The sequence below is a fragment of the Paenibacillus sp. FSL R5-0475 genome (genome assembly GCF_038004585.1).
GTDB lineage: Bacteria > Bacillota > Bacilli > Paenibacillales > Paenibacillaceae > Paenibacillus_AQ.
The window spans coordinates 6,688,025-6,745,695 of the sequence record NZ_JBBORK010000001.1 but is presented as its reverse complement, the minus strand read 5'-3'; the positions used below and the strand labels follow the sequence as shown (position 1 = coordinate 6,745,695).

The following is a 57,671-nucleotide window of genomic DNA, read 5'->3' as shown; positions in this document are numbered from 1 at the left end:
TGATATCCGACCATTCAGATATGCTGTGTCCACAGCCAACGGAGCGGAAGGTCCACGCGCGGGTCTGTACATCGCCGTAAGGCTGCATATCCGTCAGACCATACATATTAATATTGTCCTGATCCAGGTACGTATCCTTGGCATGGAAATGATGGATCGCGCCAGCTTTACCAAGAATCTTGATCGCGCCTACAGGATCGATGCCTTGCCACCAAAGATGGCTCGGGTCTAGATTCGCGCCGATCGCATCACAGGTTGCTTCTCTAAGCTTCAGAATCGTGTAAGGAGTATGGCAGAGGAATCCGCCATGAAGCTCGATACCGATCTTAACGCCATGCTCCTCAGCCAGCTTACCAATTTCCTTCCAGTAAGGGATCAGTTTATGCTCCCACTGCCAGGTTTTAATGTCGCTGTACACGGTAGGCCAAGGTGTAACTGGCCAGTTCGGTGCTTTTGCATCGTCGCTGTCTCCCGCGGTTCCCGAGAAAGTGTTCACTACCTTAACGCCCATTAGCGAAGCTAGCTTGATCGACTTACGCAGAATTTCGTCGCCTTCACGAGCTTCTTCTTTATCCGGCGAAATCGGGTTATTATGGCAACTGAATGCACTGATCATAATGCCACGTTTCGTGAACTTCTCCAGATATTCCTTACGTGCTGATTCGCTAGCAAGCAGCTCATCTGTTGGACAGTGAGCATTTCCGGGATTGCCTCCTGAACCGATCTCTACCGCATTCAAACCAGCAGCAGCGATTTTATCAAGCATCTCTTCGAGAGTCAAACTTCCAAATACAGGATCAAATACGCCTAATTTCATTTATAATACCACCTTTTCTTTGATTGGCTCCAAAGCTTCAGAATGTCCGTAAACTGGATAATCACGCTTCGTTGGTGCACACCAGTTCACACCATTGATGATCACTCTTTGGATTTCTTTGTTGTAATAGGTTGGATAAGATTCATGACCGGGTTGGAAATAAAAGATCTTCCCGTTCCCACGACGATAGGTCGATCCGCTTGGGAACACATTGCCGCCTTCAAACCAGCCGACAAAAATTAGACTCTCTGGTGCTGGCACATCAAAATGTGCTCCGTACATTTCCTCTTGCTCCAAATCGATATATTCACCAATGCCCTCAGCAATCGGGTGACTTGGGTCCATAACCCAAAGACGCTCCTTCTCCCCTGCTTCACGCCACTTTAGATCACAGCTGGTGCCCATTAACTTCATGAATATTTTGGACATATGACCCGAATGAAGCACCACTAGCCCCATGCCTTGAAGCACTCTTTGGTGAACACGATTTACAATCTCATCACTAACTTCTTGATGGGCAACATGTCCCCACCAAATCAGTACATCTGTGTTATCCAGCACTTCTTGTGTCAGTCCATGCTCCGGTTCATCCAGCGTAGCTGTCTGAGCGTCCAGTCCAGCTTCCTGAAGGAAGCTTGCCAATTGTCCGTGAATCCCTTGCGGATAGACCTTGAGAATTCTCTCTTCCTGCCGTTCATGGCGGAATTCATTCCATACCGTTACTCTGGTCACTTTGGACACACTCCTAGTTCATAGTTATCTATGTCGTTAAACTTGACTGTTTATTCAAGAAGAAACGCCGTTGTCATCCTTAGAAGATGCAAACGTTTCTCGTAGAAAAGTAAGGATTAAGTATAACGTGGAACTTATACTTTCTTACTTTTCAAAAAATACAGGCATGCCAGTCTCAGAGGATTTATAAATAGCCTCCAAGATGCGGGTAACAACGAGCGCCTGCTCTGGCTTCACTACAGGCTCGGTGTCATTGACGATGCTTTCGATCCACTGAGTAGCCTCGGTCAATGCAGGATCATCTCCCGCGCCATCATAAAAGTCAACGCCGCCGGCTTCCAAGCTGATATGCTTCTCGAATGTTTTGCCGTATTCTTCTCCGTTAATGCGCAGACCGTTCTCCATATCCGCTCCACCTTCAGTACCGCAAAGCACCGTCTTAGCTTCACCAACATCAAGGGTATTCAGCGCCCAGCTTGCTTCGAGAACGATGCTAGCTCCATTCTCCATAGTAATGAATCCAATTGCGGAATCCTCAACTGTAAATTTCTCTGGATCCCACGGGCCCCAAGCGTTCGCAGCGTTTTTACGACCGGACAGCTTATGATAAGCGTTACCGACAACATATTTTGGTTTGTAGTTATCCATCATCCAAAGAGTCAAATCAAGGGCATGAGTACCGATATCAATCAATGGACCTCCGCCTTGCGCTTCCTCGTCCAGAAACACGCCCCACGTTGGAACGGCACGACGACGGATCGCCTTAGCTTTAGCATAATAAATCTCTCCAAGACCATCATTCTCGCATACCGTATGCAGATAAGCTGAATCTGGTCTGAAACGGTTTTGGTAACCGATGGTCAGCTTCTTCCCAGTTCGTTTTGAAGCATCGATCATTGCTTGCGCTTCTGCTGTGGTCTTAGCCATCGGCTTTTCACACATTACATGCTTGCCTGCCTCCATTGCCGCAATGGAAATCTCTGCATGGGAAATGTTTGGTGTACATACATGAATTACATCTATACTTGCATCTTTAAGAAGCTCTTTATAATCTGTGTAAACCACGGAGCCCTCATCCCCAAACTCCGCTTTTGCCTTCTCAGCACGCTCTGGAACGATATCGCAAAAAGCAACCATTCGAGCACCTTCCACTTTTGATAACGCTGGCATATGTTTGCCGTTTGCAATGCCTCCGCAGCCGATAATTCCTACTGTTAATGTCATTTTTGTTCTAACCTCCACTTGTTCCTGTTTTGATATCTCTATCATACAAAGCCCGGGGGCGTCTTTCTTCCTGCATTCTTGCTGTATTATTCCCGAATATTGTCTTATGGTATTTTAGTGGGGATATCCCCGTGGCATCTTTGAAAAAATGATGGAATGTCTTCACGCTGCCAAATCCGGCGGCTTCCGCCACCGCAGACATCGGCAAATCTTCATTGATTAAGATCCATTTAGCTTTGTTAAGCCGATATTCGTTTAAGAAAGCTATAAAGGTCATACCAGTATTCTTCTTGAATAGCTTGGTAAAATAATACGGACTAAAGCCCATATAGCTAGCTACCTCATTCAGCGTAATGGCTTCCTGGTAATGCTGCTCTACATAAATAAAAATCCGCTCTAATCTTTCCAGCGTTTCTCTAGACTGGTTCAGCGTATCTTCCGAGAACTTAGGTTGTTTATTGAGTGCACTCTTCGGCACTTCCCGTAAAATAACGGTCAATAGTTCAAACAATCTAGCTTTGATTAAGTAAGCGTACCCATCTCTTCGCTGCACGTCTTCCTCATAAATACTCTCAATCAGCCCTTTGATCTTCACGGCGGTTGCTTCGGGCCATTTTGAACTAGAATGCTCCATAAGCGTAAAAACCTCACGAAGCGAATAATCACTTCCGCTCAAAGCTGCGACTTCCTGAAACAGGTTAAGATCGAATTGAATTACTACCCGTTCGCTTTCAGGTGAAGCGAGAAAATAATGAACATCCCCACCGTTGATAAATTGAACCTCACCCTGCTCCATGTGAATAGGGGTATCATTTATTCCCAGATTTAGACTTCCTTTAGTTACATATATAATTTCAATTTCTTTATGCCAATGCGGATAGCACAGCGTATCTCCTCCACATAGTAAACTTCTAAAAGGAAAATGCTTATCCACATCTGGAATTTCGAGATAAATATTCATAAGCGCAGCTCCTTATCCGGTTAAACACTAAACCAACGATAAACATGTCAATCCGATTTCACGTAAGCGTTTACTGTCTAAATGTTAGTCCTCTAATATTCTTTTGTCAATTCTGGGTCTCTGTATTCTTAATATCCTGCTCCAACTACATTTCTCCCTCTTATACACCACTTTAACAGAGATTTTCTGGTAATTTAATCGGTGTCATTCTATTAAAAAATAATTACCTTTCATGGTTCCTATCATTCACATATTTTTTAAGTGGAGTTGACAAGCATACCTGCCAGGATTTATATTCAGGGTAAGCGTTTACGTAATACTTTTTAAGTAATTTGATTTTCGAAGCGTAAACGTTTAATCTAAGGCTAACCGTAATCTAAGGAGTCGTATGAATGAACCCAACAATTAAAGATGTTGCACAAAAAGCGAACGTTTCCATTGCAACAGTCTCTCGCGTGCTAAACAATTTAAGTGGGTACTCCGACAAGACGAAACAAAAGGTAAATGAGGCTATCAAAGATCTCGGCTATCAACCTAACGCGATTGCTCGTGGCCTAATCAATAAGCGTACGCAGACGATTGGTGTAATGTTTCCAAGTGTTTCTGGAGCGTTCTCCTCCGATCTGCTTAAAGGCATTGAGGAATTGGCCAATGACCGCAATTACAGTGTAATGGTCTGTAATACCGACCAGGATGGTAAACGAACGTTAAAGTACTTACAACTCTTAAGGGAGAAGCAGGTCGATGGCATTATTTACTCTAGTGAGGTCTTGAAGAAAGAGTATTACGATGTGCTAGAAACCATGAAGATCCCAGTTGTGTTGGTTTCTTCTCAAACGGAATTTGCCAGTGTACCTTATGTGAAAGTAGACGATTACCAGGCTGCTTATGATGCTACCCTCTACTTAATTTCCAAAGGTCATAGCAAAATAGCCATGATCAGCGGAAATCCAAGCGATGCTATCGCTGGTGCACCCAGAGCCGAAGGATATCGTAAAGCGCTTGAAGCGAGTGGGATTCCTTTCGACAGCCGCTATCTCACCTTTGGAGACTTTCTGTATGAAAGCGGGAGCATTGCAATGGAAGCTCTCTTGGAGCAAGCCCCTGATGTCACTGCCGTCTTTGCCGCTAGTGATGAAATGGCGATTGGTGCTCTTTCCACGGTCATCAAATATGGTTTAAGTGTTCCCGACGATATATCCATTATGGGTTATGACGATCTTGGAATGGCGAAAATGATTATTCCTCCGTTAACTACAGTGCGTCAACCACTGTACGATATTGGTAAGATCGCCGTGGAGAAGCTTATTCAGATGATTGAAACAGGCGAGACTGTGGATAGTAAAATTGTCGATCACTTAATCGTGGAAAGACAAACGGTAAGATCACTTACCTGAGTCTTTTTACCCCTTTTACGTAAACGTTTACTCTCTATTGGTGATGCATATCTGTCGTCTATAAGTAGCAGAATATCAATTAGTTTTCATTTACGTACATGTTTAATCTCTTACATGTTCATAATACCAACAAATTATTAGGAGGATTTAATCATGAAAAAAACAATCAAACCCGTAGTGGTTAGCGTACTGGCTATGTCCGTACTTAGTGCCTGTGGTAGCAATGCGGCTGACAACAGCGCAAATAGTGGTGGAAATGCCTCCTCCGGCGAAAAGGTAAAAGTCGAGTTTTTCCAAAATAAAACCGAAGCCAAAGCCACCTTCGACAAGCTGGTTGCGAAATTCAATGAAGCCAATCCAAATATTGTTGTCACACAGGTTAACCCGCCAGATGCTGAAACGGTATTGAAAACTCGTGCAGCGAAGAAAGATATTCCTGACGTGGTAGGGATCGGAGCAACTGACACCTACAAGACGTTATCTGGCAGCGGTCTTTTTGAAGATTTCACAGGCGATCCACTCGCTGAGAATATCCAGCCAGCATATCTTCAAATGCTGAAAGACCTGACGGGTTCGGACGAACTGAATGGTCTCCCATTCTCTTCAAACGCAAGTGGTGTTATTTACAATAAAGCGATGTTCGCTGAAGCCGGTGTTACTGTTCCAACTACTTGGGATGAGTTCATGGCTGTCGCTCAAAAGTTCAAAGACAGCGGTAAAAATGCTTTTTACCTGACACTGAAGGATTCATGGACAACACTTACGCCGTTCAACTCCCTCTCCACGATCATTAAAGGGAATGATTTCTTCAAGGAGCGTGCGGCAGGCACTGTAACCTTCGCAGACAGCTTTAACGAGGTCGCTGAAAAGCTGCTTAAGCTGACGGAATACGGACAAAAAGATATTTTTGGTAAAGGTTACAATGACGGAAACACAGCATTCGCTAAAGGTGAATCAGCAATGTACCTGCAAGGCGTATGGGCGATCCCAGAAATCGTGAAAGCCAATCCATCCATTGAACTTGGCGTATTCCCATTCCCAGCAACAAATGATGCTGCCGATAACAAAGTCATTTCTGGCGTAGATACGTTGCTGACGATTTCCAAGAACACTAAACATAAAGAAGAAGCAAAGAAATTCGTAGACTTCCTGCTTCAACCTGAGAATGTTAGCCTATACATCAATGAGCAAAAAGCATTCCCAGCTGTAAAAGGTGTAACACAAGATGATCCAACGATGGATGGCTTCAAAGAAGCGTTTACCGCTGGCAACTTGGCTGACTTTGCTGACCACTACATCCCAAGTGCGATGAAAGTGGATACCATCAACCAATCCTTCTTGCAAAAGAAAGACATTAAAGCTTACCTAGAACAGCTTGATAAGGAATGGGATAAAGTAGCTAACCGGAAATAAACTGATCAGACAAACATGAACCGCGAAAGAGAACGGGGCTTCCCCTCTTCTCTTTCGCTTTTACAATGAGGAGGATTACATGATGGCCAAACGCCGAGTCGCCTTTTATCTGATGACTATACCGGCATTACTTCTTTTCTTTGCCTTCCATACCTTTCCTGCAATCCAGGGTATATATTATTCGTTCACGAACTGGGACGGCTTTAGTGACAGCTTTGATTACGTAGGATTTAAGAACTTCATTAACATTTTTCAAGATGAAAATGTGTTGAATTCATATGTGTTCACTTTTAAATATGCCATTCTAACCACTATTCTTATCAATATCATCAGCTTGTTGATTGCGCTTGGACTTAACGCCAAAATTAAAGCTAAAAACTTTTTCCGTGGCGTATATTTCTTGCCGAATATCCTCAGCGTATTGATTGTTGGTTTTATTTTTAACTACTTGTTCGCTAATGTATTCCCTATTTGGGGTGCGAAAATCGGCAGCGAATTCCTATCACAGAACATTCTCGGTAACTCCGACTGGGCTTGGATCGGTATCGTCATTGTAGCCGTTTGGCAGGGGATTGCTTATAACACGATTCTCTATCTGGCGGGTCTTCAAACCATTCCTCATGATCTTTACGAAGCTTCCAATCTGGACGGCGCTAGCCGCTGGAGAGAATTCTGGAGCATTACGTTTCCAATGCTTGCTTCCTTCTTCACCATCAATATGGTGCTCGCGATGAAGGGCGGTCTAATGGTATTCGACCAAATCGTTGCCTTGACAGGCGGGGGTCCAGGTCGTTCAACGCAATCCATTGCCCACTTAATCTACACAGGCGGCTTCCAAGGCGGAGAATTTGCGTATCAATCGGCGAACGCCGTGATTTATTTTATCGTGATTGTCGTTATCTCCGCCCTTCAGCTTAAATTTCTGCAGAAACGGGAGATGGACTTATGATCAAAAAATCAACCAACTGGCCTGTAACGATTCTTATCGCCCTAGGCTCAATACTGATCCTGTTTCCGCTGTACATGACCATTGCCATCGCACTCAAGAATCCCGAGGAAATGGCTCAATCAATCTTCTCGCTGCCAACTGGCCTGCATTTTGAGAACTTCTCCAATGCGATTAAAGCAACGAATTTCTTCAATGCATTAGGAAATAGTACCGTGATTACCATTACAACAGTCGTGTTCATATTGCTTACCAACTCCATGGTAGCCTATGCTATTGCACGTAATATGAAGCGAAGATTTTTCAAAGTGCTGTACTTCTATTTTATCAGCGCAATGTTTATCCCTTTCCAGATTATCATGCTGCCTGTGGTCAAAGTGACTACGGATCTGCACATGAACAACATTGTAGGGATTATTATTCTATACGTCGTATATGGTCTGGCCTTTAACGTGTTTGTTTACACCGGTTATATCCGTTCCATTCCGTATGAACTGGAAGAAGCGGCTACAGTAGACGGTGCATCAACCTTCGGAACGTTCTGGAAGATTATTTTTCCGCTTCTTGCTCCTGTTAGTGCAACGATCGGTATCCTGTCTTGTCTATCCACTTGGAATGACTTTATGTTACCGCTGGTTCTGCTCGGCGATCAGGATTCCTACACACTTCCGCTGGTACAATATGTATTCCAGGGACAGTTCAGTACAGATTTCAACTTAGCTTTCGCTTCATATTTGCTCGCATTAACCCCGATGCTCATCGTCTATTTGTTCGCACAAAAATGGATTATCAGCGGACTTACATCAGGATCCATTAAATAAAATAGTAAGATCTATATAGAGATAGGAGATTACAACCTTGGATAAAAAATGGTGGAAAGAAAGCGTAGTGTATCAAATTTACCCCCGCAGCTTTAAAGACAGTAACGGGGATGGTATTGGTGATCTGCAAGGGATTATTTCGAAACTTGATTATTTAAATCATCTTGGTGTCGACGTGGTGTGGCTGTGCCCAGTGTACCAGTCGCCTAATGACGATAACGGTTATGATATCAGTAATTATCAAAGTATTATGGATGATTTCGGAACGCTCTCCGATTGGGAGGAACTGCTTGCTGGTCTTCACAGCCGTGGCATGAAGCTGATTATGGACCTTGTGGTCAACCATTCCTCAGATGAGCATGCTTGGTTCGTAGAGTCCCGCAAATCGCAGGACAATCCTTATCGTGATTATTATATCTGGCGTCCGGGTAAAGACGGACAGCCGCCGAACGACTGGGGCTCCTTCTTCAGTGGATCAGCTTGGGAATACGATGAGAAATCAGAGGAATATTACCTCCATCTATTCTCCCGTAAACAACCCGATCTAAATTGGGACAATCCAAAGCTCCGCAAGGAAATCTACGATATGATGACCTGGTGGCTGGATAAAGGAATTGACGGATTCCGCATGGACGTAATCAACCTGATCTCCAAAGTACCGGAATTACCTAGCGTTTCTGGGGAAAGTAACGGAGAACAGCCTACGTACCACTTCGGTGGAGACTATTTCGTTAACGGTCCACGCGTACATGAGTATATGCAGGAAATGAACCGTGAGGTGCTATCCAAGTACGATATCATGACAGTGGGTGAAGCCGTTAATGTCACTCCAGAAGAAGCTTCACTGTATGTTTCCGAGGATCGTAACGAGCTGAACATGGTATTCCATTTCGAGCTCATGGACGTCGATTCCGGTCCTGGAGGTAAATGGAATGTACAACCTTGGAAGCTGGCGGACATTAAGTCCATTATTTCCAAGTGGCAAGTCGCACTCGACGGTAAGGGTTGGAACAGCTTGTATATGAACAACCATGATCAGCCGCGTATGCTATCCCGCTTTGGTGATGATAAGCTGTTCCCGAAAGAGTCTGGCAAAATGCTAGCAACACTGCTTCATACGCTCCAAGGTACACCTTACATCTATCAAGGTGAAGAAATCGGCATGACAAATGTACAATTTGCTTCCATCGATGACTACAAGGATATTGAAATTGTAAATATGTATAAGGAATACTTGGCTGCCGGACACTCGGAAGAAAAAATCATGAATTCCATTTACATCAAAGGTCGGGACAATGGCCGTACGCCGATGCAATGGAACTCGGAACCGCAGGCAGGCTTCACTACCGGCAATCCGTGGTTGGCTGTGAACCCTAACTACAAAGATATCAACGTAGAGAAGGCACTGGCTGATCCCGATTCTATTTTCCACTACTATAAGAAGCTAATTGAACTGCGTAAGCAGCATGAGATTATCGTATACGGAAACTATACAATCTTGGCCGAGGAGAATGAGCAGGTATACGCTTATCTACGTACTCTTGGAGAAGAACAGCTACTGGTTGTATTGAATTTCTTCGGAGAGCCTACGACTTTCGAACTTCCTTCTACTGTGAAATTCCAAGCGAAGGAATTGCTTATTGCCAACTACGAAGTAAATCCAGAAGAAGAACTAAACACAATTCAGCTTCGTCCTTATGAAGCTCGTGTATATAAGCTTAAATAATAAAATCCATCCGATCTGTCAGCAAAGGTCAATGGTAGAACTATAAAAAGGAGCCCTTCGGCTCCTTTTTGTTTTCCTATATGCTTGTAAAAACTTTAAATTTCACTTTATGTAGCTTAACCTTCAGTGTTTATAATTCCATAATGAATAAGGTCATCATATTTATTTTCTTTATAGATATGTTGCATGAATATGCCTTCCTCCACCATTCCACATTTCTGCATCACCCGCCCAGAGCCGGGATTTGAAGCAAAGTGTCTTGCAAATACTTTATGATAATGCTTTTCTGAAAAAGCAAACGCAATGATCGCTTTTGTTGCTTCAGTCGCGTATCCTTTCCCCCAATATTCCTCACCGATCCAATATCCAACTTCACCATTTCTGTGTGCTTGCTTATTTGTCAGTCCTATAGCTCCATAAAGCTCGTTTGTACTTTTATCAGTAATCGCAAACTCATAATACATATTATTGATAAAATTCTCTTCATGAGCTTCAATCCATGATATTGCACATTCGATAGTGTATGGATAAGGTAGAGTCAACGTACTTTTGTAGATATTATAATTATTACAGAGTTCAGAGACACGTTTGGCATCAGATAATTCAAAGGGTCTCAAACTCAATCTTTCGGTCGTCATTCTTCTTTTCTCTTGATTAAACATTGTTTTACCTCCGCTCCAGAATCTTCTGCACCATCGGCATCGCCAAACTCATAATTCTCAGCTAAAAGCTATATACTATCATCTTACATTGTTCCTCCTACCGACACTGGATTTACCTGTACCTGATCTGCATGCAATTTTTCAATAATGGCCAACAGGAAGGTTTCGGCTAGACTATTCTTTTTAATAGCACTGGCGGCCTCTTCCAAAGTAAACCATTCTGCATGATCTACCTCAGCACTCACCTGATTTAAGTCCTCCGTATCTGCAACACCTATAAAATTCAGCATCAGCGTATTAGAAGGTGCGAAATACAAGCTGCGCATATATTCATAAGCTACAATATCAATTCCTACCTCTTCTTTTACCTCACGAATAAGTGTGGTTTCCGCATCTTCACCTTTATTCACGTACCCTGCAAGCAATATATAATCTGGTCGGTTATACTGCTGGATCAATAGAATCTTATTCATATCCCGATTTAATACTGCTGTACTGATCGCCGTGCTAAAAATAGGGAATCTGAACATTTCGCATGCATTACAATAAGGTACCTTCCCTTCCCCATCGCTTTCTTTCATTACTAACGCTGTTCCACATTCAAGACAATATTTCAAGCTGATCTCTTCCTTCTATAATAAAGTAGTCAATACCTATTCCAGTTGCGGTGGAACACGATGCTGCGTAGCTTGTTCAAACCCATAGGCTATGGATAGGAGCGTAGGCTCACTATAGGCTTTTCCGGAAAAAACTACACCAAAGGGCCCCCGAGTAGGATCACCATCAGCATCAATAATGCCCTGTTCTACATACCCTGCCGGAACGGTAATTAACGGATACCCCAAGCGTGCCGCAATATACATACCATCTACATCACCTGGCAGTAATAATGCATCCAAACTATATTGTTCCAACACATAATCTATTCCTTGCTCGAGCGCTAGCTTTCTGTATTCTTGTTTCTTTTGCTGATACTCTTCTTCGGTTAAAGTTACTTCCTCTGACCTAGTTAATGTGTCTTGCCCATATTGTAATGCGATTTCAGCATGGATCTCATTATACGCTATCAGTTCTTGCAAAGAGTGAATCGGAACGGAATCATCTACCCCAGATAAATACGCATTGAGCCCCTTTTTAAATTCATAACAGATCACATCATTATTCCAGTTTTGTTGTTCAACGTAAAGCGTAACCGGATCTATAATCGTAGCTCCTTCATTCTTCAAAGTCTGGATAGCTGCTTCCATAATTGAAAGTCGCTCTGCATCTAAATGGTTATAATAATGCCGTGGGATGCCTATTCTTGCTTGCCGTATAAAGCTTTTATCTAGAAATGGAGTATAGTCCGTAAAAGCATGCTTCTCGCTCGATAATGTTGCTTCATCCTTGTCATCTACTCCCGTTAATGCCCCCAAAATAATCGCCGCATCCGTAACCGTTTTAGCAATAGGTCCAGGAGTGTCTTGGCTAACTGAAATAGGAATCACTCCAGTACGACTGACTAATCCGACCGTTGGTTTGATCCCGACGAGAGCATGCTGACAGGCTGGCCCAACAATTGACCCCGCGGTTTCCGTTCCGATCGACGCTGCTGCCAAATTCGCCGCAATAGCTGCCGCAGGTCCAGAACTAGATCCGCTGACAAATACGCTCCCCGGTCCGTAAGGATTCAGCACTAGCCCTCCCCGGGAGCTATACCCAGCTGGCATTGAACTAGACATAAAGTTAGACCACTCCGACATATTCGCCTTTCCAAGCAAAACAGCTCCTGCCGACCGAAGTTTCGCAGCTACGAAGGAATCTTTTGCAGCGAATGATCCTGCTAAAGCTATTGACCCAGCACTCGTATGCATTTTATCCGCGGTATCTATATTATCCTTCAACAATATAGGAATACCGTGTAGACTTCCCCGACTTCCTTGTTCCCTACGTTCAATATCCAGTGCTCTAGCGATGTCTTTAGCCTCTGGATTGATTTCTAAGATTGCGTTTATGTCTATATCGTACTTATGAATCCGTTCCAAATAGGCTGCTACCAAATCTTCTGAGCTGACTACGCCTGCTTCCATAGCCGCTTGCAGCTTTGCAATATCCGCTTCTATTATCCATTCCTGAATTTTGATCTTCATCAGAACAGCTCCTTCAAGTATAATCGCCTTCGGCGTCCTTATAAGGACGGTAAGCGTTTAGCGAGAAATATAAGGATAAAATATAGCGTGAAACGTATACTTTCTTATATTTCAAAATAATGTAATTCTCCCTAGCATAAACCTACCATAAATGATTAGCTCAAGGACATGACGAATTTGACTATAATTATTTAAACCTGTGATTTGACTCCCTCGGCTACAGATGATAGGGTATTTTCGAAGTTAAATTTTTCCGGGAGGGAATGCCCATGACGGAAGTAAAGCTTAGTATCGGATACGACGAATTCGAAGAAGGCCAAAGAATTGGCACTGAAATTGAGAAACTTAGTAGCAGCCCTGAAAGTTCTTCGCTGACAAGTCTAATTATCGGTGATTGGGGGCAAGCCTACGAAAATAGTTCAGAAGAAGTTGTAGAGTCACTGGTTACGCATAGTGCTAGTTTCCCTGCTTTGCGCAAGCTTTTCATAGGCGAGATGGGCTATGAGGAATGCGAGATTTCTTGGATTACCCAAAGTGATCTATCGCCGTTGCTCCCTGCTTTTCCAGAGCTACAGTCACTCACGATTCAAGGTGGGAATGAGCTGAGCCTCTCAGAACTCAAACACGACAAGCTAGAAGAACTGATTATTATAAGTGGAGGCTTAGGTAAAGCCGTTCTTGAACAGATTGCAACTAGCCAATTGCCGAATTTGCGCAAGCTGGAGCTATATCTCGGCGTAGATAACTACGGATTTGACGGCAGCCTAGCAGATCTTCTCCCTCTTATAGAAGTAGGAAAGTTCCCTAAGCTTACTTATCTAGGTTTAAAAAATAGCCAGATCCAAGATGAGATCGCAGGTGCATTAGCTAATGCTCCTATTCTGGATCAGCTAGATACGCTCGATCTATCACTCGGTACCCTAAGCGATGAGGGGGCGGAATTGCTTCTAGCCAGCGACAGAATCAAAAAATTAAAAGCATTAAACCTAAGCCATCATTATATGTCTGACGAGATGATTAACCGCTGGAAGCAAAGTGGATTGCCTGTTGATGTTAGCGACAAGCAGGAAAGCGATGATGAGGAAGACTGGCGTTATCCTTCCATCACAGAGTGAGCCTCTCATGAGGCCGATGATCGTTATCGGTATTCCCGGTGATAAACGGACTAGCGGCATCCAGCAAGCGCGTTCCGATCTTGGAATGCCCCCTGCCATTATTTTATCGTACGCTGAGTTTCTGCAAGGAAGATCGTTAGGTGATCTTATGGAAGAGCAGAAGAAACAGATATCCCGTCAGTCCTCCGTTTATAACGGAGTAGATCTCAGTGCAGCTCCCCCGCTACTGAGACTGGAATCGCCTGGCAGCAGCTTCGAGATAGAACGAGCCATTATCGCTCTGGGTGCACCGGATTCGGATGATATGGACGATTCCCTTCATCCCTTCGCCGATAGACCTGATCCGCGACCACTCCGCGTGAAGGTAGCCCGTCAATTGAAGGAAATGCAAGGTGTCCTGCATCATCCATCACAATGGTTCCGTGGCTACTGCCGAATGCTGGCTAGACTACAGCGAGAGGCTAACACCGCGTGTCCAGGTTCGCTGTGGTTAAATGACCCTACTGACATTGCGGCCATGACCGATAAACGCCAGACACAACAGATTCTGAGCGAGGCAGGGATTCCAATCCCTCGCCCAGTAGGCGAAGATCAGCAGCCTACGGATTATGACTCTCTCCGGGAGATGATGTTATCCCGGCGCATGCACCGGGTATTCATTAAGCTGGCCTTTGGTTCTGCCGCTTCTGGAGTGATCGCCTATCAAATCCATCCTGTGACGGGGGCCGAAATTGCCTTAACAACAGTGGGGGTCGAGGATTACATCACTCGACCACCCATTTACTATAATTCCGGTAAACTGCGACGGTACACGGATACCGCCACAATTTCGGGAATTATAAACTGGATCTACCAGCACGGTGCTTATGCTGAGCAATGGATCCCTAAAGCGGGGCTTAAGGGAAAAGCATTCGATATTCGCCAGCTAGTCGTTCTCCGCGAGGCCTGCCACGCGGTTGCTCGGGTCAGCCCTACACCAATTACGAATCTGCATTTACGCAACCAGCGGATGTCTCTTTCGGAAGCCGGTCTGTCTGAATCCGTACAGGAGCAGGTGCGGAATACCGCTGTGCAAGCACTGGCTGCTTTTCCCCGTTCCGGGGTAGCCGGAATCGATGTACTCGTCTCCGGGGGTTCACAGCAATGTTTTGTCGCGGATGTCAATCCATTTGGCGACTTGCTGTACGATGTGAAATACCGCGGCTGCAGCACCTACGAATGGGAAATGAAGGTATTGTCGGCTAGAGACTATATCACACCTCCCTCCACACCGCTTATAAAGGAAGGATTATCTTAATGGATATGAACACCATCGTCGGCACTCATGACATTCTTATGATCACACTCGATACTCTTCGTTATGATGCTGCTGTTATGGAAGAATCAAACTGCCCGAACTTGTGCGGAACCGGATCATGGGAGAAAAGACATACCCCAGGCAGCTTTACCTATGCGGCTCATCACGCCTTCTTCGGCGGTTTTTTGCCTACTCCAGCCACAACGGATAAGACGGAACATATCCGAATGTTCCATTCCCGAAACACCGGAATGAAGACGCATCCCCATACCTGGCTGTTCGATACACCTGATATCGTTTCCGGGCTTGCTGCCGAGGGCTACCGTACGGTTTGTATTGGGGGCGTTATTTTTTTCACCAAAAAAAATCCACTCGCGCGTGTGTTACCAAGCTATTTCCAGCAAAGCTACTGGCGGATGACGTTTGGGGTCACCAATCCGCGTTCCACAGAGCATCAGGTGAATCATGCCTTGAAGCTGTTGAAGGATACTCCGGGCGAACAAAGATTGTTCATGTTCCTCAATGTCTCAGCCATCCACGGGCCGAACCATTATTTTATACCCGGTGCTAAAAAGGACTCCGTAGACAGCCAGCGCGCCGCACTCCGCTATGTGGATGGTGAACTGGGCCGGTTGTTCGATGCCTTCCGGGAACGCGGTAATCCTACCTTCTGTCTGGCGTTTTCTGATCATGGAACCGCTTTTGGCGAAGATGGCTATCAAGGGCATCGCTTGGCTCACGAGACCGTATGGAACGTCCCTTATCGGGAATTTATTTTATAAAAGGAAAGGATGGAGAACTGTTATGACGTTATCGTCCTTCTCTTTAGAAGAGCTTCACCAATGGAAAGACAATATTACTGCTAACCCTTACCGATCTTATCTGTATTCCTATCCACACAAAACAGCTTACAGGGATCTACAGCCTCCGATACCACTAGAATCCTTATGGCGAGATGAGCCTGCAGAATCTTTTTTTCTATATATGCATATCCCGTTTTGCGGTGCTCGCTGTGGATTCTGCAACCTGTTCACCTTGCCTGATAAACGCGCGAATGTTCACGCTACATACGTAGACGCGCTAGAACGTCAAGCCAAGCAGTGGGCCGCGTTCACCAAACATAAGCCGTATGCCCGTTTCGCGATTGGTGGTGGAACACCTACATTATTGGCGGCAGATCAATTGCGCCGTTTGTTCCACATTGCCGTTGATACGATGGGCCTAGATACGAGCTCAGCCTCCATCTCGGTGGAAACTTCACCGGAGACGATCACCGAAGAGAAGCTGAATATTCTAAAAGAATATACGGTGGATCGGGTCAGTATGGGCATTCAAAGCTTTGTCGCGGCTGAATCGGCGGCCATCTATCGCCCACAAAATCCGGATGAGGTGTATCGCGCACTGGAGCTGCTGGGAAAATATGATTTTCCCATTCTAAATTTGGATTTGATCTATGGTCTTCCGGGGCAGACCGTCGATTCTTGGCTGTATTCGCTAAATCAGACGCTTAGCTATGATCCTGAGGAAATCTTTATTTATCCGCTCTATACCCGTGAGCATACCATCGTAAAGCCTGATGATATCCAGCGTCAGGAAGATATTCGCCTAGACTGCTACAAGGCCGCTGGGCAGCTGCTTAAAGCCAGAGGTTATCGCCAATATTCCATGCGCCGTTTCGCCAAGGAAACCGCAGGAACGGATAAACGCATTCTTGACTACAGCTGCCAGGAAGAAGGAATGGTCGGGCTAGGCTGCGGGGCTAGGTCTTATACCCGCAATGTGCATTACGCTTCCCGTTATGGGGTGAGCCGTAAAGCAACCGAGAGCATTATTGCCGATTACGTCAGTGCAGATCGTTACGATACGGCAGATTACGGAATTGTGCTAAGTCTAGAAGAACAGAAGCGCCGCTTTATTCTAAAGGCGATTTTACATAGTGAAGGTCTGAGGCTTGAAGATTATAGTCTGCGCTTCGGAAATTCACTCTGGAGTGATTATCCTGAACTGTCTAACCTGCTTCATACCGGCTTAGGGAAAGAAGAAGATGGAGTATTACGCCTCACTACTGAAGGCATGGGCTACTCCGATTCCATCGGTGATTGGTTTATTTCAGGAGAGATACGAGAGCAGATGGAAAGGTTCGTATTGCCATGAATGCGGTCCTCTACTACCGTGGGTCTCTCACCTCCTGCAACTATGACTGCCCCTACTGTCCTTTCGGCAAAACAAGAGACAGCGCAGCCACTCTCGCGAAGGATCGACAAGGATTGGAAACCTTTGTCGAGTGGGCCTCTCTGCAAGGTACAGCGGGCCATCGGTTGTCTATCTTTTTCAATCCTTATGGCGAAGGTCTGATTCATCGCTGGTACAAAGAAGCGATGGTCTTGCTCTCCAATATGGAGCATGTGGAGAAGGTAGCGATTCAGACGAACCTTTCAGCAAATCTTGACTTCATTCATAAGCTGAATCGAAACAAGGCTGCCTTTTGGGCTACTTACCACCCCGGACAGGTGAGCGAGGATAAGTTTCTAACGCAATGCATGACTTTGTATGAGAATAATGTGCCTTTCAGTGTAGGGAGCGTTGGGATCCGCAGCGCCTTTCCTGCTATAGCCTCGCTTCGCGCAGCATTACCGGAGAGTGTATATCTATGGGTCAATGCTTATAAAGATAAACCGGATTACTATACTGCCGAGGATCTTTCCATTCTTAGCAAAATTGATCCGCATTTTGCTGTGAATGCTATGGATTACGAGAGCCTTGGTCAAACCTGCAACGCTGGAAATGAAGTCTTTTATGTACAAGGCGCTGGACTGGTGAAACGCTGCTATAAGGACAGAGGTGTCATAGGCAATCTCTACCGCGATGGCTTGGAAGGCCTATCCGCTGTAAGAGCCTGCCGAATGAAGGTATGCGACTGTTATATCGGTTATATTCATATGCCAGAGCTGAAGCTGCACAACATCTATGGATCAGGTCTGCTCGAACGGATCCCTTATGGCGCTATGAATCATTGAGGCGAGAATTTGCAGTAAGGTTAACTGCATGTTAAATTTCAAGAAATAGAGCCCTGTCAGTATTTCTAGACAGGGTTTCTTGTCTTCGTGTGGAATATCAAAAGTAGCCCTCGTCTACAGGGCGACAGCAAACACTAAGTTGGAGGGATGAATAGCTGATGAAAAACATTATTAATTTTGCGCATCGCGGCGCATCGGCAGTGTGTCCGGAAAATACTATGGCAGCGTTCCGCAAAGGTCTTGAGTTAGGTGCAACCGGGATTGAAACCGATGTACAAATGACCAAGGATGGCGGGCTTGTTCTTATTCATGATGAAACCCTAAACCGTACGACAAGCGGAAGCGGCTATGTGAAGGATAAAACCCTTGCAGAAATTCTGGAAGTGGACGCGGGCTCTTGGTTCAGTCCCGAGTTCAAAGGCGAGAAACTCCCCTTGCTAGAAGATTTGTTAGATCTGCTGCAAGGTCGAGATACAGTACTGAACATCGAGTTTAAAAATGGTACTTTCTTTTACCCGGGTATGGAGGAAAAGGTTATCGCGGCTGTACGGGAGTTCAAGATGAGCGATCGCGTGATTTTTTCGAGCTTCAACCATTATTCACTAGCTCACAGTAAAACGATCGCACCTGAGATCAAGACAGGAATTCTATACGGGGAAGGTCTGTATCGTCCTTGGGATTATGCAGCTTCGCTTGGCGCAAACGCACTACATGCTTATCATCAAGCGGTACTTCCTGATTTCGTCGAAGAAGCAGCTAAGCATGGCATCGCTTATCATCCTTGGACCGTTAATGATCCAGAGCGGATGAAGGCTTTAATCGAAGCTGGAGTGTCAGGTATTATTACAGATCATCCAGATGTGCTCGCTGGGCTTCTAGCTAAATAATAAGGGAGTGTGACTGTGTGAAAAAAGTCTGGTTGCTCGGATTCGGCTTTTTCAGCATCAGCATTACGTGGAGTCTGTATAACGCATTTGTACCCTTTTTTCTAGAAAAATACGTACATAGTGTGGCACTTATCAGCTTCTTGATGACGATTGATAATTACTTTGCCTTATTCCTGCAGCCTTGGATTGGCAACCGTAGTGACCGCACTACCTCGCGTTTTGGACGCAGAATGCCTTATCTTATGATCGGTATGCCTTTCGCTGCCGTGCTAACCATGCTGATTCCGTTTCATACCGGACTATTTACACTTCTGTTGTTTATGATGCTAATGAATCTGGCCATGAGCTTATACCGTTCACCAACCGTCGCCCTTATGCCGGACATTACGCCAGAAGAGCAGCGTACAAAGGCCAACGGGCTGATTAATTTCATGGGTGGGTTCGGTTCTATACTCGCTTTCGGCGTAGGTTCGATCCTGTATAAATCAAATCCAGCGCTTCCGTTTATCGTTGCTGGACTGATTACCTTGTTATGTCTGTTTATCGTATCACGCTTCATAAAAGAAAATCGGGATGGCGTAAACGTGCAAATGGAGCTTCCTTCAGAAGCAGCTACTGCCACCAAGCCAACTCGTATTTCCTTTCGAAGTCAGCTTGACCGTACCACAGTATTTTTGCTAGCGGCGATTTTCTTCTGGTTCGTAGCATATCAAGGCGTTGAGACACTGTTTACCTTATATGGCAAACATCATCTCGGCCTAAGCGAACAGGCGGCCTCCTTCTCGCTCACTTTCTTCTCTTTGGCCTTTGTGCTGTTCGCCATTCCGAGCGGTTGGCTGGGCGGAAGATTCGGGAAGAAAAAAATGATCATCATCGGCGTATGCGGACTAATGACCATTTTTGCTCTCGTCGGTTTTGCAAAGGACTTATTGCTCCTTCGAGGGTTACTGTTGCTAGGTGGAGTCTTCTGGGCTTGTATTAATATCAATTCCTATCCTTATGTTGTGGCAACAGGGACAGAAGAGAGCATTGGTACACGAACTGGGATGTATTATCTCGTCTCTTCCCTTGCGGCCATCAGTTCGCCTCCACTATTGGGACTTATGATTGATATCTTTGATTACTCGATCCTGTTCTACGTGGCGGCGATTAGTATGGCAGTTGCTCTTGTCTGCTTGTTCCTCATGAAAGGCCGCAAGGATGTGACTAACAGCATTCATTCACCTGGCGCATAATTTCATTTCAAGTAGAATAGTTAGTCCAATAAAAATAGCGGCAGTCTAGGACCTATTGTAGAGGTCCATGGCTGCCGCTTGTATTTTATACCAACTCATTCTAATTCTTATAGACGGAGTAACGCCCCGTACCAAGCTGTTTGGCAGCGTACATCGCTGTATCTGCTTCATTTAGCAGTCTAAAATGATCTACCTTACCATGACTTATGCTGATCCCTATACTCATGGATACGAACAAGTTATGTTCGCCAAGCTGGTAACTCTTAGTCGTCTTCTCCAGAATCCGCACAGCAAGCTGCTCCGCTTCCTTCTGAGTGCTACCTTTGGCGACAATCACAAATTCATCCCCGCCGACGCGGAAAATATGACGTTTTCTTTTGCTGGAGAATTGAATTAGATTTTTACCCACTTCTTGCAGCAGTAAGTCCCCCACATGATGCCCCAAGCTGTCATTGATCGATTTGAAACGATTCAGATCCAGAAACAAAACAGCAAGCTGCTCATTTACTTTGCATCGATCCCAAAAATGATCCATTCCATTCTTATTCAATAACCCCGTTAAAGCATCCTTATACGCCAGTTCTTTCAATTGCTCTCTTTCAGCCAATACTAGATTCATGCGTGTAAGTAAAAACATGCATAGGGCTATCGTAAGACTATAGACCATCAGCGGTATAATAACCCCATCATCGTCCACTTCATTTCCCAGTAAGGTTTCTACACCTAGCTGGTGCATGACCCATAGGGAGGCGACGATAATGATCACGGAAAGACCGGTATGAATCGCTCTTTTTTGAGGCGTTTTAGATGAAATATCCCGGTAAAGTCTTAGCACTAAATAACCGGCCGCTGCTGCGATGAGAATGGAGAATAACGTTTGTAAGTAAATCTGGACCTCTGCCACCTTAAATTCGCACATCCTTCTGACTACAAAAATGATTAACTATCTGAGCAATTACTATATTAAAATGCTCTGAACATTATCTGAACACTAATTATATCTTCAAATGCCGTGCACAATTGTATAGTTCGCAATTCCATGTCGAATCGGATTTAATAATCCGAGTGATAGATGTATTACTCAGCAAAACAGTTACATTCAGTTCTGGAAAAAGTCTTCTAAGACTACTCCGTAAAATCGCACCATGGCTAACGACCAATATACGACTGCCCGGATGTTTCTCCGCGATATCTTCGATAGCCTGACTGCCTCTGATCTCACTAGCCTCCGGACTTTCCAGTCCCAAATCTAACTTCTTCCACTCACTTCCCCATCGTTCAACGCGATCTTGTTCCGTAGTACCTTCAATCTGCCCTGCGTTCATCTCACGGATCCCTGGTACTAAACCGGCGATCTCCATGCCAAGCCTTGTTGCAATTACCTCTGCTGTTTGTCGCGCTCTAAGCAGATCACTCGAATATAAATAGTCCCATTGTTCAGTGCTGAGCCGTTCAGCAAGAAGAACCGCCTGCTGCACACCCTCAGCATCCAATGGATTATCCGTATGCCCTTGCGCTCTGCCTTCTTTATTCCACGCGGTACTTCCATGGCGAATTAAACCTATTGTAGTCATAAAGATCTCCCTTTAGTTGTTGAGTTCTAGTACTATTCTTGTAATGGTATCTACATTCTATCAGAATCTTTCCATGGATATTTGAAAAATGAGGTTATCCATGTTTTAGAACTTGAGGTATAATAAACCTTACCGCTTTTTACATCAGCTACAGGATAAGGAGATTTTGGTTAATATGAAAAAGTTATTGTTTCCGTTCTTTCTCGCATTTCTACTATGTTTGGTTCCGGTTTATACAGTTTGTTCCTCCACTGCTGGTGCTGCTCCGGTTCCGAAAAACACCGTGTATGTGACCAAGAATAATCACTCGTACATCCCGCTGCGTCTCTTAAATAATTTCACTGGTATACATGCTGAAATGAATGCTAGTGACAAACGTATAACCATTACGAACGCAGACACTAAGATTACACTTACTGTAGGACAAGCAGCTGCGCTAGTCAACGACAAGCCAGTCACACTAACCGATTCCGCTTTTAGTGATAACGGTACGGTATATATCCCTTTGTCCTTTATCAGCAAAACGCTGGGCTTTCAATTAGAGTGGAATCAGGAAGCCTCTTCTGTAACCCTTACTAATAACGGGATTTCATCAACGGTACCTGTACTGACTGGTGCACTTATCAAAGCAGATTCTTCCCCCGTTGTCAGTGCTAGTAAAACTTTCAAGGTGGGCGGCAGATCCTTCAAAGCCCAAACGGTTACGGTATCCCTACTGCATCCTAAAGTGAAGCTCGACGTTGTACTAGCAGGAAATACGGTGGGAAAAGTGGAAGACCTGAGCAGTCTAGCCAAGCGCAATAATGCCGTAGTGGCTATTAATGGTACGTTCTTTGATGCCTATACTAAAGGGGCCTACAAAGCTCCTTACGGTTACATGGTCAGTGGTGGAAAAATGCTCAAAAACAGCTCTGGAGATCGCCGCACGATTTTCACCTATGACAGCAATCACCTGGCCTCACTTATTCCCGGACTAGAGTTTACGAACCATTTCGCTTCCGGATCTATGGAAGGGGCTCTCCAAGCCGGACCACGTCTGCTTGTGAATGGTAAGGTATCTCTTAATGTTGCGGCAGAAGGCTTCAAAGATGCCAAAATCTTAACAGGCGGCGGAGCCCGCAGCGCACTCGGCCTCACTCGCGACCACAAGCTAATTCTGCTAACTACTGGTGGAGCTACTATCCCACAGCTCGCAGAAATGATGAAGCAGGCTGGAGCGTATCAAGCCATGAATCTGGATGGCGGCGCATCGAGCGGATTATACTACAATGGCAAATATCTCACGACCCCTGGGCGCCAGATTAGCAACGCAATTGTGGTTAAATATCAATAGAATGATCTAGCCAGCGGCACGAACGAGCGTTGTGCTAGGTTCGGCTTCTACTTCTAAGAATACTTTTTTTGATGCATCTATTGCAGTTTGTGCAATAGATGCATTCTTTTTTATAGGAAAATAGGATTCTGTTGTACTTTGTACATTAGAATTCGACCTATTTGTAATAATAAGACGTTTTGGTAACCAATTGGTTGCAGGATGTGCAATAGAATCAAATCCCAATGTCTTTTTGATAGAATCTATTGTACAAAGTGCAACTATTCCTCGTGAAACTCTCTCCAGATTTTTTTAAATGTATTTCGTGCAATTAAATTCCTACTTTTCCTTTCACAGCGCATAATCTCTACTTTATAGCTGCACTAAGCTAATCTCCTCCTCATATTATTTTTCGGCAGCAAGACATCCTTTTTGCATAATTTTCCTAGTCCGTGTTACTGTATAACCGTGTGAACCATTGCATTCTTATATTTGATCAAAGGAGCACAACTATGGAGACTATTCTAATCATAGAGGACGATGCTAAGCTCGCAAGCCTTCTAAGCACGTATCTATCTAAATATGAATTTCGTACGGTGATAGTAGAGGATTTCAACAGGGTATTGGAGATTTTTAATGACACCCATCCTGACCTTGTTCTGCTGGACGTTAACCTGCCTAAATACGACGGGTTTTATTGGTGTCGCCAGATTCGCACTACCTCACTCTGCCCTATTCTTTTCATATCCGCTCGGGATAGTGGAATGGATCAGGTGATGGCGCTAGAAAATGGCGGGGATGATTACATCACCAAGCCTTTTCATTATGAAGTCGTACTTGCCAAAATCCGCAGCCATTTACGCAGAGCTTACGGCTCTTACTCACAAATTCAAGAGGAACGGACGCTCCAAGCCGGAGAACTAATTCTTTATCCTGAGCGGTATGTGATTCAATATGGCGGACATACTAGCGAGCTGACACAGAAAGAAGCGGTTCTACTGGAAGCCTTATTGCTAAAAGAAGGACGAGTTGTTAACCGGGAGCGTCTGCTAGATCTCATGTGGAAGGATCAGCATTTTATAGACGACAATACTTTAAATGTGTACATAACCCGTGTCCGCAAAAAGCTCAAGGATCTCGGTCTTGGCGATATTGTGGAAACCGTAAGAGGCGCTGGCTATCGGCTTATTGTCACTAAGGATATGCCATGAAGCTATTTTGGAGAGACCAGCTTCCATTTATCCTATTCTACCTGCTTCAAGTACTGCTTGTTCCACCACTATATTGGCTGACAGGTGAGGATAGACCCCTCTCGATCATGCTCTATGGCATAACCCTGAGCACTGCAGTTCTTCTCTTGTATCTTGGCTACCGATACGCTCAGCACCGGAGATTATACGCAGCCTTAAGTAATCCCAAGAATATGCTAGAGGAACATCTTGTTTCCTTAGGAGACACCCCGCTACCAGAAGCGATCCATGAGTTATTACAGCTTATTGACCGCCAGTATCAGGAGCAGGTAAATGGGCATGTCCGCCAAATGGATCAGCATATCGTATTCATGAACCGCTGGGTTCATCAGATGAAGACCCCACTTTCAGTCATTCAGCTTTCGCTAGAGGATCTTGAGGATGAGGCTGCTATAAGTATTCAGGAGGAATTGGAACGTCTGCGCAGAGGGCTGGAAATGGTGATTTATACTTCAAGGCTGGATCAATTTGAGGATGATTTCCAAGTGGAGCCGCTAGTTCTCAGTAAAGTGGTTAGTGAATCTGTAGCTGAGAACCGCAGGCTTTTCATCCGAAGAGGCATAAAAGTAAATATACAAATCAATCCTAACTTCACCGTATATAGTGATGCCAAATGGTTAATGTTTATGCTAACCCAAATCTTAACCAATGCTGTGAATTACACCTCCGGCAACGATAAAACCGTAACTCTTTCATCAAAGCACATCGGAACGGATTTCTTACTTAATATTACAGATCAAGGTATCGGCATTTCTCCTGAAGACCTCAAACGAGTGTTTAATCCATACTTCACCGGTGAACGTGGACGCCAATACCATGAGTCAACAGGAATGGGACTGTATCTAGTGCGAGAAATTTGCATCCGGCTAGGACATACTGTGGAGCTTCAATCTAAGCTTGGAGAAGGCACTACAGTCCAAATTACATTTCACAACAGTGACCATTTACAGAAATAAGATCGGAGGGTACTTCTAGTCATACTTAACTTATGGCTACGGAGTCCCTCTTCTTTATGTATGGCCTACTCGCTTCACGTACGAACATAACCTTAAACGGGTTGTAAGATAACGTTAAGGTAAATCCATAGCAGCACATAGCCCGATCTTGTAAATTATATACATAACACGTCCCCGCTTAAGGACGGATGAAATTAGATTGTAATGGAAGGAATGATAGGAATGGATGTTTTAGAAGTCAAGGGTCTTAATAAGGTATATCCGGGCAAAGTAAAGACACAGGCCCTCACCGATATTCATCTTAGTATTGAAAGTGGCGAATTTGTTGGCATCATGGGCCCCTCAGGGAGCGGCAAAACCACTCTGCTTAACATGGTGTCTACCATCGATCAACCCTCCTCAGGTGAGGTAAATATCAATGGCAGCAATCCTTATCTTTTGAACAAAAAAGACCTTGCTCACTTTCGTCGCAGAGAACTCGGTTTTGTATTTCAAGACTTTAACCTCCTGGAGACTTTAACGGTAGCCGAAAATATCGTGCTTCCTCTAACGCTGGATAATCGCAAGCTCTCCGAAATGGAAGCCTTGCTGCAAAAGGTCGCTGCACGCTTGAACATTACGGAAATTTTGAATAAACGCACCTATGAAATATCCGGCGGACAACGGCAGCGGACAGCGATTGCCCGTGCCATTATTACTTCGCCTTCGATCATTCTAGCAGATGAACCCACAGGGGCACTTGATTCTAATTCCTCACGAATTGTGATGGAGTCGCTAGAGGATATTAACTGCAAAGAAGGCACTACGCTAATGCTCGTGACACATGATCCGCTGGCAGCGAGCTACTGCAATCGGATTATTTTTATAAAAGATGGGAAGCTAGCAGCCGAAATTCACCGGGGAGATAACCGCCAAGCCTTCTTCCAAAAAATTATCGACACACTTTCATTCTGGGGAGGGAATAGTCATGAACTTTCCTCAATTCGCGTTTAACAATGTGAAGCGTAATTCTCGGGCGTATTTTGCCTTTTTCTTAAGTAGTGCTTTTATGGTCATGATCTTCTTTTCATATTCCGTCTTTATTTATCATCCTGGGGTTGCCAGTATCGAGCTAGGTACAAATTCAGCCGCTGGTATGAAAATCGCTTCTTATATTGTGTTTGTCTTTGCTTTCTTTTTCGTTCTTTACTCGATTAGTGCATTTCTGAAACTTCGTAATCTGGAGTTCGGCATACTAATGATGTTAGGTGCACGTTCCGGTCAGATCAACAAACTGATTCTTATAGAAAATATGCTGATCGGACTACTATCCATAGTAACAGGTATGTCTTTCGGCATGCTTTTATCCAAGTTATTTTTGCTGCTCAGCACGACCATGATGGGAATGGATCATTTACCCTTCTATTGGCCAGTTAAACCGCTGTTGATCACATCTATTTCGTTTATCTCACTGTTTCTGGTCATCTCTATCTTCACATTGTTATTTATCCGCAAACATCAAGTCCTTGATCTGTTAAAAGGGAGTGTTAAACCTAAAAAGGAGCCCCGTGTGTCTTGGCTGCTCTCACTCCTTGGGCTTCTGTTATTGACGGCAGGGGCACTCGCCATTCGAAAGCAATTGTCTCCAATTACGTTATTAGTTGCTGCTGTCACGGGGATCGCAGGTACCTATTTCTTCTACTCTCAGCTGTCCGTACTCGGAATACGTCTGCTTAAACTAAGCCGCAAGCGACTTTGGCGCGGAACCAACCTGTTATGGATTTCCGAGATGAGTTACAAGATCAAAGATAATGCAAGAATGCTGTTTCTTGTAACGGTTGTAACCTCGCTTGCTTGCATGGCGTCAGGATTTATTTTATCGATTAATCAAGCAAACGTAGAACTCTATAAAAATAGTCCATTCGCTATGGAGTATTCGATTTATAAACCAGGGAAAACTCCCCCTGACTTAGAACCCATTCATAATAAATTACAAAACGCTAAAATGGAGTATACAGAGAATAAAATCGAGCTAATCTCTGCCTCCATTCAGAGTCTGGGTAAAGAAGCTACCCAAAGCATTGATTTAATATCCTGGTCCCAGTTCAATCAGTTAACTTCAAAAATGGATATGTCCGAAGTTGCTCCCTTATCTGACAAAGAAGCTGTCTTACTGCTAAACCCTCAGGTGGATTCACAGAACTATACTATTAATCAAAAGATTCTGCTGAAGGTTCAAAACGATGCGGAGCTTATGCTGAAAGAGGTACGAATTCCGAAGAGCCATCCCATGGGGCAATATTCAAGCTCACTCTTAATTGTAGATGACAGCTTGTACAAGAATATCTCTTCTTCAGCAGCGAAGTACACGAGATCATATGTGAAATATCTATATAAAATCCCTGCTTGGGACGGTCCACTACCTGTGGATACCTCACCTGAAACCATCATCACCAATGAACTGATCCAGTGGAGTAGAGATTCCAACAATACCAACAATCAATATATCTCCATATTAAATGCTCGAGCAGATGATTATCTAACTACCAAACAAGGCACGGCTATGCTTAGCTTTATAGGGATCTTTATCGCGCTTATCTTCTCACTTTCTTCAGCCAGCTTCCTCTTCTTCAAGCTTCATACTGAGCTGAATGCAGATAAGCAAATGTATAATGCCTTGTCTAAAATCGGTTTAAGCGTCAAAGAAATGTCTGCTTCTGCCACCAGACAAATCTCTGTGCTGTTCTATATTCCGATCATTGTCGCTACCATCCAGACGCTTGTCGTCATCCGACCGGTATTGAAGCAAATTAGTATCACGAATGTAACGGTACCTGTCCTAATTACATCTGGTGCATTCCTTGCTGTGCAAACTATATATTTCATCATAGCGCGATCACGCTACATACAAAGTCTCAAGAAGATGATGGTATAAAGAATATGGTGAAAAGAATCGTAACACTCGATGTGCTCCGTGGCTTTGCTCTAATGGGTATCATCTTCATAAACATTCGTCAGATGGTATTCGGTACGATGGAATTTAACTCGCTCGATTTGCAGATTATTCGTTTTCTTGATGTAGCAGTGGATCACCGATTTTTTGTGATATTCTCATTTTTATTCGGTGTTGGCTTTCAGTTATTCTTATCCCGGGCTGAAGCTAAAGGGGAGTCTAAGCCCCGTTTATTATTTCTGCGTAGGCTGTTCATTTTATTTCTAATCGGTCTGGTGCACCATTATTTCCAACCCGGTGAAACCTTGCTCATCTATGCAGTCATTGGACTGATTCTCCTTCCTTTTTATAAGTTAAAGTCAAGTTTTGTATTGATTGCAGGCATTGTGGTCACCCTTGCAGGTCTCTACTTAGGCCCGATAGTGGTAACGTTTGGTATGTTTCTGCTTGGGCATTGGAGTGGTCTGATTGGATTATTTCAGAATCCGTCACGGTATAAGCTAGGATTACGGATCACCCAAGTGGTTTCTCTGCTGCTAATCATTCCGATGTATTTTGCGCAACAGAGTATCATGGATAAAACAGGCGCTCTGGATGTAGCTTTCGCAGTAGGCGGACTTCCAGTCAGTATTTTTTATGTGACAACGCTAACCCTACTCATGCGCCATGGAGTTGTACAGAAACTACTTGCGCCCCTAGCTTCTCTAGGCAGAATGGCTTTAACCAATTATTTATTGCAAACCGTTATTATACTAACACTATCCAATCTGCTAGATTGGCCTGGTACAGTGCATGTATCGACACAGATGATTGCAGCGGCGGCCATACTGCTTCTACAAATCATATCTAGTACCCTTATTTTCAAACGGTTCCGGATGGGACCGGTAGAATATTTATGGCGACTCGGAACTTATGGCAAAAAACGTATGGTTAAACAGCAATAAGATCCTATCGAAAGGATTCTGGCTGATCTATGAGCATTTTGCTATAGTTGAACTACTAATTTCTGCAGCAAGGAGGCTCCAGATTTATGTCCAAGGCTGATCATATGTTATCCATTCTTTGGATGCTCAAGCAGCGGGGAAGAACCGCCGGAGAACTAGCAGAAGCGTTAGAGATCAGTGTTCGGTCTGTGTACAGATACATCGATGCGTTATGCATCAGTGGTGTACCCGTTATTGCGGATAGCGGGCCTGGTGGCGGTTACAGCTTACCAGAGCATTTTATTGAGGCTCCATTATTCTTTGACTCCGAAGAGCAGCGTGCCCTTCTACAAGCTTCTTCTTTTGCCAGGGGGACCGGATATCCTTATGTTGAAGCTCTGGACCGAGCCCTATCCAAGCTAAAAAGATATAGCAATACCCAGCAATTAGAACAAATGGAGCGCCATGAGAATGGCATTGAGACGATCCATTCTCCTTCCCCGTCACTTAGCCACCTGATTCAGGAATTGGAATTGGGGACAGCGAATGGATACACCCTACAAATGGAATATCGTAAGGGTAATGGAGAAACCAAATCATCCCGTGCCATTGATCCTTACGGACTTGTACTCTGGAAGGGCCAATGGTACTCCGTAGCTTACTGCCACGAGCGACATGAAATTCGTAGTTTCAGGGTGGATAGAATCATTGAACTGCACCGTACAGAAACTGTGTTCGCTCGTCCTGCTGACTTCTCTGCACGTGATTTTTTGTTAAAGAGCTTACTACCTGCACGTAATACTGAAGAGAAACTAGTTACAGTAGTCATCGCATCCGACGAGGGAGTCTTGAATGATCTATGCAGTCATTGGTTGTTCGGACATACGCTGGTACAGCGCATGGAAGGACAAGCCCGCTTTCAAGTGGACGAAACTTCTTTACTGACTTATGCACCCTATTTCTTGTTGCCTTATGGAACCACATTACGCATCATGGAGCCTTCCTCACTAAGAGAAAGACTAGCCTCCATAGCCTCCAATTTAGCAGCTCATTATAAGACATAAATTACTTTAGGATCACTGACCGTAGTTGTCAGTGATCCTTTTGTATAGTGTAAATGAGTCTGAGGGAATAAATGAACCTATAAATCAAGGAGGAATAACGAATGAAGGAACTACACTATGAATTTTATATTGGCGGAACACCTGAGCAGGTATGGGAAACCTTAATCTCTCCGGAAGCTACGAAGCAGATTTATTACGGCAGCGTTATTCGTTCAACCTTCAAAGAAGGAGAATTACTGGAATACATCGGACCGGGTGCAGATGGAGATGAAACGCTGCATGTCTATGGGACTCTGCTGGAGTTCACCCCACAAAAAGCACTGCGTTTCACACATAAGGTCGGCCCCTCCTATCATAAAGGACATGAAAGATATGAGTCGCGTATTTCTTGGCTGCTTGAACCAGTGGGCGGAACTACTAAACTCACGCTTATCCATGATGAATGGCATCCTGAAGATCCTTCGTATGCAGGCAGCATCAGCGCTTGGTGGCAGGTTCTAAGTAATACCAAGACTTTAGTAGAGACTGGACGCACGCTTGATTTTGGAAGCTGGACGTAACTTCACGGCTAATAAAAACTTGGATTAGACTATCCCAATTAAAGACAAGCCTATAAGTAGACTCAACCTTAGCCCCTCGGCTGGAGAGCGCAAGCCTTCTTTCCGTTAGGGGCTTTTTTGCGCCTAAATTAATTTTGCCTTAAGGAAACATTTTTGTTGCAGGGACAAAGTTGTTCACATATACTAATATTGTGTCAGACCACAAGAAAAATTCCAATGCACAAAATAATAACCATAAAAATACAAATATTAATAAATGAAAGAAGGGGATCTAATGTCTGGAGCTAGTATTCCTTTATCAGAAGCGGCTAAAGGAAGCACACTGCGTATCAGCGGCATTGAAGTTCAGGGTGTGCTTAGAAGAAGATTACTGGATCTCGGGTTTGTAGTCGGTAATGCCGTTGAGGTGTTACGGCGTAGTCCCTTAGGAGATCCTATAGCTTTTCGGGTAAGCAACACGACCATTGCATTACGTAGAGAAGAAAGCTCTTTAATATTTGGAGAAGTCATCGGAGGTGTAGAAGCATGAGTCATTTCACAGTCGCTTTTGCAGGCAATCCTAACACTGGCAAAAGCACGCTTTTCAATCTGCTGACCGGCATGCGCCAACATACAGGAAACTGGGCAGGTAAAACCGTCATTACTGCTGAAGGCGAGTTTAAGCATAAGGACCATACGTACCTCGCAGTAGATCTTCCTGGTACGTATTCGCTGTACTCGAATTCTGCTGATGAAGAAGCGGCTAGAGATTATATTATTTTTGAACAGCCCGATGTGACACTAGTTGTTCTTGACGCTACCTCGCTAGAACGAAATCTCAACCTTGCCTTGCAAGTACTGGAGATTACCGGGCGGGCTGTAGTCTGCATCAACCTCATCGACGAAGCCCGTAAACTTGGTATCGACATCAATCTGAAACGTATTTCCAAACGTCTCGGCGTGCCTGTTGTAGCGATATCAGCTCGCAATAAAATCGGTATTGAGGCGTTATTGGATCAGGTGGAGCGAGTGGCTACAGGCGCATTCACTGCACAGCCACTGCGTATTACGTACAACGAGGAGATTGAACGAGGAATTGCAGAGCTTACACCGCTGGTAGAACAAACCATTGGCAGCAAATACCCGGCCCGCTGGATTGCATTGCGCCTGTTAGATGGTGATGACAGCCTTCTTACCTCACTTAAAGAGAATATGAAGAATAAAGAATTACCTGAAGTAAAGGAGGTCATCGGTCATGGAGTCACCGCATATCACTAAGGGATTAGATCCTCTAGATTCCTTGCTGTCCACCGCGAAAAAGCTCGCTGACGGCGGAGCGATACGGGATGAGATTGTCAGTGGTATCTATGGCGTATCCGCAGGCATCTGCGGGGATGCAGTCACCTATAAGGATAAGAAGAAGCTGAACAGCACTTATAAGCTAGATAATATCGTAACTTCAAAAATATGGGGATTCCCCATTATGCTCGCCATCCTCGGTATCGTATTCTGGATTACGATTGCCGGCGCCAACTATCCTTCAAGCTGGCTTGCTTCCTTCTTCGGCTTCATCGAAGGTTATCTCACTGCCGGATTTGAGGCGATCCATGCCCCCGCTTGGCTACACGGTGTACTTGTTCTGGGATTATATCGAGGAACCTCTTGGGTCATCAGCGTCATGCTGCCGCCAATGATGATATTTTTCCCAGTGTTTGCGCTGCTTGAGAATTTCGGGTATCTGCCGAGGGTTGCTTTTAACATGGATCGGTTGTTCAAAAAATCAGGTGGTCACGGCAAGCAAGCTTTGACCATGTCTATGGGTTTCGGCTGTAATGCCGCCGCGATCCTCTCCACCCGAATCATCGAATCGCCGCGTGAACGGATGCTCGCGATTTTGACTAACAATTTCGTTCCATGTAACGGCCGCTGGCCGACATTAATTCTATTGTCTTCCTTATTCATGGCAGGAGCGGCTACGACAGGCGCACTCCGTACCCTCACCACCGCCTCCGTACTTATGGGGATGGTGCTGATCGGCATCATCGTTACTCTGACGGTTTCCTGGGTCATGTCCAAAACTGCGCTACGCGGTGTTCCAACGCATTATACACTAGAGCTCCCGCCCTATCGTCGTCCACAAATTTGGAAGACCATACTTATTTCCTCTAAAGATAAGTCTCTTAACGTACTTACTCGTGCCATCGTCGTTGCTGCCCCTGCCGGTATTATCACTTGGATTCTTGGCAACCTGTTTGTTGGTGGAGATTCTGTCCTGAATCATATGGCTGCATTCTTCGATCCTTTTGCACACATGCTCGGCATGGATGGCTTTATCATCATGGCCTTTATTCTAGGACTTCCTGCGAATGAAATCGTACTGCCCATTCTGCTTATGGGCTATATGTCCTCAGGAGCTATGGTCGATATCGACAGCTTGGGCAGCATCAAAGATGTCTTTTTATCACATGGCTGGACTTGGCTGACCGCACTTAATATGATGTTGTTCTCCCTGCTCCACTATCCTTGCGGCACTACACTCGTGAACATCTATAAGGAGACGAAAAGCATGAAGTGGGCTGTTCTCTCAGCAGTCATCCCGCTCGGCATCGCCATTGGTGTTACGTTTGCTGTCGCTCAGCTTGCTCGGTTATTCGGGTGGGTGTGACGAAGCTTGTAGCATGGATTCATCTTACAGCAGCGAACTTTAACTGATTTCAACTTACATTAGCTAAATTTACCTTGTCTCACCTTACAACATCTAATGTTCACCGTATTTCACAAAATTCTGCCCTCCTTGAACTCATAATTAGGGAAATTCTCCCCCAAATTCGAACTTTATAAGCGCAAATTAAACTTTTTGCGGAAATTCTCCCTAATAAATAGTCGATTATAGGAAAAACAGGGCATTTCCGCAGAATTTTAGGGAGGAATTCCCCAATTATCGATCATATAGAGTAAAATACGATTAAATCAGGGAGATTTTCCCTAATTATCGATAATATCGAGTAAACCACGACAATTTTAAGAAGGATTTCACTTACTTCGAGTTTTGATGACCCGAGCTATACTTAAGCACCAGTACCCACACCGCCCACCACCTATTTAAGGTCAGCTCAAACAAATAAGCGGTCGCCCGAACAACTCCCGGGCGACCGCTTATTTCATCACGACATAACGTGAACCTACAGTTATAGCGTTATTTCTTACGCGTTCCACCATCTCTACGACGGTAGAGTACAGCGCCAGCTATCGCTATCAAAACGATAATGATTCCACTGATCCCTACATTCACAAGTGGAAAAGAGTCACTCTCCGCAGCTGGTTTCCCCTCAACTTCAGTCGCCCCATTATTCCCAGTTTCGGATTTCGGCGAATGGTTTGATGTTACCTCCTGAGAAGCTGTAGGAGTACCTGCCGATATACTAGGTCCAAGCTCCTTCAGATCCTCTGATGCCGAGGCAAGCAGCTTCGTTCGGCTGCATAAACTGGCCTCTAATTTACCAGAGTCATCTTCGTCATTAGCATATGCATAGACGATATAACTTTCCCCTTCCACGAATTCAAACCCACAGCTGGCAGACGATAAAGCAGTACTCAAGGTAACTTTATTCCCCTTAATTCCTTTCCAGCTGGAATCGACTTCAAAGGTTACTTTTACTGGATCCGCAGATGAGATTATAGTCCCCTTTGGCTCCTTTTTGTCCACTACTTTCCCAGTAAAGACGGCTGAACTTGACTCCAGCGCCTCAAGTGGCTCCGCAGGTACAACACAGGAACACGCATAAGTAACGGAGGGACGCACCGTCAGTAAGGCCATAAATATTAACGTTATACTTAGGAACATCATAAATGGACTGCGGAACTTGGTCTTAACCATCATAATAACCTCCTTCTTTACTCTACAGACGGAACAGAAGAAGAAAGTGTTACAACAATTTCCAAACAAGTTATACAAGTCTAATCTTTTCCATCCTAAATAGTCTTCATAAGTCCCTCATGTCTACTGTACCTACTCATAACCCTCGCGCAATTGCAATCATCCGCTGAATCCCCTCACGTAGCACCCCTTCGCTTGCAAAGGAGTAACTTATTCGAATCCTCGACCTCATCTCACCAAGCGGATCAAACAATTCTCCTGGCACAAAAGCAATCGACTGCGCCATACTTGAGACAAACAGTCGATCCGCCGAAAGATGGTCCGGCAGCTTCACCCATAAATTTAAGCCCCCTTGCGGAGGCGTCCACTCCCACCCAGTCCCAGCCAGCTCCTCCTCTACAATCTCCTTATGCACCTGAAGTGCAATGCGTAGCTTACCGAGATGCTGTTGCAAACGTGATGACGTGTAGTAATGTAGGAATATCTTCTGGTTAAGCAGCGGAGTACCATTGTCCGCGAGTGATTTGGCCGTGATCAAGCGCTCCATAAACGGATAGCGACAAGCCACCGCACAGATCCGTAAGCCTGGGGCTACATATTTACTGAAGCTGCTAATATAGATCACCCAACCTTCGGTATCGTAAGCAAAAAAGGGCGGCGGGGGCTCCTCTTCAAAATACATATCGCGGAACGGATCATCTTCGACTAACAGACAGCGATAACGCTCGGCAAGCTCGACCAACAGTTTACGTTGCTGCGCTGGCACTGTATATCCAGTTGGATTATGATGAGTCGGATTGATATAGAACATGCGCGGTCTATGCTTTTTCATCAGCGCTTCAACTTCCTCCAAGTCGTAGCCCATCGGAGTGATCTCCACCGGAACCAGCCTTGCCCCCTCCCGGCGAAAAATATCCATGGCCACACTGTAGGTTGGTCGCTCCACAAGCACCGTGTCCATAGGCCCGAGCACAATTCGTGCAATCAGATTGATCGCCTGCTGCGCACCTGAAGTAATAAGCAGCTCTTCCGAAGATAACTGTAGCCAATGCTTCTTCCGAAAATGACGACTTAGCGTCTCCCGTAACTCCTCATCTCCCTGAACCGAAGAGTACGTCCCCATGACCTTGGGATATAAATCGAACACTTTTTTGACATAGTCGGATAGAAAAAGATTTGGCAAAAGACCTGGATCAATCAGCGCCTGTGAGAACTGATACTTAGCAGGCATTCTCTGTATATCCGAAAGAGGATTAGTGAGCGCATAGGCAGTCACTGCTGCTCCTTTTTCTACAATAGGAACCAAGCTAACAGGCGATACGTAATAACCTGATTTATCTTTTACATAAACTTTTCCATCCTCTGTCAGCATTCTATACGCTTTGAATACTGTCAGTCGATGTACCTGTAATTCCTCCGCTAGCAGCCGTATAGAAGGAAGCTTATCATGTGCCCCCCACTCCCCTCGCTCCATGCGATTCACTAGAAATTCATATACCTGCCGAAACAAGGGATGATTATTCTCCACGCTCGCTGACTTTTTCACCTCACTGCAACTCCTCTCCGAACAACTCCTATTTACAGTATTGTACACGATTTTCGAAGTCATCTGTTCTATTCAACATCATCTGTTCTGTGTTCTGCCCTATATGATTAACGGACTGCTTCAAGGATCGTAATATACACACACTAAAGGGGACTTTCAAAATGATCTTATTCGCTTATGCACTTGTATGTCTGATCTTCGGCACGACCTTTCTAGCTATCAAAATCGGTGTAGATGCCGGTGCGCCGCCCTTCTTTTCAGCAGGCTTGCGATTTTTTGTTGCAGGCGCTGTTCTATTTCTATGGATGGTCTGGAAACGAAAGGCTAGCTTCTCCCTGCTCCTGCGTAAAGAAATGCTCTTCACCGGATCTGCGTTAACCTTTGGCACCTTTGCAGGTCTCTACTGGGCTGAACAATATGTATCTTCCGGGTTAGCAGCTGTACTCTCTGCCACGGGTCCGATCATGATTCTGTTGCTCCAAACTTCTATTCTTCGTCAAAAAGCACCTGCCATCTCCCTATATGGTTGTATCATCGGGTTGACCGGCGTATTGCTGCTCGTTCTTCCTAATCTTGTCGTTGATATTTCACCGTTATGGCTCATCGGCTGCGCAGCTGTCCTCATTGGGGAATGCTGTTACGCAGTAGGTGCGATTTATTCTAAAAAAGTAATCAATAGTATGCCTGAGGTCTCTCCAATCGCACTAAATGCAGCCCAAATGATGTATGGTGGAGTGCTGTTATTCATTCTTTCCTTAGCCACCGAAAATGTACATCCTGAGTTTCTACTCTCTTACGAGATCGCAGGTTCACTGCTCTATCTAATCGTAATCGGCTCGATGGTCGGTCATTCGTTGTTCTACTGGCTCGTCGCTAAGACAAATCCTGTGTTCCCCTCTACCTGGCTCTATATCTCTCCACCGATTGCCGTAGGTGTTGGCTTTTTCTTTTATCATGAAGCCGTGAATTGGGTTACGATCCTCGGTGTATTCACTATCATTGCTGGGACCATCCTGGTCAATGCTGATGCCTTGAAACAATTAATGTTAAAGCGTAGGGTCCGTACATCTGCGTCAAAAAAAATGAATATATGACATACTATATATTGCATTTATGACCACTATTGCGTATTATATAACCAAGTTAAATTAAAAATATCTATATATGACTCATATATGAAAGGAGGATTCGCTTAACGGCGCTTCTTTTCTAAAGAGGAATGCCTTTTTATCTGAAGTGGAGGGAATTGCGATCGAACTAACATCACGTCAACTAGAAATCATTGATATTGTGAACAAAAGAGCTCCGATTACCGGCGAACAGATTGCCGAATGTCTGAATTTAACACGGCCAACGATTCGCTCCGATCTCTCTGTTCTGGTTATGCTCAAATATATCGATGCTAAACCTAAAGTCGGTTACTTCCCGGGACTCAAATCATCTAATCGTCTGGGAAGCAATTATTTGTTGCAGGAGACAAAGGTAAAAGAGATTCAAAGTGTACCTATTATTATCCGTGAGACTACTACGGTTCAAGATGCCGTAGTTACGCTATTTCTACAGGATGTTGGCACCCTTATTATTTGTGACGAAGAGGGCAAGCTCACCGGTGTTGCTTCACGTAAGGATTTCCTGAAAGTAACCCTTGGCAATCCGGGCGCTGTCTCCATGCCCGTAAGCATGGTCATGACACGCCAGCCCAAGGTAGTCACAACTTCACCAGATGAGACGGTGCTTGATGCCGCACATAAAATGATTTTTCACGAGGTAGATAGTTTACCGGTAGTTGTTCCCAGCGCCACAGAAGACAATGGTACGAAACTGGATGTCATAGGACGCTTGACGAAAACTGCTATCGTAAAACTTCTCCTCGAACTAGAAGCCAAAGGATAACAGGAGGAATTCATGAGCATCGAGCAATCTTCCAACCTAATAACGATCTGCTCAGATTCTATAGGAGATACGGCGGAAGCTGTCGTGCAGGCCGTCATTCATCAATTCCAGAATCAGCAGATCACCATCAAAAGATACGGGAACATTAGACATGAAGATGAGCTCCGGAAGCTTATGGAAGAAGCCGCGCAGCATAAAGGTTTTGTCGTCTATACGCTGGTGCAGCCGGAGCTAAGAGAGATGATTAAAGAAGAGGCTGTACGGCTTGACCTTCGTATCGTCGATATCATGGGCCCAATGATGCAAGCTTTCATTGATACGTTTGACGACGCTCCTCAGCAGCGACCGGGTTTATTGCACCAGCTTGATGAGAACTACTTCCGCCGTATGGAGGCTATCGAATTCACAGTTGCCTGTGATGATGGCCGCGATCTCGGCGCTATGCTGAAGGCCGATATCGTTCTACTAGGGATGTCCCGTACTTCAAAAACACCACTTAGTATCTTTTTGGCCCATCGGGGGAAAAAGGTCGTTAACTATCCGATTATTCCAGAAATTGCTCCTCCGCAAGAGCTGCTAAGCTTGCCGTCGAACCGACTGATCGGACTAACCATGAAGCCGGAGTATATGCTGAAGATTCGCTCCGAGCGGCTGAAGGTGCTTGGGTTACCGACTGGCTCCCAATATGCAAGGCTGGAGCGGATTACAGAGGAGATGGAATATGCCTCTTCTCTGTTCAATAAGCTAGGCTGTCCTGTAATCGATATTACCGACAAAGCTATAGAAGAAACCGCCGGTATTATAATGGGTTATATCTAACATTCAGTTAAAATTTATGGGATGTACTGGAGGGAATTAGAATGGATCGCGAACTGGCTCTTGAGATTGTACGGGTAACTGAACTAGGTGCATTATCCTCAGCTCGCTGGATCGGGCGGGGAGATAAAAATGCGGCAGATGATGCAGCCACGACTGCCATCCGCTCCATGTTTGATTCTGTCTCCATCGACGGAACGGTCGTCATTGGTGAAGGAGAGATGGATGATGCTCCAATGCTCTATATTGGCGAGAAAGTCGGGAATCAAAAGGGGCCGTCTGTCGATGTAGCCGTCGATCCTCTGGAAGGCACTGAAGTGGTGGCCTGTGGTCTTCACAATGCCCAATCCGTGATTGCCATAGCAGATAAGGGCAGCCTGCTGCATGCTCCAGACATTTATATGGAGAAACTCGCTTGCGGTCCTGAGCTTGCCGGGAAGCTTAGTCTTGAAGACCCTGTGGAGGTCACTCTCCAGAAAGCATGCCTCTTCAGTGGCAAGTCCCTCTCCGAGCTCACAGTAATGGTACTTGACCGCAAACGGCATGAAGAGCTCATTCATAGTCTTCGAGAAGCGGGTGTACGGATTAAGCTACTCGGTCACGGCGATGTGGCTGGCGCTATTGCGGCAGCCCTGCCGGATAGCGATGTCGATTTGTACATGGGCTCGGGCGGAGCACCTGAAGGCGTCCTTGCCGCTGCCGCACTGAAATGTCTTGGTGGAGAAATGCAGGGCCGTTTGCTTCCTGATGGACCTCTTGAGCAGCAGCGCTGTGTCCGTATGGGAATTTCTAATCCTACGCGAGTGTTATACATGGAGGACATGGTTGGCACAGGCGACGTACTCTTTGCCGCCACTGGCGTAACCTCAGGTGAATTTCTGAATGGTGTCCGTTTTATCGGCAAAGAGCGCGCTGAGACGCATTCGGTCATCATGCGGGCACAGAGTCGAACAATCCGCTACATCCGTAGCATTCATTTCCTGCCTGGCAAAGAAATACCGGATGGACTAACCGTTAGACAGAATGTTGCCTCTCTATAGCATTACACAAAAAAACAGGCTATCTCACCAGCTCACCCTTGGCTAGTGAAATAGTCTGTTTTTATTACTAAATAGATAATCATCTCTTATTTATTTCTAATGCGCTCACTCGCTAAGGTATCCATGGCATCCATGGTTCCGGTAGCTTGAGCCAAATTTCTCGCCTCTTGTTGATCAGCTGCCCGGAGCGCATCACTTTCCTTTACACTGCCATCATAATTTCGATTCTCAGCTGTATTCATATTCGCAATTTCCTCAAAACGGTCTGTGTTCAGACTATTATGCTGTACGAAGATCCGCTTCACTTCTTCCTCTTTCTGCTCGCCCTCCACATCCACCATTACAAGAATATGGCCTTCATCTACATAGTTATCGTACCGCTTGGCTTCCTCTTCAGGAATGCCAAGTCCAATAAGACCGCCAACTAATCCACCGCTGCCTGCACCTATTGCCGCTCCAGCAAGTGTTGCCGCAAGCGGTCCGGCTGCAATGATCGGCCCGATGCCTGGAATAGCCAAAGCGCCTATCCCCATCAAGAGCCCAGTTAATCCACCCAGCAGACCACCCGTAGCTGCACCAGTAGCTATTCCTTCCGGCGCTTGCGTCCCTGATTCATCTCTAAGCGTATCCGCACTCTCTGAATTTCTCGCGATAATCGATATGTCCTCTGTTCTGCAGCCTTGACGTTTCAACTCTTCAATTGCCCTCGAAGCTTCGTATTCGGCAGCAAAGACACCCACTATTCTCTTATTCATCTCCATTACCTCCTAATGATCGAAGTTAGCTCATACTTTCAGCTTCATAGCTTACTTAACCAAACTGAGCTGGGATAAACTTCTATCACAGAATTCGCAAACCATTCCAAGTAATGTTCCCACTAAAATATGCTGTATAATAAAAGAAAGCGGGCATAATCACCCTTAGTTAACTCTATAAAAGAAAGAGACTGAAGCATTCATGGCGATTTTTAATTATAATTCTGAGCGTCCCTTCAGAGGTAATCCCGATCTGCATCTCCATTACTGGGGGCGGGAGCAGTGTCTACCTGGGCATTTTTTCGGACCTGGAGTTCGTGACGTTTACAAAATACATTTCATTCATGAGGGAACTGGAAAGGTATCTGTGGGTGAACAAACCCATATCCTGCAAGCGGGACAAGCTTTTCTTACCTACCCTCATATCGTTACTTCTTATGCAGCGGACCTGACCAATCCTTGGATCTATTCCTGGGTAGCCTTTACCGGAGAACAGGTATCATATATTTTATCCAAAACCTCCTTGACCCCTGAGCAGCCAATCTTCCCGATGGATAAACAGCTTATGCCTAATCTCTACGAACGCCTGACAGAAGCAGCCGACAATTCGGATTGTCTTGACCTGCCGCTAAAAGCGATCATGTATGAGTTTTTCTCCCTCTTGCTACAAGCGGTGCCAGCTGTTCCGGATGTACTTCCTTTACCGCGTCAAAAGAGTATTTACGTCGAGCAAAGTCTCCACTTTTTGCATACACATTATTGTGAGAACATTTCGGTGGAAATGCTGTCTTCTTCTCTCAAGCTGGATCGCAAATATTTATCTTCCTTGTTCAAACGGACCATTGGTATGCCACCACAGCAATATTTATTGAATTACCGTGTCGCTAAAGCATGCGAGCTTCTGACAGAAACCCTCTGTACTATCGGTGAGATCTCCCGTTCCGTCGGCTATCAGGACCCCTTACTCTTTTCGCGAATGTTCAAGAAGGTGAAAGGTTGTTCTCCAAAAGAATACCGTATCCGTCATCTCGAAAATGACATTGTGCTATAAACTTCTTCCTTGCTGACATACGTTTGTCCGGGATCTTTCGCTACAATAAGGACGTAACGTAATCAGAAATAAGTCTTTTTAGGAGGAAATAATGATGTATAACGCAAGCGCTACCAGATATGACAATATGAAATATAACCGCACTGGAAAAAGCGGTCTACTCCTTCCGGCGATCTCGCTAGGACTTTGGCATAACTTTGGCGGAAACGACTTATTCGAGAATGGTCGCGCCATGGCAAGAAGAGCTTTCGATCTTGGAATCACTCATTTTGATCTCGCTAATAACTACGGTCCCCCAGCTGGCTCCGCAGAAGAAAGCTTTGGTCAAATCCTTAAGAAGGATCTTGCTCCTTATCGTGATGAAATGGTCATCTCTACTAAGGCTGGATATTATATGTGGGCCGGTCCATATGGCGAATGGGGCTCCAAGAAATATCTCGTCTCCAGTCTAGACCAAAGCTTGAAACGTATGGGCCTTGATTATGTAGATATTTTCTATCACCACCGTCCAGATCCGAATACACCACTGGAAGAGACTATGGCTGCGCTGGATCTTATTGTACGTCAAGGTAAAGCGCTGTATGTTGGGATTTCGAATTACAACCCTGAACAGACACGCGAAGCGGCACAAATTCTGCGTCGACTTGGAACGCCATGCCTGATTCATCAACCTAACTACTCCATGATGTCCCGCTGGATTGAAGATGGCTTGCAGGATGTATTAACTGAGGAGGGTATCGGATCGATTGTGTTCTCTCCACTACAAGGAGGCATTCTGACCGACCGCTATCTTAACGGAATTGCTCCTGATTCTCGCGCTGCTGGACCAAGTGTATTCCTGTCCGAAGATGCCATTACGGAAGAGAAGATCGCTAAAGTTCGCAAACTGAACGAGATTGCTGCTGCACGTGGACAAAAAATGTCTCAGCTAGCGTTATCTTGGGTACTCCGCGGAGGTAAAGTCACTTCAGCTTTGATCGGCGCAAGTAAGGTGAGCCAGATTGAAGATGCAGTCGCTTCCTTGAATGCACCGGAGCTAAGCGCAGAAGAGCTGGAGCAAATCGAGACGATTTTGCGAGGATAATTATAGATTAAACCATAAAGACGGCCAATGAGGTCAGGCAGCTTAAGCTGCTCTGGCACTTCATTGGCCGTTTTTTCCCTATTCACCCAAATATCTGCGTAATATACACCATAATCAACAATCCAAAGATAAACGAATACGTCGAAGGCCGTTCGTAACCATGACCATGACTCTCTGGAATAAGTTCCTTGTAGACGATGAATAGCATAGCCCCGGCGGCAAAAGCAAGACCATAGCCCACTACATTCTGTAGGTAACTCGCCGTAAAATACCCAATAACCGCAGATACCATTTCCATAAGTCCGGTAAGCGTAACGATTCCCAAGGCTTTTAACTTAGTTGTTCTAGAATTCATCAGAAAGACTGCGAGAATCAATCCTTCAGGCATATTTTGCGCACCAATCGCTATGGCCACGGTGGGACCCAGACTCGCCTGCTCACTGGCATAACTAAATCCCGTACTAAGACCTTCTGGTATATTGTGAATGAACAATGCAATCAAAACGAGCAGCGCCTTGGAATCCATATTGGTATATCCGGGTTTATTCTCCACGTCGATATGCGGGATGTTCTTTTCAATTAAATCAAGCAGCAGAACTCCTGTAATCAGGCCCAAGGTTAATGCGATAATCCCCGATTCTTTAATCGCTTGCGGCATGAGTCCAAATGTAGAAGCCGATACCATTATACCTGCAGTAAAAGCAACGAGAACGTCCTTCCATTTCTCAGATAACCTCTTCACAAACAGGATCGGAAACGCTCCAAGAACCGTAGCCATTGCTGATACAAAGCTGCCAATAAGCGCAGATTCCAAACCTTCAACTCCTTCATTACAATTCTGATAGACCAACATATGTTAACACAAAAAGTATTATTACTTCTATATAGCTTTTCCGAATAGTGCGCTAATCATAATAAGACCCCCATAGGCTCGATTCATACCCTAAGGAGGTCTTTGTCTAACATGTAATTATGCGATTCTGTTACACTAGCTTCTTCCGAATCATGCCGGAAATCAGATCAATAATCGTAATCATCGCAATGATACCTAGCAGGATAATTCCGACACGGTCCCAATTCCGTGAACTGAGGGCGAAGATTAACGGTGTGCCAATCCCGCCTGCTCCAATCACACCCAGAATCGTAGCTGAGCGAACGTTAATTTCGAATCTGTATAAAGTGTAGGATAGAAAGCCTGGCAATACCTGCGGCACAACAGCAAACCATAACACCTGCATGCGGCTGGCACCAGAAGAGATTAAGGCTTCGAGTGGACCGTTATCAATATTCTCAATCTCATCCGCGAACAATTTGCCGAGCATGCCGACGGAATGCAGTCCTAGTGCCAGTACACCCGCAAATGAACCCGGCCCAACAGCCTTGATGAACAGCAAAGCCATAATGATCTCAGGGAATGTCCGTATAAAGCTTAATATTAGCTTGCCGGAGCCCGAAATCGCCTTTCCCTTGCTCATGTTGACCGCAGCCCAAAAAGCAAAGGGGATACATATGAAGGTCGAGATAAAAGTCCCTAAAATTGAAATAGCTAACGTCTCAAGTAATCCTCGAAGCAGATCCTCCCCATCTGGTAAATAAACGAAGGCCCAGTCAGGAGAGAATATCCCGGCAAAGATGGCCTTAGTAATGATCCCAGCGGTTTCTTTAAATCCATTAAACGGCACTCCCGAAAAAGCCCAGATGTACACTGCCGCTAATGCTACATAAATCAGCCATCGGAAACGATTTTTACGAGGTTTGGGTACTAGGGTATTCCATGATTTACTCATATTAATTTCTCCCGCAGCTTAGTGCTTACATAATCAATAATCAAGACTACTGCTAATGTGAACAAGATGATGGTGCAAGTCTTATCGTATTCTAAAAAGCCTAATGTCACTTCATAGTAATGGCCGATTCCACCCGCGCCTACCAAACCTAAAACTGCTGCAGCACGGACATTAATCTCAAAGGCATACAACACATAAGACATGAAATGAGCCTGTACCTGCGGAATGACGCCGAACATAATTCGTTGAGTCTTATTCGCTCCGACTGAAGTCATTGCTTCCAAAGGTCCCTGTTCAATCGTCTCCAACGATTCATAGGTAAGCTTGGCGATCAGCCCTAGCGAAAATACCGTCAAAGCAAATATTCCCGGAAGCGCACCGAGGCCAAAAATGGCGACAAAAATAGAAGCCAGCAGTAGATCGGGAATTGTGCGGATCAAATTCAGCAGCATACGTACCGGATAATGAAGCCATCGGCTTTGCGTAATATTGCTTGCACACAGCAAGGCAATGGGAACCGCCAGAATGGCACCAAATGTTGTACCGACCAATGCCATCCGGATCGTCTCCAGCATCGCATCTATAATATTGTCAAAATACCCCCAGTTTGGAGGGAACATTTCCTTAAGCAGATCCAGCATATTTGGCAGACCGGAGATCAGCTCTCCAATGGATGAATCGGTCAAGACCGCACTTCTCCACAGTAATACTACTAATATAATAGCTGTAAAATAATGCTTTATCTTTCTTGGCGGTTTGGGATGTAGCTTCTCTGCATTCACACTCATATCACATGCCTCCGCTTACAGGCTCACCTAACAACTCATCCTGATGAATCGGTCTGCCGTAAATCTCAGCAAATTTCTCATCGGTGGCCTCGGATACAGGACCATCGAAGACCACTTCTCCTGCCCGGAGCCCAATAATCCGGGTGGCATATTCTCTAGCGAGGTCGATAAAATGCAAATTCACGATGGTCGTAATCCCAAGCTCCATATTAATCTTTTTCAAATCATCCATAACCTGCTTGGTCGTCAGTGGATCCAGTGAAGCGACAGGTTCATCTGCAAGGATAATTTGCGCCTCCTGCGCAAGAACACGAGCAATAGCCACGCGCTGCTGCTGACCTCCAGATAGTTGATCTGCACGTGTGTAGGCCTTCTCAGCAATATTGACCCGATCGAGAGACTCGAAGGCTAAATCAATATCCTTCTGTGGGAATTTGCCAATTATCGTCCGTATTGTGGAATGATAGCCGACCCGCCCTGCCAATACATTACGAAGCACAGTCGTACGTTTCACCAAGTTGAAACTTTGGAAGATCATTCCGATATTTCTACGGATCATTCGGAGCTGGCTTCCCTTTGCCTTCGTGATGGATTTCCCATTTATAAGAATATCGCCTGCTGAAATATCATGAAGCCGGTTAATGGAACGTAGCAGGGTTGACTTTCCCGCACCCGAAAGACCAACAATAGCTACAAATTCTCCAGCTGGAATAGTCAGGTTAATGTTGTTTAAGCCTTTGGTTCCGTTTAGATACGTCTTGGACACATTACGAAGCTCTATCATGAAAATCATTCCTTTTTGTGTTTTCGTATATTCGTATAAAAGAGATAGCCAGGTCCGGGGGGGAATCCGGAGCTGGCTATCCTTAGTTCCTGTTATACACCAACATCGTTGTATCCTTGAACGGCCTGAACTACTCTGTTTTTACTTTATTGTTGTATTCACGAACAATGTCAAAGTTGCTATCTTGTGACTTCACATAACCTTCATGCGAGTAAATATCTTTGATAATCTCATGTCCTTCTTTGTCAGCAGCGATATCAATAAACGCCTGCTGAATCTTCTCAATCCATTCCTTATTCATATCTGAACGGACCGAAATCGTGTCGTTAGGGATTTTATCAGTAAAAGCGAGAACACGAGTATCTTCAAATACTTTCGGATAATCCTTAACGACTATATTACGAGCATCCTGGAAAATAGCTGCGGCATCTACATCACCGTTCAGTACAGCAAGTACGCCTTGGTCATGTCCCTTAACCGTGATAGCTTGTACATCCTTCAACGGATCAAGTCCTGCATCCATTAGTGTTGCAGCCGGCCATACAAAACCTGCTGAGGATGTAACGTTTTGATAAGCGATTTTTTTGCCTTTCAAATCGGCAACGGATTGGATCGCAGAATCTTTCTTAACGATAATCATAGATTTATAGAAGTCAGCCAATTCATCTGTCGGAGCACCCGTTTCATCATTTACACCAAAACGTTGAGCTTGAAGAATAACTTCAGCAGCTCCTTTTTCTTTTGCCAATACGTAAGCTGTTGGAGGAAGGAAACCTAAATCTACTTTTTTGGAAGCCATAGCTTCGATAACAGTGTTGTAATCAGTAGAGACACTTACTTCTACAGGAATACCGAGTTTATCACCCAGTAATTTTTCAAGAGGTTTCGCCTTAGCTTCGAGCGTATCCGCATTTTGGGAAGGGACAAATTGTACTGTGAGCTTCTCTGGAACATAACCCTCTGCTACAGGAGCTGCCGTTTCCTTCGGTGCATTTGCTCCATCCGTCGATCCTTGGTTTGCAGTATTAGCAGTGTTATTAGCACCACAACCACTAAGCAAAGTAATAGACATCATTAGCGGCAATACGAATTTACTTATTTTTCTCAAACGAAAGACCTCCACTGTTCTCTTTTTTTTTAGTACTTCTAGACTATAAATATTTTGTATTAAATCTAAGGCCTCTAACTATTAAATATATGTAAAATTTATTTTAATCTCTTAAAATTTCCAAATTATCTGATAGAATGAGGTCTGAACTTATTATCCGTAGGAGGCTACCCATGAATAAAGACAACACCTTAACCTGCGAAATCCTCATAACAAGTGATCTACATGGGCATTTTGGGCCCATTGATTACCGCACGGGTGAGAAACGACAAAAAGGCTTAGCAACCATTGCTAGCCTTATTAAACAAGAAAGATCCCATTGTCCAGAGCTAATACTTCTCGATAACGGTGATCTTATTCAAGGTACACCGCTAGCTTATTATGCAGCCACACAGTACAGTGAAGAACTAAATCCAGGCATAGCTGCATTGAATGAATTGAAATATGACGCTGCAATTATTGGTAACCATGAATTTAATTTTGGTAAGCCACTACTTAATAAAGCCATTCAGGATTCCAAATTCCCTTGGTTATCTGCTGGAATTATAAATCGCGCGACATGTAAACCTGCATTTGGTAGACCCTATATCATCAAATGGGTAGACAAAAAAATCAAAGTAGCCATTCTAGGAGTTACCACACATTACATTCCCCAATGGGAGAATCCTGTCCATATAGAAGGACTTCAATTTAAGGATTCGTTAGAGACTGTAAAGCTTTGGTGTGCCACTATTAGAGAAGAAGAACAGCCCGATTTACTCGTTGTAGCTTATCATGGCGGGTTCGAGCGCGACCTCCTTAGTGGTGAACCTGTAGAGAGACTAACTGGAGAGAATCAAGCCTATGCAATGTGCACAGAGGTTGAAGGCTTAGATGTATTAATTACCGGACATCAGCATCGCTTCATAGCTAGTGAGCTAAATGGTGTGACGATCATACAGCCTGGTTGTAATGGACATTCCCTCGGTAAGATTTCAGTAGTCTTTCAAAAAGAAAACGAACGTTGGAAGATTAAGAGTAAACAAGCGGAACTCCTTGCTGTAGACGACAAGACCGCTGTAGATGATACAATTCTAGAGCTTAGCAGCACGCTTGAATCAGAAACAGAAGCCTGGTTGGATGAGAGAATAGGTACAGTTATCGGTGACCTTTCTATTTCTAGTGCAGATGAATGCCGATTGGCTGACCATCCCTTTATAGAATTTGTAAATAAGGTACAAATGGAAGCTACAGGTGTAGAGATCTCGACAGCAGCTTTACTCAGCAACGATTGCAAGGGCTTCAGTAACACCATTACTCGGAGAGATATTCTTTCCAACTTCATTTATCCAAACACGCTAACTGTGCTAAGACTGACCGGACAAGATATAAAAGAGGCACTGGAACAAACCGCCAACTATTTTCAAAAGGATCTAGAGGGAAATGTAATTGTTAACCCTGCTTATGTAGAACCTAAATCGCAACATTACAATTATGATATGTGGGAAGGCATCCACTACGAGCTTCATGTCAATAAACCTGTAGGCAAAAGAGTCCTCCATCTGCTGCATCGTGGGCAGCCTGTGGAGGACTCTAAGGAATATGATGTTGTTATGAACAACTATAGAGCAAGCGGCGGTGGAGATTATGAGATGTATAAGGGCAAGCCGATTGTCAAAGAAGTACTGATCGACATGTCTGAAATTGTCACGAATTACATTGAAAAACGCGGCCAAATTGAAGCTACCTGTGATCATAACTGGAGAGTTGTTTAGGTCGTACTGATGAATGCCTCAATATCGGTTTCAATCAGCATTAAAGCACCTCTCCAAAAATCAATGGAGTGTACATCAATATCCATAAACTTTGCTACATCTGCAATATTATGCTTGCTGGTAGCACTAAGGAACTGACGATACCGGGCGACGAACTCCTCGCCCTTTTTTAAATATTCTGCGTAGAGTCCTTTAGCGAATAACAGTCCGAAAGAATACGGGAAGTTCATAAATTCATAACCAGCCATAAAATATCCGGCCTTGTTCATCCACATGTAAGGATGGATCGTATCAGGATCAATGCTCTCACCGTAAGCTTCCACCATACAAGCAATCATCAGTTCGTTCAGCTCTTGAACAGGAAGCGGACCCGAGGTTCTTCTCTCATATAGTTTAAGCTCAAATAAATAACGGGCATAGAAGTCTACAAGATAATACCCAGCATCGGAAATACTTCTCTCCAATAGAAGCTGCGTTTCCTTCTTGGTCGAACTAGTGAGTAGTGCCTGATTTACGATCGTCTCGCAAAAGATCGAAGCCGTTTCGGCAATCGGTATCGGATAATCTGTGTTCAGCATCGTTTCTTTTCCCAGACAGGAGCTATGATATGCATGGCCGAGCTCATGGGCAAGTATACTAATATCTATAGCATTTCCAGTGAACTGTGTCATGATTCTGCTCTCGCCTATCGGAAAAATATCAATGCAGAGCCCATATCCACCCTTACCCGCTCTAGGTTCTGCATCAATCCATTGCTGATCAAAAGCCTTTTGAGCTAAATTGGCCAATTCCTCGCTAAAGGTTCCGAAGCTAGAGACAATTGTTTTTTGAGCATCTTCGTAAGAGATTTTTACACTTTCTTCGCCAATCGGTGCAAAAATATCGTAAAAAGGCAGCTTTGTGGAATGTCCCAGCAGTTTGGCTTTCTTTTGATAATAGGTATGAAAAGCTGGCAAACTCTCCTGAAGAGCGGCGAGCATTGCCGATAAAGTTTCACTGTCCATTCGCGATGCCACTAACACCTTTTCCAGAGAAGATTGATATCCACGCATGCCATAAATCGTTAGCGCCTCACCACTTATTCCATTCATGCAAGCTGCACAAACCCCAGCAATACGACTGCAAGCTTCAGCCTCGGCTTCATAAGCCGCTTTTCTTAATGTAGCGTTATTCTCATAGGCCATACTCCTTAGTTCCGCAAGCGTTACTTTCTTAGTTTCCCCATGTACTACCACATCTGCAAGTGTACTCGATACGCTCTCCATGTAGAGCCTTCCCCACGCTTTGGAACCCGTGCTCTGCATTCTGGCAATCGCAACTTCCACTTCCTCATTTAACACATAACGGGATTGCAGAAGAAGCTCCTTTAAATAAAATTGATGTTTCAGAAGATAAGTTGAGCTAACGATAAGCTCATCTATGTGTTCACAAGTGCTAATCCATCGTTTAAAACCCGCAACTACCCCAGCAATCTCTGAGCTCAAATGTTCAATATCATCAGCAAGATTCATGGCTTCCTCAGAACTGCTGTCTGCGCTAAGCGTTAACTCTGCATAGGCTAATAAACATACATATACGCTTTTATAATCGTTGTAGAGTCTTAGAAAGTCCTCGATCGCTGCGACGGAAACACCCTCAAGCTTTAGATTGCCCTCAGCCCAGGCTTTTAAATCTATAATAAGTTGACCGAGTAGCCCACGATCGTCTTTTAACTTCTCTGACTCAAAGGAAGGATATAAGCTATCCAGATTCCATGTCATATTCATTTGTGAACCTCTCCTCTACTTCTTTGGCCATCCCTGATTTCTTCATTATACCGTCCTTAGTGGATAAAATCTGTATACTACCTATGTTTTCGGGATGGTGCAAGAACATAAAAAAAAAGGACCCTGCCAACGTATGGCAGGGTCAAGGTCTATATTATAAGGGGGTTATGTGATTACTATAACCCTCTTAGCTTAAAAGAATATGAATAGTAGATAAAGATTGGCTTAATCTACAGATCTCTGTCCTCTTCATCAACAAAAAAAGGACCCTGCCAACGTCCGGCAGGGTCAAGGTCTATATTTAAGGGGGTTATGTGATTACTATAACCCCCTTAGCTTAAAACGATATGAATAGTACCTAAAGATTAGCTTAATCTGAAATCATCCCTTATTGACTTAACGCTGAAGGGTTATTTCTGGCCTTAGTAATCTGAATCCCAATATAAATAATTAAAAACAGCACCATGAACCCAGCAGAATAACGATACATCATCCCATAATCGGATGCCGCCGAGATTGCCCCAAGAATAATGGCCCCACTGGCTACCCCTAAATCTGTTGAGTTATAAAACATACTGTTCGCCATGCCATACTGTACAGGTGTAGACGTCCGAAGCATCCATGCCTGTATAGTTGGCTGAATAGCTCCAAAGCCGAGTCCATACAGCAATGCGGATATAATGAGCATGGGCATGGATGTTGTATACGAGAGCACTGTTAAGCTCGCGACGACACAAACCGCTGCTGGAATCAGAACAGCAGCCGGACCTATTTTATCAAATAATCTGCCGGAGATAGGTCTAATAATAATGATTGTTATCGCGTTAAATAAAAAGAACAAACCCACTTGCTCTAAATGTACCGCTTCGCCGAACAAAGCGATAAAGCTAAGCAATCCACCATAAGTGATCGCGAGTAAGACATTCAGTATTGCAGGCAATACTAACTTTGTATTAAAAGGAACCTTGATTGGTTTGGATGGTGCAATGGATCGCTCAATAGGCTGTTTTTTCGGTACAGCTGGAAGTGAACGTGAGAACAATAGGACTGGAAAGGCAAGAAGCAAGGTGAATGTTCCGATCATCGCCAGTGTTCCAAACCCCGATTGCTTCATTACGTTCAAACCAATCATAGGACCAATGGACATTGCAAGACTGGTTGATAAGCCGAAATACCCGATCCCTTCGCCCATTCTTTTGCTAGGAATAATCTGTGAAACAATCGTGGGAATAATCGTGCTGGCAATCCCGAACCCAATCCCATAGCCTACCCGCATCAGCAATAGTGACCCGATTGAGTCTGCTACCACATAAAGACCGGTTATGGCGGCCGCGATGGCTAAACCAATATATAATAGTACATTGCGGCTAACCCTCCGCATCAGAAAAGCAGTCATAAAACGTGAAGCAATCGCAGTTAGCGCAAATACACTTGTAACCAAGCTGACCATAATATCTCCGGCTTGAAATTCACTTTTAACATAAGACGGAAATGAAGATAGCAGCATCTGTAAATTCATAAATAAAAATAAAGCACTAAACGTTAAAGCAATAAAAGACTTGGTCCATAGTTTCGTACGTAGTTCTTGTTGTTCTGGCATAACTTACGTTCCTACTCTCCATCATTTATTTGATCAATATGATTGTTTATTCTTAGCAGCAACCCCATGAGCAGCTCATATTCATCACTGGAAATACAGTTCATAATCTCATCTGTGACTTGATCCTCAATAGGAAAGGTCTCCTTTATCAGAGCTCTTCCTTTTTCCGTAATATAAACCTTAAAAGAACGCCGATCATTCTCCCCGGTTCTTTTATAGACCAGCCCTTTTCCCTCCAAGTGATCCAGAATTCGCGTCGTAGTTGGTTTATCCTTACCCGAACGCTTCGCGATATCCTTCTGAATCAGCCCTTCCGTTCTGTCGACTTGAAAAAGCACTGACCATTGCTCAGGTGTTATATCATATTCCTTTAGCCCATTTTGGAATAACGCGCTTAATTTACGATAGGTCGTTCCCATCATAAATCCTAACGTAAGTTCGGATTGGTTATGCTTTGTCGTCATGATCAGACCTCTTCTCATTTCATCTTCTTTTTAATAGTTGCTTAAACAATTATATTCTAGACAACTAAATTTGTAAAGGTGAGACAAAATTATAAACTAACTATTATTAAGTTGCTTGACAAAGTAAACTAAACACGGTATTATTATCTCATGTTAAAGATACTTAACTTAAAGACAACTAGAGCGTAACACGCTTAATATTATTTATTTGAAGGTTGTGTAATTCATGGGATTTCTAGACAAACTATTTGGTAGAACAAAAATCGAGGAGGAACAAACAATGTCTAAATTAAACATCGGAATCATTCTGGGAAGTACTCGTCAAGGTCGTTTAAGCCCACAAGTAGGGGAATGGGTTAAAAAGGTAGCAGATGCACGTGGAGATGCTAATTATGAGATCGTAGATATCGCGGACTTCAAACTTCCACTAATGGGAGAAGTTGATGCTACTGAACAAGCAACTGCTTGGAATACAAAGCTTGCTACGTTAGACGGTTTCGTATTTATCGTTCAAGAATACAACCACAGTATTTCCGCATCACTGAAAAATGCACTCGATTACGCGCGTGAAGCTTGGAACAACAAAGCAGCGGGTATCGTGAGTTATGGTTCTGTAGGTGGCGCTCGTGCAGCTGAGCATTTACGTGGAATCTTGGGAGAACTGTCTGTAGCAGATGTTCGTGTACATCCAGCCCTGTCCCTGTTCACTGATTTCGAGAACGGTTCTGTGTTCAAACCAGCGGATCTTCACCTGACCAATGTAAATGGCATGCTTGATCAAGTATTGGCTTGGAGCGGTGCGCTCAAGACGCTTCGTTAAGATTACCCGCTTTAATATTATGAAATACACCTCTTGGAATAGACATTGATAAACCTATGGTTTGTCCGGTCTATTCTAAGGGTGTATTTTTTGTGTGTGATGAAATGACCACCTTGTATAGAATCTTTTCTCGCATAATCGGCGAGGATTTCAATCTACAACAAGGAGCAATGATCATATGGTTTGTGCTTGCATTATTAACAGCTCTCGCTTGGGGATGGAGAGTGTTTGGGGTGAAGTGCCCGGGCCATCGCATCCATATAGCTCTGAACGGCGCGCTGACTCACTTCCGCTTCTGGAACGAATATTTCGAAAAGATGAAAACATCCGGGATACAGGTTAAATTCGATATCTACACCTGCTTGCGCAAGTCGTGTTACATATTCGATCGTCTCATCTCGGAATAGATCAAGCTGACCTACACAGGTATAGGTTGGTGGCAGTCCAGCTAAATTCTCCGCTCTCGTTGGTACCGCATAGGTAGTTATCCTGCTGGCATCGTTCTCCTCGCCCAGGTACATGTTCCAAGCCGTTAAGTTGTCCGTCCGGTTCCAGATTGCACCTTCTTCCGTAATCTCATGGCTTGATGGCGTAGTGTTACGGTTGTCGAGCATCGGGTACAACGGCATTTGAAAGATAATGGATGGTCCACCTTTGTCTCGTGCCATCAGCGCAAGTGCTGCTGTCAGCCCGCCGCCACCGCTTGCACCAGCAATCGCAACCCGATTCTCATCAATGCCAAGCGATTTCGCCTCCTCCGTCATCCATACTAAGCCAGCATAACAATCTTCGATTGCAGCTGGATAGGGGTGCTCGGGTGCCAGCCTATAATCAACCGACACGACAACACATCTAGCCGTCTGAACAAAACGTTCACACAACTCGTCATCCATATCAGGATGACCCAACACGTATCCGCCCCCGTGAATCCACAGCATAGCTGGAAGCTTGTCAGCATTTCGCCCAGCAGGTTCATATATTTTCACCAGCATCTCCCCTGCAACACCCGGTATTTTTCGACTGGTTGTGTTTACATGCTCTGATCTCTTCACTGACGGAGCCGACACTAAACTTCTGCTCCACTCTAAATTCTCTTCCAATTGAAACCCTGGAAATTGTGAATATGCCTCTCTTAATTCTGGTAGTATACGTTTATCGATACTCATGAAAATCCTCCAATACAATAATGATTGCTTGTATAATTCCTATTCCTTCTCAGCTTCCCACTTGGCAATTTCCTCTCGTACTCGTGGAGCAACCTCCGTTCCGAGCAGTTCTATAGCCCGCAACACCTGCTCATGTGGCATCGTGCTTAGTGGAACATACATCATAAAGCGTGTAATACCTACATGCTTCCGTAGATGAATGATCTTCTGAGCAACTGTTTCTGGATCTCCAACGTACAATGCGCCATCAAAGCTTCGGGCCGCATCATAGCTGGAACGGTCATAATACGACCATCCTCGTTCTTTCCCGAGCTTGTTCATGCCGTATTGGGTAGATGGAAAAAAGATATCTGCTGCCCGTTCCGTATCTTCTGCGACGAATCCAATCGAATGAGATCCCACCTGAAGCTGCGATACATCATGTCCAGCGCGGGCCGCCGCCTTCTTGTACAGCTCTACAAGCTGAGCAAAATTCATTGGATTCCCGCCAATGATCGCCAACATCAATGGCAGACCCAAAAGTCCTGCACGAACGGCAGAGCTTTGTGTACCTCCGCTGCCAATCCATATTGGTAAAGAGCTTTGGACGGGCCGCGGGTATACGCCCAAATTATGAATTGCTGGCCGATGGCCTCCCTTCCAAGTTACTTTCTCGGAACCCCGTATTTTCATAAGCAGTTCGATATTTTCATTGAATAGCTCCTCATAGTCATGTAAGCCATAACCAAACAACGGAAAGGATTCAACGAATGAACCCCTGCCCGCTATAATCTCGGCACGTCCATTGGAGATGCCGTCAAGCATAGCAAAATCCTGAAACACACGTACAGGATCAGCAGATGAAAGGACCGTCACAGCACTAGCCAGGCGAATCCGTTTAGTCAAGGACGCAGCAGCGGACAACACGATTGCTGGTGAAGAAGCTGCATAATCTTCACGATGATGCTCACCGATACCAAAAACATCAAGTCCCACCCGATCCGCAAGGACGATTTCTTCGACTACTTCTCGTAATCGCTGTGCATGACTCATTACAATTCCAGTCTCAATATCAGGCTTTGTTTCTACGAACGAAGTAACACCTATTTCCATGATTTATCACACCTCTTTTAATTTTTCTCCTGCACTACAACCAACAGAGATTTGGGGCAACCCTATTTTTTAAGAAGGATGCTCTAGACAACGGATTAAAGCGGTCCAATCCATCTCACCATAACCACGGGCTATTCCTTCAGATAAATGATGATGGATAAGTTGGCCCAAAGGTAGAGGAGCTTGGACGGACTGCGCTGCCTCTATAGCCAGTGCAACATCCTTCAGCCCTAGCTTCATTTTAAAACCAGCTGGTTCAAACCGCTGTTCTGTCATTATCGCCCCATAGTTCTGATATAAGGGAGATTGAAAAAGAGCATTCACCACATCCATAAAACGGGCTGGCTCTATGCCATACTTTTCTACCATCAGCTGCGTTTCTGATAAAGCTTCCAGCATAGAAGCAATTAAAAAGTTTACGCCTATTTTCACAACATTTCCTTCTTCGCTATAATCCCCAATCTCGAATATTTCCTGACCTAATTGTTCTAACACAGGAATTAACTGTTGTCTGGCTTGCTCCGGACCTGCCAAAATGATGCGCAATTTAGCTGCTTTAGCGGCATCCGGACGCCCTAGCACTGTGGCAGACACGAAGTATTGCTTTCTCTCCGCATGCGCCGCGGACAATTTCCGAGCCAGATCTACACTGATCGTACTGGTAGATATGTGAATTCCTTTTTCTGATAATCCATTCAAAATTCCATTTGGGCCCTCAACAATCTCCTCCAAAGCGGCATCGTCAGAAAGCATGGTTATGACCATATCGCTCTTTTGTGCTGCCTCCAATGGTGTCTCGGCATAATGCGCTCCCTGATCTATTAGGGGTTGCGCTTTTTCACGAGTACGATTAAAAACGATTAATTCATTACCAGCTTTCAACAAATTTTGGGCCATTGGAAAGCCCATTTTCCCAAGCCCGATAAATGATATTTTCATAAGTCTCTTCTCCGCATTAAGGATGATTTACAATAACGGAACGATCGTTCCAGAATAACCAAAAAAATTTATATTGCTGCAATTACAAAGCTTATCATCTCTTTGGCACGTTGCTGATCTTGATCTGCTTTTGCCATAATATTTATGCTTTGATGTAAATTCAGCAATAAATAAGACCACGCTTTGACATCAGTGGTTTTATCAAGTTCGCCTGATTGTCGGCCTTTTTCCAAAAGCTCGCAAAAAGCCTGTTCTAAATTCAAAAAACTAGTCTTTATCAATTCATTTATTTTTTCATCCCGCGACTCTAGTGTTGTAGCTGCATTCGTTACAAAACACCCGCCGGGTAGGCTCGTATCGTACGCTGAAGTAATATGTTGCTCAAAAAATTGTTGAATCCCTGCTCTAACGCTTGACGCCCGTTCAAGAATGACCTGTCTATTGAAGCTAACCTTTTTGTAATGTTCCAGTGCGGCAATGTACAACGTTTGCTTGTCAGAAAAAGTATCGTAAAGACTAGAACGGCTAATGCCCATAACCTGCAGCAAATCCGGTATGCTTGTTGCCTCATAACCCTTTTTCCAAAACAACAGCATCGCTTGATGTAGTGCT

55 protein-coding genes (2 of these 55 running past the window's edge) are annotated in these 57,671 nt (G+C 44.6%); 31 read left to right on the top strand and 24 right to left on the bottom strand.

Features of this window, described 5'->3' with window-relative positions; genetic code table 11:
- The 4 genes from MKX41_RS30075 to MKX41_RS30060 all read right to left on the bottom strand — a co-directional run.
- Window positions 1-817, bottom strand: the 5' portion of a protein-coding gene (locus tag MKX41_RS30075) for a sugar phosphate isomerase/epimerase family protein (RefSeq protein WP_340974412.1). Its footprint begins 152 nt before the window's first position; the window shows 817 of its 969 coding nt (coding positions 1-817); the start codon lies at window positions 815-817; the stop codon falls past the left edge of the window.
- Entirely contained in the window at window positions 818-1,549 is a 732-nt protein-coding gene (locus MKX41_RS30070) for a ThuA domain-containing protein (protein WP_042124690.1), read from the bottom strand.
- Window positions 1,550-1,693: 144 nt separating this feature from the next.
- Entirely contained in the window at window positions 1,694-2,773 is a 1,080-nt protein-coding gene (locus MKX41_RS30065; RefSeq protein ID WP_042185435.1) for a Gfo/Idh/MocA family protein, read from the bottom strand.
- A 7-nt stretch (window positions 2,774-2,780) separates the two neighbouring features.
- Complete coding sequence (locus MKX41_RS30060; protein WP_042185433.1) at window positions 2,781-3,734, bottom strand: AraC family transcriptional regulator; 954 nt, start codon at window positions 3,732-3,734, stop codon at window positions 2,781-2,783.
- Between the two features lie 392 nt (window positions 3,735-4,126).
- Here MKX41_RS30060 and MKX41_RS30055 point away from each other — a divergent pair, with 392 nt between their 5' ends.
- The 5 genes from MKX41_RS30055 (at window position 4,127) to MKX41_RS30035 (ending at window position 10,037) form a co-directional block, all read left to right on the top strand.
- A complete protein-coding gene (locus MKX41_RS30055) occupies window positions 4,127-5,131 on the top strand; it encodes a LacI family DNA-binding transcriptional regulator (protein ID WP_042185431.1) in 1,005 nt (334 codons plus the stop codon).
- 153 nt (window positions 5,132-5,284) lie between these two features.
- A complete protein-coding gene (locus MKX41_RS30050) occupies window positions 5,285-6,544 on the top strand; it encodes an ABC transporter substrate-binding protein (RefSeq protein ID WP_076284000.1) in 1,260 nt (419 codons plus the stop codon).
- Window positions 6,545-6,626: 82 nt separating this feature from the next.
- Window positions 6,627-7,493, top strand: coding sequence for a carbohydrate ABC transporter permease (locus MKX41_RS30045; RefSeq protein ID WP_042185429.1), 867 nt, complete (start codon window positions 6,627-6,629; stop codon window positions 7,491-7,493).
- The gene (locus MKX41_RS30040; RefSeq protein ID WP_179085741.1) at window positions 7,490-8,311 is read left to right on the top strand and encodes a carbohydrate ABC transporter permease; all 822 of its coding nucleotides are present in this window, start codon (window positions 7,490-7,492) and stop codon (window positions 8,309-8,311) included. The genes MKX41_RS30045 and MKX41_RS30040 overlap by 4 nt, the downstream gene beginning before the upstream one ends.
- 37 nt (window positions 8,312-8,348) lie before the next feature.
- Window positions 8,349-10,037 carry a glycoside hydrolase family 13 protein gene (locus MKX41_RS30035; protein WP_076301066.1) on the top strand — a complete coding sequence of 563 codons (1,689 nt, stop codon included), beginning with the start codon at window positions 8,349-8,351 and terminating at the stop codon, window positions 10,035-10,037.
- A gap of 116 nt (window positions 10,038-10,153) precedes the next feature.
- On the opposite strand, the gene MKX41_RS30030 is transcribed toward MKX41_RS30035, so the two are convergent.
- The 3 genes from MKX41_RS30030 to MKX41_RS30020 form a co-directional block, all read right to left on the bottom strand.
- A complete protein-coding gene (locus tag MKX41_RS30030) occupies window positions 10,154-10,699 on the bottom strand; it encodes a GNAT family N-acetyltransferase (protein WP_340974410.1) in 546 nt (181 codons plus the stop codon).
- 83 nt (window positions 10,700-10,782) lie between these two features.
- Window positions 10,783-11,316: an NAD(+) diphosphatase gene (locus tag MKX41_RS30025; protein ID WP_340974408.1), complete on the bottom strand. Its 534-nt coding sequence runs from the start codon at window positions 11,314-11,316 to the stop codon at window positions 10,783-10,785.
- Window positions 11,317-11,352: 36 nt separating this feature from the next.
- Window positions 11,353-12,828: an amidase family protein gene (locus MKX41_RS30020; RefSeq protein ID WP_340974407.1), complete on the bottom strand. Its 1,476-nt coding sequence runs from the start codon at window positions 12,826-12,828 to the stop codon at window positions 11,353-11,355.
- Between the two features lie 269 nt (window positions 12,829-13,097).
- Between MKX41_RS30020 and MKX41_RS30015 the strand changes: the two genes are divergently transcribed.
- From MKX41_RS30015 to MKX41_RS29985, 7 genes are all read left to right on the top strand, one after another.
- Window positions 13,098-13,943, top strand: a complete 846-nt coding sequence (locus MKX41_RS30015; RefSeq protein WP_339801031.1) for an STM4015 family protein — start codon at window positions 13,098-13,100, stop codon at window positions 13,941-13,943.
- A complete protein-coding gene (locus MKX41_RS30010; protein ID WP_340974405.1) occupies window positions 13,903-15,240 on the top strand; it encodes an STM4014 family protein in 1,338 nt (445 codons plus the stop codon). The genes MKX41_RS30015 and MKX41_RS30010 overlap by 41 nt, the downstream gene beginning before the upstream one ends.
- Entirely contained in the window at window positions 15,240-16,022 is a 783-nt protein-coding gene (locus MKX41_RS30005; RefSeq protein WP_042185413.1) for an STM4013/SEN3800 family hydrolase, read from the top strand. Before MKX41_RS30010 ends, MKX41_RS30005 begins: the two co-directional genes overlap by 1 nt.
- 22 nt (window positions 16,023-16,044) lie before the next feature.
- The gene (locus MKX41_RS30000; RefSeq protein WP_340974404.1) at window positions 16,045-17,394 is read left to right on the top strand and encodes an STM4012 family radical SAM protein; all 1,350 of its coding nucleotides are present in this window, start codon (window positions 16,045-16,047) and stop codon (window positions 17,392-17,394) included.
- The gene (locus MKX41_RS29995) at window positions 17,391-18,257 is read left to right on the top strand and encodes an STM4011 family radical SAM protein (protein WP_339801019.1); all 867 of its coding nucleotides are present in this window, start codon (window positions 17,391-17,393) and stop codon (window positions 18,255-18,257) included. The genes MKX41_RS30000 and MKX41_RS29995 overlap by 4 nt, the downstream gene beginning before the upstream one ends.
- A 158-nt stretch (window positions 18,258-18,415) precedes the next feature.
- Window positions 18,416-19,144 carry a glycerophosphodiester phosphodiesterase gene (locus MKX41_RS29990; protein WP_339801016.1) on the top strand — a complete coding sequence of 243 codons (729 nt, stop codon included), beginning with the start codon at window positions 18,416-18,418 and terminating at the stop codon, window positions 19,142-19,144.
- A 17-nt stretch (window positions 19,145-19,161) separates the two neighbouring features.
- Complete coding sequence (locus tag MKX41_RS29985) at window positions 19,162-20,379, top strand: SLC45 family MFS transporter (RefSeq protein WP_339801013.1); 1,218 nt, start codon at window positions 19,162-19,164, stop codon at window positions 20,377-20,379.
- Between the two features lie 100 nt (window positions 20,380-20,479).
- Here the strand turns inward: MKX41_RS29985 and MKX41_RS29980 are convergent, their stop codons facing one another.
- Window positions 20,480-21,298 carry a GGDEF domain-containing protein gene (locus tag MKX41_RS29980; protein ID WP_340974403.1) on the bottom strand — a complete coding sequence of 273 codons (819 nt, stop codon included), beginning with the start codon at window positions 21,296-21,298 and terminating at the stop codon, window positions 20,480-20,482.
- Between the two features lie 76 nt (window positions 21,299-21,374).
- On the bottom strand, window positions 21,375-21,953 hold the full coding sequence (locus MKX41_RS29975; protein WP_042185403.1) for a histidine phosphatase family protein: 579 nt from the start codon (window positions 21,951-21,953) through the stop codon (window positions 21,375-21,377).
- A gap of 175 nt (window positions 21,954-22,128) precedes the next feature.
- Between MKX41_RS29975 and MKX41_RS29970 the strand changes: the two genes are divergently transcribed.
- The 11 genes from MKX41_RS29970 to MKX41_RS29920 all read left to right on the top strand — a co-directional run bounded on the left by MKX41_RS29970 (window position 22,129) and on the right by MKX41_RS29920 (window position 33,594).
- Window positions 22,129-23,286 (top strand): phosphodiester glycosidase family protein, encoded by a 1,158-nt coding sequence (locus MKX41_RS29970; RefSeq protein ID WP_042185401.1) that lies wholly within the window; start codon window positions 22,129-22,131, stop codon window positions 23,284-23,286.
- Between the two features lie 491 nt (window positions 23,287-23,777).
- Window positions 23,778-24,476, top strand: coding sequence for a response regulator transcription factor (locus MKX41_RS29965; protein WP_076283987.1), 699 nt, complete (start codon window positions 23,778-23,780; stop codon window positions 24,474-24,476).
- Window positions 24,473-25,471, top strand: coding sequence for a sensor histidine kinase (locus MKX41_RS29960; RefSeq protein WP_340974401.1), 999 nt, complete (start codon window positions 24,473-24,475; stop codon window positions 25,469-25,471). The genes MKX41_RS29965 and MKX41_RS29960 overlap by 4 nt, the downstream gene beginning before the upstream one ends.
- Before the next feature lie 222 nt (window positions 25,472-25,693).
- Window positions 25,694-26,464 (top strand): ABC transporter ATP-binding protein, encoded by a 771-nt coding sequence (locus tag MKX41_RS29955; protein WP_076299208.1) that lies wholly within the window; start codon window positions 25,694-25,696, stop codon window positions 26,462-26,464.
- Window positions 26,439-28,385: an ABC transporter permease gene (locus tag MKX41_RS29950; RefSeq protein ID WP_340974399.1), complete on the top strand. Its 1,947-nt coding sequence runs from the start codon at window positions 26,439-26,441 to the stop codon at window positions 28,383-28,385. Before MKX41_RS29955 ends, MKX41_RS29950 begins: the two co-directional genes overlap by 26 nt.
- 5 nt (window positions 28,386-28,390) lie before the next feature.
- Complete coding sequence (locus MKX41_RS29945) at window positions 28,391-29,347, top strand: DUF418 domain-containing protein (protein ID WP_340974398.1); 957 nt, start codon at window positions 28,391-28,393, stop codon at window positions 29,345-29,347.
- 86 nt (window positions 29,348-29,433) lie between these two features.
- Entirely contained in the window at window positions 29,434-30,390 is a 957-nt protein-coding gene (locus MKX41_RS29940; RefSeq protein WP_340974397.1) for a helix-turn-helix transcriptional regulator, read from the top strand.
- Window positions 30,391-30,491: 101 nt separating this feature from the next.
- The gene (locus MKX41_RS29935; RefSeq protein WP_339269162.1) at window positions 30,492-30,950 is read left to right on the top strand and encodes an SRPBCC domain-containing protein; all 459 of its coding nucleotides are present in this window, start codon (window positions 30,492-30,494) and stop codon (window positions 30,948-30,950) included.
- A gap of 274 nt (window positions 30,951-31,224) precedes the next feature.
- A complete protein-coding gene (locus MKX41_RS29930) occupies window positions 31,225-31,479 on the top strand; it encodes a FeoA family protein (RefSeq protein WP_042185387.1) in 255 nt (84 codons plus the stop codon).
- Window positions 31,476-32,207 (top strand): FeoB small GTPase domain-containing protein, encoded by a 732-nt coding sequence (locus tag MKX41_RS29925; RefSeq protein WP_339800991.1) that lies wholly within the window; start codon window positions 31,476-31,478, stop codon window positions 32,205-32,207. Before MKX41_RS29930 ends, MKX41_RS29925 begins: the two co-directional genes overlap by 4 nt.
- Window positions 32,185-33,594, top strand: coding sequence for a nucleoside recognition domain-containing protein (locus tag MKX41_RS29920; protein ID WP_339269158.1), 1,410 nt, complete (start codon window positions 32,185-32,187; stop codon window positions 33,592-33,594). The genes MKX41_RS29925 and MKX41_RS29920 overlap by 23 nt, the downstream gene beginning before the upstream one ends.
- A gap of 531 nt (window positions 33,595-34,125) precedes the next feature.
- Here MKX41_RS29920 and MKX41_RS29915 read toward each other — a convergent pair.
- Both MKX41_RS29915 and MKX41_RS29910 read right to left on the bottom strand, forming a co-directional pair.
- Complete coding sequence (locus tag MKX41_RS29915; protein ID WP_340974394.1) at window positions 34,126-34,809, bottom strand: hypothetical protein; 684 nt, start codon at window positions 34,807-34,809, stop codon at window positions 34,126-34,128.
- A 133-nt stretch (window positions 34,810-34,942) separates the two neighbouring features.
- A complete protein-coding gene (locus MKX41_RS29910; protein WP_042185381.1) occupies window positions 34,943-36,352 on the bottom strand; it encodes an aminotransferase-like domain-containing protein in 1,410 nt (469 codons plus the stop codon).
- Between the two features lie 161 nt (window positions 36,353-36,513).
- On the opposite strand from MKX41_RS29910, the gene MKX41_RS29905 reads away from it, so the two are divergent.
- The 4 genes from MKX41_RS29905 to glpX all read left to right on the top strand — a co-directional run bounded on the left by MKX41_RS29905 (window position 36,514) and on the right by glpX (window position 40,101).
- A complete protein-coding gene (locus tag MKX41_RS29905; RefSeq protein WP_042185373.1) occupies window positions 36,514-37,446 on the top strand; it encodes a DMT family transporter in 933 nt (310 codons plus the stop codon).
- Window positions 37,447-37,588: 142 nt separating this feature from the next.
- Window positions 37,589-38,245 (top strand): helix-turn-helix transcriptional regulator, encoded by a 657-nt coding sequence (locus MKX41_RS29900; RefSeq protein ID WP_042185371.1) that lies wholly within the window; start codon window positions 37,589-37,591, stop codon window positions 38,243-38,245.
- A 12-nt stretch (window positions 38,246-38,257) separates the two neighbouring features.
- Complete coding sequence (locus MKX41_RS29895) at window positions 38,258-39,064, top strand: pyruvate, water dikinase regulatory protein (RefSeq protein WP_340974391.1); 807 nt, start codon at window positions 38,258-38,260, stop codon at window positions 39,062-39,064.
- A gap of 41 nt (window positions 39,065-39,105) precedes the next feature.
- Window positions 39,106-40,101 carry a class II fructose-bisphosphatase gene (gene glpX, locus MKX41_RS29890; RefSeq protein ID WP_042185368.1) on the top strand — a complete coding sequence of 332 codons (996 nt, stop codon included), beginning with the start codon at window positions 39,106-39,108 and terminating at the stop codon, window positions 40,099-40,101.
- Between the two features lie 86 nt (window positions 40,102-40,187).
- Here the strand turns inward: glpX and MKX41_RS29885 are convergent, their stop codons facing one another.
- Window positions 40,188-40,856 carry a general stress protein gene (locus MKX41_RS29885; protein WP_076283978.1) on the bottom strand — a complete coding sequence of 223 codons (669 nt, stop codon included), beginning with the start codon at window positions 40,854-40,856 and terminating at the stop codon, window positions 40,188-40,190.
- Between the two features lie 202 nt (window positions 40,857-41,058).
- Between MKX41_RS29885 and MKX41_RS29880 the strand changes: the two genes are divergently transcribed.
- Together MKX41_RS29880 and MKX41_RS29875 are read left to right on the top strand one after the other, a co-directional pair.
- A complete protein-coding gene (locus MKX41_RS29880; protein WP_076283977.1) occupies window positions 41,059-41,907 on the top strand; it encodes an AraC family transcriptional regulator in 849 nt (282 codons plus the stop codon).
- A 94-nt stretch (window positions 41,908-42,001) separates the two neighbouring features.
- Complete coding sequence (locus MKX41_RS29875; RefSeq protein WP_371915722.1) at window positions 42,002-42,991, top strand: aldo/keto reductase; 990 nt, start codon at window positions 42,002-42,004, stop codon at window positions 42,989-42,991.
- An 82-nt stretch (window positions 42,992-43,073) separates the two neighbouring features.
- On the opposite strand, the gene MKX41_RS29870 is transcribed toward MKX41_RS29875, so the two are convergent.
- From MKX41_RS29870 to MKX41_RS29850, 5 genes are all read right to left on the bottom strand, one after another.
- Window positions 43,074-43,805, bottom strand: coding sequence for a ZIP family metal transporter (locus MKX41_RS29870; RefSeq protein WP_042185362.1), 732 nt, complete (start codon window positions 43,803-43,805; stop codon window positions 43,074-43,076).
- A 169-nt stretch (window positions 43,806-43,974) separates the two neighbouring features.
- Window positions 43,975-44,778 (bottom strand): phosphonate ABC transporter, permease protein PhnE, encoded by an 804-nt coding sequence (phnE, locus tag MKX41_RS29865; protein ID WP_042185360.1) that lies wholly within the window; start codon window positions 44,776-44,778, stop codon window positions 43,975-43,977.
- Window positions 44,775-45,566: a phosphonate ABC transporter, permease protein PhnE gene (gene phnE / locus MKX41_RS29860; protein ID WP_042185358.1), complete on the bottom strand. Its 792-nt coding sequence runs from the start codon at window positions 45,564-45,566 to the stop codon at window positions 44,775-44,777. The genes phnE (MKX41_RS29865) and phnE (MKX41_RS29860) overlap by 4 nt, the downstream gene beginning before the upstream one ends.
- Window position 45,567: 1 nt before the next feature.
- Window positions 45,568-46,350, bottom strand: coding sequence for a phosphonate ABC transporter ATP-binding protein (gene phnC / locus MKX41_RS29855; RefSeq protein ID WP_340974388.1), 783 nt, complete (start codon window positions 46,348-46,350; stop codon window positions 45,568-45,570).
- Between the two features lie 130 nt (window positions 46,351-46,480).
- Entirely contained in the window at window positions 46,481-47,458 is a 978-nt protein-coding gene (locus MKX41_RS29850) for a phosphate/phosphite/phosphonate ABC transporter substrate-binding protein (protein WP_042185354.1), read from the bottom strand.
- A gap of 173 nt (window positions 47,459-47,631) precedes the next feature.
- Here MKX41_RS29850 and MKX41_RS29845 point away from each other — a divergent pair, with 173 nt between their 5' ends.
- Complete coding sequence (locus MKX41_RS29845) at window positions 47,632-49,212, top strand: bifunctional metallophosphatase/5'-nucleotidase (RefSeq protein ID WP_340974387.1); 1,581 nt, start codon at window positions 47,632-47,634, stop codon at window positions 49,210-49,212.
- On the opposite strand, the gene MKX41_RS29840 is transcribed toward MKX41_RS29845, so the two are convergent.
- The 3 genes from MKX41_RS29840 to MKX41_RS29830 all read right to left on the bottom strand — a co-directional run bounded on the left by MKX41_RS29840 (window position 49,209) and on the right by MKX41_RS29830 (window position 53,042).
- Window positions 49,209-50,978 (bottom strand): M3 family oligoendopeptidase, encoded by a 1,770-nt coding sequence (locus MKX41_RS29840; protein ID WP_340974386.1) that lies wholly within the window; start codon window positions 50,976-50,978, stop codon window positions 49,209-49,211. The two genes, MKX41_RS29845 and MKX41_RS29840, sit on opposite strands and share 4 nt — an antisense overlap.
- 388 nt (window positions 50,979-51,366) lie before the next feature.
- On the bottom strand, window positions 51,367-52,578 hold the full coding sequence (locus MKX41_RS29835) for an MFS transporter (RefSeq protein WP_340974385.1): 1,212 nt from the start codon (window positions 52,576-52,578) through the stop codon (window positions 51,367-51,369).
- An 11-nt stretch (window positions 52,579-52,589) separates the two neighbouring features.
- On the bottom strand, window positions 52,590-53,042 hold the full coding sequence (locus tag MKX41_RS29830) for a MarR family winged helix-turn-helix transcriptional regulator (RefSeq protein ID WP_042185346.1): 453 nt from the start codon (window positions 53,040-53,042) through the stop codon (window positions 52,590-52,592).
- A 280-nt stretch (window positions 53,043-53,322) separates the two neighbouring features.
- On the opposite strand from MKX41_RS29830, the gene MKX41_RS29825 reads away from it, so the two are divergent.
- Entirely contained in the window at window positions 53,323-53,862 is a 540-nt protein-coding gene (locus tag MKX41_RS29825) for an NADPH-dependent FMN reductase (protein WP_042124617.1), read from the top strand.
- Window positions 53,863-54,059: 197 nt separating this feature from the next.
- Here the strand turns inward: MKX41_RS29825 and MKX41_RS29820 are convergent, their stop codons facing one another.
- The 4 genes from MKX41_RS29820 to MKX41_RS29805 all read right to left on the bottom strand — a co-directional run.
- Complete coding sequence (locus MKX41_RS29820) at window positions 54,060-55,028, bottom strand: alpha/beta hydrolase (RefSeq protein ID WP_340974382.1); 969 nt, start codon at window positions 55,026-55,028, stop codon at window positions 54,060-54,062.
- Window positions 55,029-55,067: 39 nt separating this feature from the next.
- Window positions 55,068-56,120, bottom strand: coding sequence for an LLM class flavin-dependent oxidoreductase (locus tag MKX41_RS29815; RefSeq protein WP_340974380.1), 1,053 nt, complete (start codon window positions 56,118-56,120; stop codon window positions 55,068-55,070).
- 69 nt (window positions 56,121-56,189) lie between these two features.
- On the bottom strand, window positions 56,190-57,059 hold the full coding sequence (locus MKX41_RS29810; RefSeq protein ID WP_340974378.1) for an NAD(P)-dependent oxidoreductase: 870 nt from the start codon (window positions 57,057-57,059) through the stop codon (window positions 56,190-56,192).
- 68 nt (window positions 57,060-57,127) lie between these two features.
- Window positions 57,128-57,671, bottom strand: the 3' portion of a protein-coding gene (locus tag MKX41_RS29805; protein ID WP_149646538.1) for a TetR/AcrR family transcriptional regulator. Its footprint extends 32 nt past the window's final position; only the last 544 of its 576 coding nucleotides appear in the window; its start codon lies off the right edge, out of view — the gene reads right to left on this strand; it ends in the stop codon at window positions 57,128-57,130.

Coding starts and splice junctions, on each gene's coding strand:
- MKX41_RS29835 (WP_340974385.1), bottom strand. CDS start 52,578: ATGCCAGAACAACAAGAACTACGTACGAAACTATGGACCAAGTCTTTT.
- MKX41_RS29880 (WP_076283977.1), top strand. CDS start 41,059: ATGGCGATTTTTAATTATAATTCTGAGCGTCCCTTCAGAGGTAATCCC.
- MKX41_RS29810 (WP_340974378.1), bottom strand. CDS start 57,059: ATGAAAATATCATTTATCGGGCTTGGGAAAATGGGCTTTCCAATGGCC.
- MKX41_RS29980 (WP_340974403.1), bottom strand. CDS start 21,298: ATGTGCGAATTTAAGGTGGCAGAGGTCCAGATTTACTTACAAACGTTA.
- MKX41_RS30030 (WP_340974410.1), bottom strand. CDS start 10,699: ATGTTTAATCAAGAGAAAAGAAGAATGACGACCGAAAGATTGAGTTTG.
- MKX41_RS29915 (WP_340974394.1), bottom strand. CDS start 34,809: ATGATGGTTAAGACCAAGTTCCGCAGTCCATTTATGATGTTCCTAAGT.
- MKX41_RS29875 (WP_371915722.1), top strand. CDS start 42,002: ATGTATAACGCAAGCGCTACCAGATATGACAATATGAAATATAACCGC.
- MKX41_RS29830 (WP_042185346.1), bottom strand. CDS start 53,042: ATGACGACAAAGCATAACCAATCCGAACTTACGTTAGGATTTATGATG.
- MKX41_RS30010 (WP_340974405.1), top strand. CDS start 13,903: ATGATGAGGAAGACTGGCGTTATCCTTCCATCACAGAGTGAGCCTCTC.
- MKX41_RS29815 (WP_340974380.1), bottom strand. CDS start 56,120: ATGGAAATAGGTGTTACTTCGTTCGTAGAAACAAAGCCTGATATTGAG.
- MKX41_RS30000 (WP_340974404.1), top strand. CDS start 16,045: ATGACGTTATCGTCCTTCTCTTTAGAAGAGCTTCACCAATGGAAAGAC.
- glpX (WP_042185368.1), top strand. CDS start 39,106: ATGGATCGCGAACTGGCTCTTGAGATTGTACGGGTAACTGAACTAGGT.
- MKX41_RS29925 (WP_339800991.1), top strand. CDS start 31,476: ATGAGTCATTTCACAGTCGCTTTTGCAGGCAATCCTAACACTGGCAAA.
- phnE (WP_042185360.1), bottom strand. CDS start 44,778: ATGAGTAAATCATGGAATACCCTAGTACCCAAACCTCGTAAAAATCGT.
- MKX41_RS29975 (WP_042185403.1), bottom strand. CDS start 21,953: ATGACTACAATAGGTTTAATTCGCCATGGAAGTACCGCGTGGAATAAA.
- MKX41_RS30050 (WP_076284000.1), top strand. CDS start 5,285: ATGAAAAAAACAATCAAACCCGTAGTGGTTAGCGTACTGGCTATGTCC.
- MKX41_RS29940 (WP_340974397.1), top strand. CDS start 29,434: ATGTCCAAGGCTGATCATATGTTATCCATTCTTTGGATGCTCAAGCAG.
- MKX41_RS29995 (WP_339801019.1), top strand. CDS start 17,391: ATGAATGCGGTCCTCTACTACCGTGGGTCTCTCACCTCCTGCAACTAT.
- MKX41_RS29960 (WP_340974401.1), top strand. CDS start 24,473: ATGAAGCTATTTTGGAGAGACCAGCTTCCATTTATCCTATTCTACCTG.
- MKX41_RS30055 (WP_042185431.1), top strand. CDS start 4,127: ATGAACCCAACAATTAAAGATGTTGCACAAAAAGCGAACGTTTCCATT.
- MKX41_RS29970 (WP_042185401.1), top strand. CDS start 22,129: ATGAAAAAGTTATTGTTTCCGTTCTTTCTCGCATTTCTACTATGTTTG.
- MKX41_RS29945 (WP_340974398.1), top strand. CDS start 28,391: ATGGTGAAAAGAATCGTAACACTCGATGTGCTCCGTGGCTTTGCTCTA.
- MKX41_RS30040 (WP_179085741.1), top strand. CDS start 7,490: ATGATCAAAAAATCAACCAACTGGCCTGTAACGATTCTTATCGCCCTA.
- MKX41_RS29920 (WP_339269158.1), top strand. CDS start 32,185: ATGGAGTCACCGCATATCACTAAGGGATTAGATCCTCTAGATTCCTTG.
- MKX41_RS29820 (WP_340974382.1), bottom strand. CDS start 55,028: ATGAGTATCGATAAACGTATACTACCAGAATTAAGAGAGGCATATTCA.
- MKX41_RS29825 (WP_042124617.1), top strand. CDS start 53,323: ATGTCTAAATTAAACATCGGAATCATTCTGGGAAGTACTCGTCAAGGT.
- MKX41_RS30015 (WP_339801031.1), top strand. CDS start 13,098: ATGACGGAAGTAAAGCTTAGTATCGGATACGACGAATTCGAAGAAGGC.
- MKX41_RS29905 (WP_042185373.1), top strand. CDS start 36,514: ATGATCTTATTCGCTTATGCACTTGTATGTCTGATCTTCGGCACGACC.
- MKX41_RS29950 (WP_340974399.1), top strand. CDS start 26,439: ATGAACTTTCCTCAATTCGCGTTTAACAATGTGAAGCGTAATTCTCGG.
- MKX41_RS29965 (WP_076283987.1), top strand. CDS start 23,778: ATGGAGACTATTCTAATCATAGAGGACGATGCTAAGCTCGCAAGCCTT.
- phnC (WP_340974388.1), bottom strand. CDS start 46,350: ATGATAGAGCTTCGTAATGTGTCCAAGACGTATCTAAACGGAACCAAA.
- MKX41_RS30020 (WP_340974407.1), bottom strand. CDS start 12,828: ATGAAGATCAAAATTCAGGAATGGATAATAGAAGCGGATATTGCAAAG.
- MKX41_RS30005 (WP_042185413.1), top strand. CDS start 15,240: ATGGATATGAACACCATCGTCGGCACTCATGACATTCTTATGATCACA.
- phnE (WP_042185358.1), bottom strand. CDS start 45,566: ATGAGTGTGAATGCAGAGAAGCTACATCCCAAACCGCCAAGAAAGATA.
- MKX41_RS29955 (WP_076299208.1), top strand. CDS start 25,694: ATGGATGTTTTAGAAGTCAAGGGTCTTAATAAGGTATATCCGGGCAAA.
- MKX41_RS29845 (WP_340974387.1), top strand. CDS start 47,632: ATGAATAAAGACAACACCTTAACCTGCGAAATCCTCATAACAAGTGAT.
- MKX41_RS29930 (WP_042185387.1), top strand. CDS start 31,225: ATGTCTGGAGCTAGTATTCCTTTATCAGAAGCGGCTAAAGGAAGCACA.
- MKX41_RS30045 (WP_042185429.1), top strand. CDS start 6,627: ATGGCCAAACGCCGAGTCGCCTTTTATCTGATGACTATACCGGCATTA.
- MKX41_RS29840 (WP_340974386.1), bottom strand. CDS start 50,978: ATGAATATGACATGGAATCTGGATAGCTTATATCCTTCCTTTGAGTCA.
- MKX41_RS30060 (WP_042185433.1), bottom strand. CDS start 3,734: ATGAATATTTATCTCGAAATTCCAGATGTGGATAAGCATTTTCCTTTT.
- MKX41_RS29895 (WP_340974391.1), top strand. CDS start 38,258: ATGAGCATCGAGCAATCTTCCAACCTAATAACGATCTGCTCAGATTCT.
- MKX41_RS29990 (WP_339801016.1), top strand. CDS start 18,416: ATGAAAAACATTATTAATTTTGCGCATCGCGGCGCATCGGCAGTGTGT.
- MKX41_RS29935 (WP_339269162.1), top strand. CDS start 30,492: ATGAAGGAACTACACTATGAATTTTATATTGGCGGAACACCTGAGCAG.
- MKX41_RS30065 (WP_042185435.1), bottom strand. CDS start 2,773: ATGACATTAACAGTAGGAATTATCGGCTGCGGAGGCATTGCAAACGGC.
- MKX41_RS29885 (WP_076283978.1), bottom strand. CDS start 40,856: ATGAATAAGAGAATAGTGGGTGTCTTTGCTGCCGAATACGAAGCTTCG.